Here is a 57454-nt window from a genome sequence, read left to right as displayed (position 1 = left end):
CCTTTATGGCTTCGTTACGGGTTAGATCCTTGGCCAAATTGGTTCGTCTGTTCAAATTTCTTAATTCTTCCTCTTTCGTTTTTAACTGAAACTCAAGGGCTGATTTCTTTTGTTTCAGTCTTTCGATTTCAGGGTTTGTGGGGTGCAACTGGCCAATGGACATTTGGTTCGAGTCAATTGCAAATTCCGTATCGAAATTTACGGTTTGCGATATTTTATTGCCGTCTTCAAATTTTTTGATGGTGCTCTTGATAGCGACTTTAAGCTTTGACTCGAGTTGGTCGAAATTTTCGTTTCTTAGCGAAGCCTTGAAACATTTGGAAATATCGGCAACTACTTTCTTTTTAAAGGCACTTTCCTTTTGAAGCGTTCGGAACTTTAAACTTTTGTTCATAGATGAATATTTTAGTTGCCATCGATTTAAAGTACGCTTTAAGGAATAGCTGTCTATGGAATTTCCTACTAATATAATATATTCGGGCCACTCGTGAAGGCTAAAAAGAAATAGATTGTCACCAACCGCCCGAGGCGCCGCCACCGCCGCCCATGCCGCCACCGAAGCCACCGCTGAAACCACCGCCACCGCCAAAGCCTCCTCCGAAGCCTCCTGAGCCTCCGCTGCGGCCCATATTGCTTAAGATGATAATGTCCCAAAGGTCTAGGCCCTTATTGCGTTTACCGCCGTTACCTCCGTTGTCGCCGCCACCTTTGTTGCGACGGGAGAGTATGATAAGAATGATGAAAAAGATAATGAAGGGAAAAAACGGGGCTAGGGGAGATGCCACACCATCGTTAAATGAGCGCTCTTCGTTAAACTCCCCTTGAAGTACCTGAAAAATGGCATCGCAGCCACTGTTCAGGCCTTCGTAATAATTGTTTTGCTTAAAATGGGGTATAATAACGGTCTCAATAATACGTCTTGACATCGCATCGGTCAAGGTGGCCTCGACGCCATAGCCGGTATTAATGCTGATTTTACGGTCATTTTGGGCTAAGACAATTAATATTCCATTGTCTTTTCCCTTTTGGCCAATCCCCCATTCGGTGAGCCAATGCGCTCCAAGGTAGTTGATTTGTTCCCCTTTCGTAGAATTGATGATGGCGACTACGATTTGGGTGGAAGTGCTATCGGAATAGCGAATGAGCTTTTCTTCCAGGTTTTTTTTCTGGCTTGTGCTTAAAAGGTCAATGTAGTCATAGACGCTGGTTTCCTTTTCTGGTTTTTCGGGAATTTCGAGCTGGGCAAAAGAACCTAGGCCCCAGAAAAGAAAGAGTACAAGTAAACTAGTTTTTAGATATTTCATTGCTCAGCTCATTTACATCGCCATGTTGCCATGGGAAATGACTTTCCAACTCCTTTCCGGCTTTCAATATGCCTTCGATAAGGCCTTGTTTGAACCTTCCGTTTTTAAAATGCGATGCAATGGTGTCCCTAGTGGAATCCCAGAAATTTTTGGGGACCACCTTGTCGATGCCGCGATCACCATAAATAGCAAATTTCCTGTCGTTTACGGCCACATAGATCAGTACTCCATTTTCTTCTTTGGTATTGTCCATTTTTAGTAAATGAAATACTTCTTTAGCACGGTCGAGTAGGTCGATTTTTGTATGTGCCTCTAAATGTACCCGTATTTCACCGGACGTATTTTTTTCGGCATTGACAATTGCCTGAACAATTTCTTGTTCTTCTTCGGCCGTTAAAAAATTTTCTACTCGAGACATCATCCGCGGCTATTTGAAATCAAAACTTGTGTCAGGTGCCTTTTCCGCCCCGGCCTCAGATTGAAAATAAGAAAGCTCTTTAAAATTGAACAAGCCTGCCAAGATATAATTTGGAAAAGTCTTTATGTGCAGGTTGTAGGGCTCGACCGAAGCATTAAAGCGATCGCGCGCTACATTGATGCGGTTTTCGGTACCTTCCAATTGGGACTGTAGTTCCAGAAAGTTTTTGTTGGCCTTTAGGTCAGGATATCGTTCTACGGTAACCAATAGGCTTTTTAGTGCCCCGCTTAGGCCTCCTTGCACCTTGTTGAACTCGGCCAATTGTTCTGGGCTGATATTGCTGGGGTCTATAGAAATTGAAGTGGCTTTTGACCGGGCTTCGATCACGTCTTTTAATGTGCCCCTCTCAAAATCGGCCGCGCCTTGTACCGTTTTTACCAAGTTGCCGATAAGGTCATTTCTGCGTTGATAGGCACTTTCGACATTCGCCCAGGTTTTGGTCGACGCTTCCTTGAGTTCTATGGCTGTATTGTTGAAACTTACGCCCCATCCATAGAGCGCGACTGCGATAACGCCCAATACAATAAGTGCTATTAATCCTTTTTTCATTTTTAAAATATTAGGTTATAGTTAATGTGCTGTAAAAAGAGAAACAGTTCATTTAAGATGTTAGACCCCTAATTTGTAAAAAAGTTACAATTGATCTTTGATCTTGGTCAATTCGGCCTTGATACGCTCGAGTTTATCGATGATATCAAAGTTGTTGAGCGTTTTTTGGCGATTTTCCTTAAGGTGGGTTTTGGCGCCTTCAAGGGTAAAGCCGCGCTCTTTTACCAAGTGGTAAATGAGTTTGAGATTGTTGATGTCCTGTGGGGTAAACTTACGGTTGCCCTTCGCGTTCTTTTTAGGTTTGAGGGCGTCGAATTCCTTTTCCCAAAAACGGATAAGGGAAGTGTTCACGCCAAAGGCCTTGGCGACTTCACCAATGCCATAGTACCTTTTTTCGGGGAGATCTACTTGCATTAGTCCAAAGATTGGTTTTCTTGTGCTGCGTATTTTAGCATATTCTCGAATTCTTCTGCGGTCAAACTACCGTAATAGAAGTTGATGGGGTTGATGCGTTCTTCATCTTTCCAGACTTCATAGTGCAAATGCGGGGCTTCCGAGCGGCCTGTATTTCCTACAAAACCAATGAGGTCGCCGCGTTTTACTTTTTGACCTTTTTTAACGTTGTATTCGCTAAGGTGCCCGTAAAGGGTTTTGTATCCGTAGCCATGGTCTATGCGAATGTGTTTGCCGTAACCTGACGAACCGTTATCGGCGCGGATGACCTTACCGTCGCCCGGAGCGTAAACAGGGGTGCCTTTGGGGGCCGAAAAATCCATGCCCCTATGTAATTTGCGGGCCTTGGTAAACGGGTCGGATCGCCATCCGAAACCTGAGGCCATACGTTTGAGGCTCTCGTTGGTAACGGGTTGAATGGCCGGTATGGCCATCAGGAATTTTTCTTTTTCTTCGGCCAATTTGGTTATCTCATCCAAAGATTTTGATTGTATGGCCATTTGCTTTTTGATAATATCAAGACGTTTGGTCGTGGCAATGACCATTTCCGAATTGTTGAAACCTTCAAGCGATTTGTAACGGTTGACACCACCGAAACCGGCCCTTCGCTGTTCTTCGGGTATGGGGTTGGCCTCAAAATAGAGACGGTAGATATTGTTGTCGCGTTCTTCTATATTGGCCAAAACCTCTTCGATTTGACCCATCTTTCGATTTAAGAGCTCGAACTGGAGTTCGTAATTCTTTACCTCCCGCTGTAGTGAAAGCTCGCGCGGGGTGTTGATCAAATTGGTGTTCATCAAGAAAACCAAGCACATCAGGCCGAAAAGAAAAGAGCCAATAAAGAACAGTGCGATATTACGATAACGCCTAGACTTTTTGGGCTCTATCTTGCGATATGAAAGCGTATCGGGATCGTAATAATACTTTACCTTAGACATGTACCTATTTTATCCTATTTTTGTGACGTTTTAGCGGGATAAACAAATATAGAAATACTTTCCTTTAAAACGTCAAATTTTGTAAAACCTTATAATTTTCTATGACTTCCAAGGAAATCCGATCGCAATTCTTAAACTTTTTTAAAGAAAAAGGACATAAAATAGTTCCGTCTGCCCCGATGGTCATCAAAGACGACCCTACACTCATGTTCACCAATGCGGGCATGAACCAGTTCAAAGAGTTCTTTTTGGGGAATAGCGTGGCCAAAAATCCAAGGGCGGTCGATTCCCAAAAGTGCTTACGTGTAAGTGGAAAACACAATGACCTTGAGGAAGTAGGAAAGGATACCTATCACCATACCATGTTCGAAATGTTGGGCAACTGGAGCTTTGGCGACTATTTCAAGAAGGAAGCGATCGAATGGGCATGGGAGTTGCTTACCGAGGTATTGAAAATAGATAAAGATTGCCTTTATGTTTCGGTCTTTGAGGGAAGCAAGGATGCCGATAAACTCGATTTGGATACCGAAGCATTCGATCTGTGGAAGGCCATTGTACCCGAAGACCGCATTATTCTAGGCAATAAAAAAGATAACTTCTGGGAAATGGGGGATCAAGGGCCATGTGGACCTTGTTCTGAAATTCACGTAGATATCCGCTCGGCCGAAGAAAAGGCCAAAGTTCCCGGGGCCTCATTGGTAAACGCCGATCATCCGCAAGTCGTGGAAATATGGAATTTGGTGTTCATGCAGTACAACCGCAAGGCCGATGGTTCATTAGAGCCCTTGCCGGCAAGACATGTCGATACCGGAATGGGATTCGAACGCTTGTGTATGGTCATGCAAGGTGTTCAGTCGAACTACGATACCGATGTCTTTAAACCGATCATTCGTGAGATTGAAACCATTACCCATAGCAAATATGGCAAAGACGAGGAAATCGATATAGCCATCCGGGTTATTGCGGATCATATTCGTGCTGTGTCCTTCTCCATCGCTGACGGACAGTTGCCAAGCAATACCGGTGCCGGTTACGTGATAAGGCGTATTTTGAGAAGGGCCGTTCGCTACGGATTTACCTTTTTGAACACCAAGGAGCCTTTTATGTACCGTTTGGTCAATGTATTGACGGAAGATATGGGGGAAGCTTTCCCAGAGTTGAAAGAACAACGCCAACTGATAGAAAACGTAATAAAGGAAGAAGAGTATTCTTTCTTAAAGACCCTAGAACAAGGGCTTGTGCTTTTGGATCAGGTAATTTTGAATGTCAAGGGCAAGGAAGTTGACGGAAGAAAGGCTTTTGAACTCTATGATACCTATGGTTTTCCAATCGATTTGACCGCCCTGATCCTTTCGGAAAAAGGTTTGACCTTAGATGAAAAAGGTTTTGAGCTCGCTATGCAAGAGCAGAAAAACCGTTCAAAATCCGCCTCGGAAATCTCCAAGGATGATTGGGAAGTGCTCTCCAGTGATTTAGAGCAGGAATTTGTGGGTTACGATATGCTTGAAACCAACGTAAAGCTGGTGAAGTACAGAAAGGTGACCTCTAAAAAAGCGGGCGAGCAATATCAATTGGTATTTAACCTAACCCCCTTCTACCCTGAAGGCGGCGGACAAGTTGGCGATAAAGGCTACTTGGAGATGCCGAATGGGGATGTAGTCTACATCCTAGATACCAAAAAAGAGAACAACGAGATTATCCATTTTACCAAAAACCTTCCTGCCGACCTAAACGGGACCTTTAGGGCCGTTGTCGATAAGAAACAGCGCGAGCGTACGCAGGCCAACCATACGGCTACACATTTATTGCACCAGGCCTTGCGTGAGGTACTCGGTAAACATGTCGAGCAAAAAGGGTCTGCGGTACATTCCAAATACCTTCGTTTTGATTTTTCGCATTTTTCAAAAGTAACACCTGAGGAACTGCGGGAAGTAGAGAATTTTGTAAACGCCCGTATTGCCGGACAATTGCCTTTTGAGGAGCAACGTAACATTCCGGTGGAGAAAGCACTTGAAGAAGGGGCTATGGCCCTTTTTGGGGAAAAGTACGGCGATACCGTTCGCACGGTCCGCTTTGGTCGCTCAATTGAACTTTGTGGGGGGACCCATGTAAAGAATACCGGCGATATCTGGCATTTTAAAATAAAGTCAGAGGGCGCCGTGGCTTCGGGAATCAGGAGAATTGAGGCCATTACCTCCGATGCCGTAAAAGATTTCTATGCCGAGAACGATAGGGTTCTTTTAGATATCAAAGGCTTATTGAACAATGCCCAAGATCCTGTTAAGGCGGTGTCAACCTTGCAGGAAGAAAATGCAAAGCTGAAAAAAGAAGTGGAGGCACTTTTAAAAGATAAGGCGAAAAACCTAAAAATAGAGCTGAAAAATGAACTCCAAGAAGTGAACGGGGTTCAGTTTTTAGCCAAGAAAATAGATTTGGATGCCGCGGGAATCAAAGACCTTTCTTTTGAAATGGGGCAGAACCAAGATAACCTCTTCCTTCTTTTTGCAACGGAACAAAATGGAAAAGCATTATTGTCTTGTTACATTTCTAAAGAGCTGGTAGGGGCAAAAGATTTGAATGCCGGAACCATTGTGAGGGAATTGGGGAAATTCATCCAAGGTGGCGGCGGTGGCCAACCCTTCTTTGCTACCGCAGGGGGTAAAAAGCCCGAAGGAATCGATGAGGCCTTGGCCAAGGCTAAAGATTATATAAAGTAAATTATAACAACGCTTCGCTCATTTAGGCGAGGCGTTTTTCTTTTTATTTGGTGTTGGAAGGGAAACCTAAGCGTATCGAATAGGTCGGTAGCATATGGCGAAAATGAAGTAACTTACAGGAGATTTTAAGTTTAAACAGTCATAAATAAACAGATAAGATTAGCCGTCCGACTACCATAACAGAAGTGCTCCGTCAATTGGATGTTATAATTGATACCGCCATTGCAACCAATAGCCGCATGGGCTTGTTCGCCTATGTGTACAGAAGGACTACGGCCCAAATACTAAAAGAAGTAGAGCTCGGAAATTTCGAGGATAATGACCGAATGGTAAAATTCGATGTTGAATTCGCCAATTTCTATCTCGACGCCTACCACGCTTATTCAAATGGCCTCGAGGTAAGCAGGTCGTGGGATTTTGTTTTCAAAAACGCCAAAGAGCCCTTGACCATTCTACAGCACGTTATGCTCGGAATCAATACGCATATCAATCTGGATCTGGCCATGGCGGTAAGTGCCGTTATGAGGGAAAAGGAGTTAGCGGAAATAGAAACCGACTATAACACGGTAAACCGTATTCTTTCCGATATTGTCAATGAAATACAAGACCGGCTTGGCCGTGTGTCCCCTTTGCTTTTTATGTTGGATTGGGCAGGGAAAAATTCAGACGAGAAGATTATCGATTTTAGTATGGCCAAGGCCAGGGAGGTGTCATGGGGCAATGCGAACTTACTTTGGGGTTTGGGTATGGAACATCAAGAGGAAGCGATTAAAAATATTGATGGGGTAGTGCTGAAATTGAGTGAACTCATTAAGACGCCCCAATCCAAGATTATCGGTTTTTTACTCAGCCTCATAGGCCGGTTCGAGAAAAAGAATATTGCTAAGGTCATCGCAACATTACGGGAAGACTAGATCGATACGTTGCTTATTTAATTAAAAAAGACAGGTAAAAGACAAATAATACCATATCCCTTATCCCGAACATAGCCATCGAATCCTTACAACACATATTGAACCAGGTATTACCTTTTGAAGAGCACGATTGGAAGGCGATAGAGCCCTATCTGTCGATAGTTGGCTTTGACGAAGGGGAGCAGTTGCTCCGGCCTCCGCAAATATGTGGTTTTATTGCTTTTATTAAGTCGGGTTCCATACGGTCTTACCACACCAATGACCAATTGGTGGAAACCAATCTCTTGCTAAGGTCCGAAAACGAATTCATTACGGATTATGAGAGTTTTATACGCGAAGAACCGGCCACCTTGTCTATTCAGGGTATTGAAAAAGGGGAGGCCATTTTTTTAGATAGGACAGGGCTCAATGCGCTTTACGAAACTTCTTTTTATTGGAATAAATTTGGGAGGATCATAAGTGAGCAAATATTCGTCAACAGTAAACGTAGAACCGAACAGCTGTTATTTTTGAATCCAAGGGAGCGATACTTGCTTTTGATGAAAGAACATCCTGATTATTTTCAAAAGTATTCCCTAAAGCATATCGCGAGTTATTTGGGCATTACCCCACAGTCATTAAGTAGGATCAGAAATCAGCTTTCAAGGCATTAATTACCCAAAGTTAAGTCTTGCTTCCATTGTTTTATAGGAAATTTGCCCGATCAATAAAATAAAGAAACGAGTATTTAAAAGCGTAAACGTATGATTATTATGGTTTTGTCCTTAATTCTGTTCTTGGTTTTTATCGTACTTGGAGGTTTGCATTTCTATTGGCTTTTTGGAGGCGATTGGGCGGTAGGGAAAGTGATCCCCACAAAAGGCAATGGGGAGCCTGCCTAAGATTCCCCCAATAGCGACCCTGGTGGTGGGAGTTGTCTTGGTTTTATTTGCTTTGGTTTACCTGATGAAATCAGGACTCCTAACTATTCAAGGTCTGAATGGGGTGATAAATTATGGATATTGGTTTATTCCTTTTATTTTTATTTTACGGGCCATAGGCGATTTTAATTATTTGGGCTTTTTTAAGAAAGTAAAACATACCGCATTCGCGAAGGCGGACTCAAAGGTTTTTGTTCCATTATGTCTGGCCATTGGTATAATGGGAATACTGATTCAATTAATGGATTGAAAACAATAGGGAAGCGTAGAAATGAGGTAGGCTGCTATTTTTAAATGCTAGCCAGAAAATAAACGATAATGAAACTCCAAACACAAATACCTTTACAAAAGGCCTCAAACCAAATCGATTATGAAAGTCGCTTGGTTTTTCTGGGTTCTTGTTTTTCTGAAAATATCGGGGGAAAGTCCACCTACTTTAAGTTTCGGTCACTCCGGAATCCTTTCGGTATTTTGTTTCATCCCTTGGCCATTGAAAATTTGGTATCTCGGGCCCTTCGGAAGAAGCGGTATACCCAAGATGATATATTTTATCATAACGAACGCTGGCAGTGTTATGAGGCCCATTCCGATCTAAGTGCCCTTTCCCAAGAAACCCTATTGGGAGCACTCAATGATGGATTGGAAAAAACGGCGGAACATCTGGCGACCGCTACCCATATCGGCATCACCTTGGGAACGGCATGGGTGTATCGCCACTTAGAAACCGACGCGGTAGTGGCCAACTGTCATAAAGTCCCGCAGAAACAATTCTCAAAGGAACTGTTGGGCATTGCGGAAATGAAGGCGGCCCTGAATACCATTATGGACTCCGTTCGTTCGGTAAACCCGAAGGTGCAGTTTATTTTAACCGTATCGCCCGTACGTCATCTAAAGGACGGTTTTGTGGAGAATCAAAGAAGTAAGGCGCATTTGATTTCGGCGGTCCATGGGGTTCTGCAAGAGGGGGTGTCATATTTTCCTTCGTACGAAATCCAGATGGACGAGCTTAGGGATTACCGCTTCTACAAAGAGGATATGGTACACCCCAATCAATTGGCGGTTGATTATATCTGGGAGAGGTTTAAATCGGTATGGATTACGGAGGGAGCCCAAGAATCAATGCAGCAGGTCGATGCCATTCAAAAAGGATTACGTCACAGGCCCTTTCATCCGGAATCGGAACAGCATAAAACGTTCTTAAAATCTTTGGGGCTTAAGATCAACAACGTTCAAAAGCAGTTTCCCTTCATGGATTTTTCCGGTCAAATTTCTGGGGGGTAGAATCCTTTTTCCGTTTCGTTAATTTCAATTTGTATTGTAACTTCAACTTATGAAAAAAGTATTTGTAGGGGTTATTGTCACCTTGGCGGTAGTTTTGGTGTTCCGTTCATGTGCCGATGAAAGGGAGGAGAAAAGCATCCTTCAAGAAAACAGTATGCTTATCCAAACACAGATAGACAACGTCAGTAAATTGATCGTTACCGAAGGACATTTTGCCGAAGTTTACAATTACAAAGATTCCAAAATGCTTTTCGGTCCCTTTATCTCCGCGGAAAAGAAAGCCTTGGTAGTGGTCAATGCCGATGTTACCATAGCTTATGACCTGAATCAAATAGACTTTGAAGTCGATGAGGTCAATAAGATATTGCGAATCAAAAGTATACCTGAGCCCGAGGTAAAGATCAATCCCGACTTTGAGTATTATGATGTGAGTTCAGACTACTTGAATATGTTCGAGGCTAGCGATTATAATAAGATCAAGAAAAACGTCAAGGCCTCGTTGATGAAAAAGGTGGAAGCCTCATCGTTAAAAACGAATGCCCGGAACCGTCTGATAAGCGAACTTCAGAAGTTTTACATCTTAACAAATTCCATGGGGTGGCAGTTGGTCTACAAAGACGAGGTCGTAGACCAAAATCTAAGCGATTTTTTTCTTAAGGATTGACACCTCTTCGGTTATTTTACAAAATTTTGCGCCCAACTGATGTATTGGTCCCAATCGTAATCGGTAACATCGTGTTTTCCCGATCGTATATGGTAGGCTAGGGTTTCTTGAATAGGCCTGTCGACAACGGGGCTATCGCTTTTAGAGATTCCTTTTTTGCCATATAGGGCGTATACCGGTGTGGCGTACTGTGCCGAAAGAAATTCGCCCTTGGGGTCGGCCCATTCGTCTTCGGCGGCACTTGCCACATATAAAGGCCTTGGGGCGATCAATGCCAATAGTTGGTGCTGGTCTACGGGCAATATTTCTTCTTTGTTGCTGTATTTCTTGAAGCTTTCCGAAAACCAATGCGGAAAGGAATTGTTGATGTGGCCTATGGTTTCCCCATATTTGCGTTTAGATAAGGCCGCGCCACCGCATCCGGAATTGTTGCTGATCACTCCGTCAAAGCGAGGGTCGGAGGCCCCGGCCCAAAGTGCGGCCTTGCCCAGTCTTGAATGGCCAAAAACAATAACCTTGGAAATGTTGGTGTCGTTTTCGAGGTAATCCATGGCACGGCTAAGGCCAAAGGCCCATGCGGCAATGCTTCCCCATTCGTTTGTTTTGGGTCTTGTTTGTCCTTCCCTATAGAAGAGGCTGTGCAATCCATCGGAAAAATCGTTTTTATCAGGGTCGATTTCACCGTAGTAGACCGTCGCTAGTCCAAATCCGTTGTCGAGTATTTTGTCAATGGCCCAGCGGTTTTTTCTAGAGCCCCTAGAGGCTTCGGTGGCCTTGTTGTTCTGGATGTTCAAGGCGATGTCGTTCGCGTTCCAGGCTTTGGTTATGATGACCTTGGGGTCGTCGGTCACCGTGTGGTTACCGTGAAAATTATAGCCTAGGAATACGGGAGCGTTTTCGTTTCCCTTGGGGAGATAGAGGAGGATGTTGAAATTGAGCGAACGGTTGTTCTTTTTTAGGCCAACGGCGATTTGTTTGCGCTGAGCCTTGCCACCCAGAGCGTTGTTGTCTTCCTCTATGACTTCGAACGAATACTCGTCGAGCATGGCGGGCACCTTGCCGTAAATCTGTTTTTCGAAAAATTGATAGATTTCCAATTTTCGTTTTTCTTCCCATTGGTCGCTATCGGTAATGGCTTCGCCACTAAAGGTCAATAATGGGTCCGGTACGGTAAACTTGGGAACCTTGGTTTCGTCATAATTTGCTTCGGGTTGTGCCACAAATATCGATGGAATTAATGCAAAAAATAGAATGATGAATGGTTTCACAGTGGTTTGGTTTGGGGTCGATCGGCAAATGCGCCAATCGTTATTTTAATTTTTCGGTTTCAAATTTATGATTTACCAAATTAAGTCCATCATCTATCAGATGGCCTAGCTTCGGATGGTTCAATTTAACTGTTTCTAGGTGTGCGGCTATTTCTTGGGCAAAATCATTGTCGCCGTTCTCTTTGGCGAGTTCATATAGCTCCACGGGTAGCAGCCAATCGTTAGGGTAATCGTCCCTGATGGCTTCAAAAACCTTATGTCTTGAGATGGTAATGTTCTTGCCTTCCCTAAAATGGCGTATCTGTTCGTAATACTGCTCCAATTTGCTTTGGGCGGAATCGGCCTTGACTTTTATCGTGCTCGATGATACTTTGTGGGTAACCAGGTCAAAACTGTTGAGGTCGGCCGGACCGTTAAAGGCGGAAACAATTTCCCGACCTACGGCCATATTGTACAGTTCGTCATTACTTTCGAACAATACTTTGTCCTTATGGCTTACTCGGCAGTTTTTAAAGGTAACCAGAATAATTTCGCCCTGTAGGTTTCGGGTACCCGTAATGATTTCTCCCGATACCTTAATGTGTCCTTCGAACTCTAGGGAAACCTGCTGGCCTTCAAAAATGTTATAGGCCTTCAAGTCTAGGGGGCTCATGTCTTCAATGGCCAGGTTGATGCCTTTGAGTTTGCCTATGGGCGATCCAAAACCGGTGGCGTGCTGTTTGGTGCTGTGTCCGACCAACTCTTTTTCCCGGAAGGAAAGGGCGGTAGGTCCAACGGTCTGAAAGAATGCCGGCTTGCCTTCGTGTTCTATTACGCTATCGAAATTTCCCGATATCTGCAATCCGGTGCTGAGTTCAATAGTGCCCAGTTCTTTCGATTCAATAAGTTTTTGTATTCCCTTTAACCCTCCACGCCTTAGGGCCATGGTGTTGGCGAACTCTTCCAATACCTGGCTCAGGTAAGCAAAATCGGGTGTAACGAAAAGCTGTGGTTGAGGTTGGGTGATGTCGAAGGAAGTATATGCCGCATCTATGGAATACGGAATTTTCTTTACTTTATCGGTCATGCACCAAGCACTCTCCCCAATCGAGGAAAGAAGTCCGGCACCATATATTTTCGGATTTTCGGGTGTTCCAATGAGGCCGTACTCCACAGTCCACCAGTGCAGATTGCGAATAAGGGCGATCTCACTGGGTTCGCCCATGTTGTTTTGTAGGTCTTCAATATGTTTTTCGGCCTTGTCGATCTCTTCTTGGGGTGTGCCGGGTGCTTCCTTAATGATGGAAAGGTGGCGTACCGCTTCGTAGAGTTCGTAATCTTTCGCATTGGAAATCGCCTTGCAACCAATTTCTCCGAAACGGCGAAGGTATTCGGCATACTCGGGGTTGGCGATAATGGGAGCGTGGCCTGCACCCTCGTGAATAATGTCGGGGGCGGGAGTGTACTCTATGTGGTCTAGTTGGCGTATGTCGGAGGCAATGACCAAAACGTTATAGGCCTGAAACTCCATAAAGGCCGAAGGGGGAATAAATCCGTCAACGGCTACGGCCGCCCAACCGATTTCCTTTAAGATGCGGTTCATACCGTACATGTTCGGAATGTGGTCTATGGAAATCCCGGTTTTTTTCAGTCCCTCAAGATAGGAAGCATGGGCCATCTTACTGAGGTAATCTACGTTTTTACGCATTACGTACCTCCAAACGGCTTGGTCTATAGCCGAATATCCATTGTAATCCTGTGGTTTGATGTACTGCTGCAAATGGGCAGGTAGCTTGTCAAGAACAGGGTTGCTGATATACTTCATACTAGACGGTTTTCTGTTATAAAGATACAAAAAAGGGAGGCTTTCGATTGCATGGGGTGGGCCACCGTATAAAAAAAGCCCTTTTAAAAATAAAAGAGCTTTTGCTTGGTTAAAATATGTTTATTTTGCGGCCACGGCGTTCGGTGGGTATTGCATCAATATTTCCGAAACAAATTCGCGAATGCGCTCTTCCTTCTTTTCTATATTGCTTACGTTCACAAGATTGCCGACCCCTTTGCCCTGCCATACCAGTTCCTTGCTTTTGGCATCGATGAGGTCAATGTACAATGAGCCTTCGGTACGGGTGCTTACATTGCTACCTCCCCATCCTGGGCCCCAGTAATACGGGTTCCATCCCCAGCCATAATAGCCGCCCCAGTAGTTGTTGTAGATGTCTACCTGTTCTTTTTCTTTGGTGAATATGCTCACTAAAATATCTGGATTCTCAGATTTTGAAAAGCCTCGTTTGCCCATTTCGGCCTCAATGGCGCGAAGGATACGTTTTTTGTCCAAATCCGAAATTTGGGCCTTGTCTATACCTGTTTTGTAAAAAGCATAGGTTTTGTAGCTGTCAAAATTCGCCTCTTTGTCGTAATCCGAAAGTACGCGCACCGAAGTACATGAGCTTAAGAACAGCAACACAAGCATGGGAATCGCAAGGATTTTAATTTTTTTCATAACAAATAATTGTATTTGGTGTTAATACATCTTTTTTCTGATTAAGATAGCCTCAAAAATCATGCCGAACAACCATGTTCATTGGCGGTTCGTTTTGGGGTCAAAACCATAGGGGCAGTGCCTGCAACCACTTTCACAACAGTACCCTCTCTTTAAATGATATTGCTGGGTAAACACCCGATATCCTTCTTTTGATAGGTAAAAATCGCCCTCCTCGGGCGGGATTATTTTTTTCATCACCTCCTTCTGCCTTGCTTTTGATAGGTATAAAATTACTTCATTTTGTTGATAAACAACAAAAAACGATTTGAAAACCGTACATTTTAGGGGTGTTTAGGAGTATTTTAACGAATGGTTGTAATTGTTGGCAAGAAAGTTCAGTTATCGAATATAAGGGCTGAATAACAATTAACTTTATGAAGCTCCGTTTAAACTTTTGATTATGATCTTAGTCTTTAAACATTTTTTTTATAAGAACTATGTTGGTCTATCACTTTGGCCCTTCATCATTTTAAAGCATGATGGACTCAAAGAAGATATCGTTTTGATCAACCATGAGAAAATACATCTGAAGCAGCAGCAAGAATTGTTGATTGTTTTTTTCTACATTCTGTACATATCGGAATGGCTTATCAGAACTGCGGTATATCTCGATAGTTACAAGGCATATCAGAATATCAGTTTTGAACGTGAGGCCTATTCGAACGAGAAGAACCTTAACTACACGAGTGAGCGCAAGCCTTTTAGTTTTATAAAATACCTTTCCCAATAGGGGAGTGTAGAGCTTAATCTACACTTCACTTTACTTGTTCTCTTTTTCGCCCTACTTTTGCTGCATATGGGTGAAGTGACCAAAAATCAAGAAATAAACCTGGCGATATTGGCCGAGAAAGCGGTTTCCCTTGTTCTTAAAAGGGAGGATCGGATACATCCTTTGATTTCCGGAAACAAATACAGAAAACTCAAATACAACCTAGAAGAGGCCCGAACCAAGGGTTTCGGTACCCTATTGACGTTTGGGGGAGCCTTCTCGAACCATATTGCGGCCACGGCCTATGCGGGACAACTCCATGGTTTTAAGACCGTCGGGGTGATACGGGGGGAAGAAATTGCTGAAAAATGGCGGGGGAACGGTACGCTGAAATTGGCACATTCCCATGGCATGGAATTCAACTTTATATCTAGGGAAGCCTATCGTAACAAAGATAGTAAGGCGCTTTTGGCCGGTCTGGAAGAACGCTTCGGTAAATTTTATCTCTTGCCCGAAGGAGGAACGAATGCCTTGGCCATAAAGGGATGTGAGGAAATTTTGACTCCCGATGATGCTGTTTTCGATGTGGTCTGTTGTGCCGTGGGAACAGGGGGTACTATTGCCGGAATCAGTAATGCGGCCCATGATTCTCAAAAAGTTTTGGGGTTTCCGGCGCTTAAAGGAGATTTTTTACAAGAAGATATTTGTAAATTTGCTCCAAGGGGAAATTGGAAGTTGATAACCGACTATCATTTTGGGGGTTACGCAAAGCTCACCGAAGCATTGGTGCAGTTTATAAACGATTTTAATTTAAAGACCCAAATACCGCTCGACCCTGTTTATACAGGTAAGATGGTCTACGGTATTTTAGATTTGGTCAAGAATGGGTATTTCCCCCCAAAAACCAAAATATTGGCCATCCACACAGGGGGGCTACAAGGTATAGCGGGAATGAACCAGAGTTTGAAAAAGAAAAATCTACCATTGATAAACATATGATACGCAGACTTTTCATATTGTCTCTTTTGAGCATATTTTTTATAGGATGTAAAGCCAAACGGACCGTCGCTTCGAGAAGCGAATCGCCAAAGCAAAAGAAGGAAGTTGTGGTCGTAAAAAAGGAAAGCAAGAAGTCTGACGACGGACTGTATCCTATGCCCGAAGACACCGGGAAATTCGTCCGTTTTAATATAGATTCGCCCGAAGAGTATGTTGAGACTTTCGCCGAAATCGCCCAAATGGAAATGAAGGCTTTTGGTATTCCCGCAAGTATTACCTTGGCCCAAGGCCTTTTGGAAAGCGGATTGGGAAAAGGGGCCTTGGCCCTAAAGACCAATAATCATTTTGGGATCAAATGCCATACCGGCTGGGAAGGCGATTACGACTTTCACGATGATGATGAAAAAGGGGAGTGTTTTAGAAAATACAACCACCCTATGTACTCGTACCGCGATCATAGCCTTTTCTTGAAACACCGTTCCCGCTACGCCTTTCTCTTCGACTACAGAAGTGACGATTACAAACGATGGGCCAAAGGCTTGCGACAGGCCGGTTACGCTACTGATAGGCACTATCCGCAAAAACTGATATCGCTTATAGAACGATACGAATTGCACAAGTACGATACTGAAATTGCCAAGCAGGGCTTTCATCGGCCCAAAACGGAAGAGCCGGTCATAGCGTCTCGTGCACAAAGTCGGGTGCATGTGGTTCAAAAGGGAGATACCCTATATTCGATCTCGAGGGCGTATTCCGTTTCCGTTGATGATCTAAAGCGATGGAACTACATGTACGACAATAACTTGGCCATCGGGCAAAAACTTACCGTTAAGACTCAAAATTTCAATAAATAGATGTTATACCAAAGAAGCAGTGCCTTGTTTGCAGAGGCACAAAAATATATTCCAGGAGGTGTCAACTCACCGGTCCGTGCCTTTAAGGCCGTAGGCGGTGATCCCATTTTTGTAAAGAAGGCAAAAGGGGCCTATCTGTATGATGAAGATGATAATCGATTGATCGATTATATCGCCTCTTGGGGCCCGTTAATTTTGGGCCACGCCCATGAACCCGTTATCAATGCCGTTATCGAAAAGGCCAAACAGGGTACCTCCTTTGGTATGCCTACGGAAATTGAAACGCAGCTTGCCCAATTGGCGGTATCTATGGTGCCGAATATCGATAAGATCCGTTTCGTGAACAGTGGTACGGAAGCTTGTATGAGTGCCGTGCGCTTGGCTCGGGGCTATACCGGAAAAGATAAGATCATCAAATTTGCCGGTTGCTACCATGGGCATTCCGATTCGTTTTTGATACAAGCCGGAAGCGGGGCTGTAACCTTTGGTAGTCCTAATAGTCCGGGGGTCACCCAAGGTACGGCTAAAGATACCTTGTTGGCCCAATACAACGACCTGGAAAGTGTTCGGGCACTGGTAGAGGCGAACAAAGGGGAGATAGCTACCATAATTATTGAGCCCATAGCGGGTAATATGGGATGTATTGTCCCTTCTGACGAATTTATAAAGGGACTTAGGGAACTATGTACCCAAGAAGGTATTTTGTTGTTGTTCGATGAGGTAATGACGGGTTTCCGTTTAGGAAAAGGGGGGGCTCAAGAAGCTCTTGGCATCGATGCCGATATCGTTTGTTTTGGAAAGGTTATCGGAGGAGGCTTGCCTGTAGGCGCCTTTGCCGCAAAAGCTGAAATTATGGCCCATTTGGCACCTGAAGGCCCGGTATACCAAGCAGGAACCTTAAGTGGTAATCCATTGGCCATGGCTGCAGGTTTGGCTATGCTTACCGAATTGGACAAGCATCCTGAAGTGTTTGAAAGTCTTGCCAAAAAGACGGCCTATCTTCATGAGGGCTTGGATGCCGTTTTAAAAGATAAAGGTGTGCCTTACCAAATCAACCGTTTTGGTAGTATGATTTCGGTACATTTTACCGAAGAGCCCGTTGTCGACTTCGATAGCTCGGCAAAAGGGAACAATGAAACTTTCAAAAAGTACTTCCATGGTATGCTTCAAAATGGGGTGTATTTGCCTCCAAGTGCGTTTGAAAGCTACTTTTTGAACGATGCTTTGAGCTATGCCGATATCGATGAAACCGTAGAGGCCCTGAAGAAAGTGGAGCTGTAAAGGCTTGTTTTCATATTTGGCTTACACATGGTATAAGGCAGGGGGTTTTTGTTTTAAACCCATCTAGTACCTCGCCCATGGTCTTTAAATGGGCGGGGTCTCTTTTTTTTGGAACAGTCCCGTAGCCATCCTTTGATTTATGCTTCAGACCGCACCGAAGAGCGATTGTACTTTGTTGTAATTTGTCTCATCGTGTATTTCAAAAAAGTGGCGAAGTTGCCAGTTTTGGGTGTTCTGGGCTTGTTTACTCGTTGCTACGTCCCAAATGGGATATACGCGAAAACCTCGTTTCCCCTCCTTTTTTGGGGTATTGACTATTCCTTTTGTAACCAATACTTCTTTCGGAAAGACAAATTGCCCGAGCAAATGGCCTTTGCTTACGTTGATGACGAAGCAGTCGAAATCATCACTTTCTTCAAATGGACAAATAGGGCCGTTGTCGGCCCGTTTCCAAAAAGTAACGAACTGCCCGACTTTCTTAGGGGTGATTTTGGCATTTCTAAAGATGACCTTGTGGGAGTCCAATAGAAATCTACAGGCCCCGTACTCTTGACTTTCTGGCTCCAATTTAAAATCGCCTAGGGTAAGTCCACACGGGGAATACACATTCGATACGAGATATTGGAGGTCTTTGGTCATGTGTTCTTTTTATTTTGGAACATGAAATTTGGTAATCTTAAGTACCGAATATCCTATAAAATTAGTGAAATAAGTAGAGGCTATAAACAAAAAAAGGACCGCAATATCTGCAGCCCTTTTTTGTAATAGCTAAGGTTTTACCTTCTTGCTTTGTGTCCTTCTTTTCGTCCTTTAGAACCCTTCTTTTTTCTATGCTGTTGCATTTTTTCCCATTTCTCATATTGCTCTGCAGAAAGAATATCTTTCATTTCGGCTTTGAGGGCGATCATTTTGTCCAATTTGGCATTTTCCATAGCGAATCGCTCTTCTGAAGTCGGTCTTTTGCGTTCGCCTTCCTCTTTTTTGGCCTTGCGTTCTTCATGCTTGGCTTTGCGTGCTTTGGCTTCCTCTAAGTGAATGGCCTTAATTTTTTCTTGCTGGGCCGATGTTAGGTCTAAGGCCAAGGTCATTTTCTTTGTGTGGAGCGTTGCTATTTGCTCTGCGGTCAAATCTTTCATTTGATCTCTATTGTTTCCTTTTTCCCTTTGGGCCATTGCGGTAAGTCCGATCATACATACTAATGCTACAATTATCTTTTTCATCTTTCTAAATTTTAATGATTATACATCTTAGAGCGGAATGAAGGAACAAGGTTTAATGGGCTTCTGTAATTTATGGATTAATTAACAGGTTAAGAGGCTTGGTTTTAGGGCGTAAAAAAGGGCGAAGAATGGTTTCCTCGCCCTCACATAGTAGGTTTGTCGAATGTCAATATATTTTAGTCCACTGCCTCCGGAGCAACCACTTGTTCGATATCTGCCGAAGCCATCTCGACCGTCTGGGGAGACTGATCGGCATTGGTTTGATTGTAATAGATAACTGATGCAATCACGAATCCGGCTAGGTATAACGAACTTTTAAGTTTTTGAGACATGGCGTATGTTTTTTTGATTCTGATACTAAGTTAGTTAAAAGAAGAAGCCGATAATGAAGCTTGTTGCAAAGTGGTACTAAGCTGTGGTCAGTGAAGCTAAAATTGTGGTTTAAATGTATGGTTTATCGGTGTTTTATGTATTTCGTCGATGGGTTTGTGGGTTAAAGGGGGGTGAAGAATAGAAAAGGTATGAAACTCTAGCCGTCAATGTTGCCTCAAGGGCGCTTTGTACAACTAGGTTTCATACCTAATATATCAAGATCGAATTTTGGCCTTTTAGACAATTGCTAGTCTTGAAACCTGTCAACGGAAACTGGTCTATTTCTAATTTCGGTCAGTTTTTTCGGGAGTCATGGTGTATTAGCCATAAGGTCCGTTGCTTATTTAGGATCAAGAATCTGCTCTATTCGTTCGTTTACGTCTTGTAAATGATACTTGCTCATGCTATCGGAAGTCCGTATAATCGCTTTTTCAATGCTTCTTTGCAGTATTTGCAGTTCGGCACGGGCCACGGAACGGATATCGGATTGGCTGGCATGAACCACGGTCGACTTTTGATAGCCGCCAAATTCCGGCAGCTTCCTTTGGTCTTTTGCGGTCATTAAATAATTCAATCGCTCTACATGTGCCTTTTGAAGGTTTCTTCTATAGGTATCAATGCTTTTTCCGCTCTTCAGTTCTGACCAGATACCGTCGCGGAGTTCGTTCATCATATCGGTCAATCGATAAGCTTCCGCTCCGTTGGCGGTTTCATTTTCGATCAAACGTTGAAGTTTTCCTAAACTCAATATGTTGTTTAAAGTTCGGGTCTGCATCGCTCTAATTTCTTCCACAAAACCCGAATATTGGATCTTGTTAAAGATGTTTTGGTCAATAAGCCATTGTGGGGTATCAAAAAGTTCTTCCTGTAGAAAGGCCATACAGTTTTGTTGATGCGATTTCGCTACGGGTATGTAGACGGCACCTTCTTGTTCATAGGTCTTTTGATATTCGTAAACCCCACCGATATTATTCGAAACATGGCCCATATAGCGATTGAATTGGGCTATGACCTGACCGTAGAGTTTTTTAAGGTCTTCGTAGGTTTTTCCATCCTCCTTGGTCCAAGTTATAAGGTTGGGAACAATGCGCTTCAAATTCTTAATACCATATAGACTGGCCTTAACGGCATCGTCGCCCAAATCTTCGGTCTGTGCGCTTGGGTCTACTATATCGCCAACTTGTTGGTGGCCGAAACGGTACAAGGGATCACCGGCATGTTCGAGTATCCAGCTGTCCAGAATTTTATTTTCTTCTTCGGGAGACACCCCTAAAATAGGTTTGTAGCCCCATTTTATGGCGTATTTATCGTAGATGCCTATGTTCGGCATGAGGGCAACATCACCATCTTCGGGTTGGGCAATATAGTTGAAACGGGCGTAATCCATTATCGATGGGGCCGTTCCATATTTTTTGGTGAAGGATACCGAGCGCAAAGAATCGACCGGATAGGCGACACTGCTTCCCATATTGTGGGGCAAGCCCAGGGTATGGCCCACTTCATGGGCCGAAACAAAACGGATCAGGCGTCCCATGATTTCATCTTTGAACTGTGTTCCCCGGGCATCGGGGTTTATGGCCGCGGTCTGTACAAAGTACCAATTGCGCAATAGGGTCATTACATTGTGGTACCAGTTAATATCCGATTCCAGAATTTCACCGCTTCGGGGGTCACTTACGTGGGGTCCGTTCGCATTTGGAATAGGAGAGGCCAAATATCGTACCACCGAGTAACGAACATCTTCGGGAGACCAATCGGGGTCTTCGAGAACGGAAGGGGGTTCTTTGGCGATAATGGCATTTTTGAACCCTGCTTCTTCAAAAGCTACCTGCCAATCTTCTATTCCTTGTTTTATATAAGGGATCCATTTTTTGGGAGTGGCCCTATCTACATAATATACGATCTGTTTTTTGGGTTCTACCAATTCGCCCCTCTTAAATTTTTCCAAATCCTCTTCTTTGACCTCTAGACGCCATCGGTCTAAAAACTTTACGGTCTTACTTTCTTGCACATCCAATCCGTAATCGGTCTGGGAGCTGGCGAACCACCCGACACGTTCGTCAAAATAGCGACGTTTCATAGGTTCGGCGGGCAAAAGTATCATGGAGTTGTTGATTTCAATGGATATGGAGCCGAGACTGCCATTGCTGGGCGGTTTTTTGGCCAAATAGGTCTTAACATGGCGTGCTTCAACATTTAGGGGAAAGCTTTTAATGGATTCGATGTAACTCCTGCTTTCGTCCAAACGTGACACCTTGTACTTTTCCCTATACGAATCGGGCATACCCAAAGCCTGGACATCTTTTTCAAAGAAGTCGTTCACTTGTATGACGGTCGTGGGGTTGGCCGAATCTTTTTTGACGGCCTTAATGTCAAAGGCGTACAAAACGGGTTCAAAGTTGGAATTTACCACGGCTTCATGTACGGGCAATGAATCGGCGGCCACGATACCGTGGGAAACGACGCGAAGTAGGACTTTCGTCGGCTTTTTTTCCCAGCGGAGTACCTTTGTATTGATTTTGCCACCCCCGAAACCGATACCTGTGGCGGTTTTGGAAATACGGCTTACCATCAACATCTCTTTGTTGAACAAAGAATCGGGTATTTCATAGTAGTGGTTTTCATCGACAATATGTGTGGTAAACAACCCTTCGTCAGACTTGGCCGCTTTGGTAATGACCTTGTTGTAGGGTTTTATCTTTTCCTTTTTACCATCGCCCTTGCTGTCGGCGCTTTCGGTATGGTCTTTCTTTTTCTTGAAAATTTGGGCTTCCGTAGTTGCAGTACTTAGTACCATTAAAGCAAAAACGAACCTAACAATTGTTGTTTTGTTCATGTAAAATGTTGATTTGAAAATTTGTTGGAGTGAATTGCGGTAAAATATCGGTGTATTCGATTCGACTTTTATAATGTATGTAGAAAAAAAACCTCTTACCGCTCATTGGGTAAATATAACAATTTTGAGTGTTTAAGTCTTTGCATAGTAGGACGGAAAGAATCCCTTTCTAAGAGATTTTCTTCCTTTAACTTCTTAAGCCTATGTTCTTTGTTCGGATGAACGACCTATAAAACCGATGATTTTCGCCAGCCTTTATGGATGCTTCCGGAAACGGAAAAAAATATTCAAAATTCCCGCCATAAAAATTCCTGACAAATACTGTCGGGAAATCAAAAGTGCAAACGCTAAAATAGCAAGTTGACTCATTTTTGAGCCATAAATTGCGAATATGGTGATTTCAAGATAATTAAGAAATGTCCCACAAAAATAGAAAAGCAATAAAGGCACAATTAGGCGTTATATAAGCTCGTAAATAAACGTACAACGTTATGAACAAGAAGAGTTTAAAAATAAGTATACTATTGGGTCTTATATTCGCAAACGGAGTTTTTGCCGCTGACCCCGTTACAGAAAAAGATGAATCGATCATTCAATCTATAGACTATATCGATGAGGATGTAGATTTTGAATTGGGCTTTGATACGTCGGATTATCTTCCCGAAGATTTTAATGCGAACGATATCTATGTTGATTTAGATGCCATTGCCTATATAGAGGAAGATGCAAACGATACAGGTGACCTGACCAAGTATCTTCCGGTAGATTTTAACGCCTATGCGTACCCTACGCATGTGGAAGACTTCAACTATATTGATGTTAATGATGAAATATCTTTAAATTTCAACACAAAAGAACATCTGCCCGAAGGATTTAATCCGTATATAAAATACAATTGACCATTTAAAATTTTAATGGATTAGCTAAATAAAACCCTCGCTTTTAAGCAGGGTTTTGTTTTATACGGAATTTTCATTTTTCCACTAGAACAAGAGGGGTACTACAAATTGGAACATTAAGACCAATAGCATTACCGCAATGATGTTCAATATAATACCGACCCTGGCCATTTCGTTCACCTTTACATAGCCGCTGGCAAAAACAATGGCATTGGGAGGTGTAGCCATAGGAAGCATAAAGGCACAGCTACTGGCTATGGTAACGGGAATCAATAGATATAGTATAGGGATATCCAAGCCGATGGCAATACCGGCTACTACGGGTGCCAGTACGGCGATCAAGGCCACGTTGCTCATCAGTTCGGTCATAAAGAGCATAAGGGTAATCAAAAGAATGGCCGTAAACAAAACACTGATGTGGCTATTGCCTATTGCTCCCGATACTACGTCAACGATACCGCTTATCGACATACCTTTGGCCAAGGCCAATCCGCCACCAAAAAGGATCAAGATGCCCCAAGCTAATTTTTGGGTGTCTTTCCATACAATGATAAAGTCGCCCTTTTTTATGTCGTAGGGGATGGCGAACATTGCAATTGCCGCCATGATACTGATCATGGTATCGTTCAATTTCAGTGCGGGGAATATACCGTTGATGACCGTCCTGAAAATCCATAGGAAAACGGTAACCCCAAAAATAGCGAGCACCATTTTTTCTTTCCCTCCCATGGGGCCCAGTTTTTTGAGTTCATCGTTGATCACATTCTTAGAAGCGGAAAAGACGAGGTCGCGATTCGGGTACATCCATTTCACCAAAACCATATAACTGATCCAGATCATCAAGGCGGAAAAGGGTACGCCTATGACCATCCATTTTAAAAAGGAGATCTCAATATTGTATTCGTTTTCCAAAAGGCCTATCATTACCGAATTGGGCGGTGTTCCGATGACCGTGGCCACCCCACCGGCATTGGCCGAAAAAGCAATGCCCAACATGACGGAAAGGGCAAAATTCCTGTCGCTTTTGGTAAAGCCGTCGGCATCGTTGACCAAAAGACCAATGACCGACATAGCAATAGGAAGCATTACAACGGTAGTGGCCGTATTGCTGATCCACATACTCAATGACGCCGTAGCGATCATAAAACCAAGTACTACCTTGTTGGGGGTGGTACCGGTAATTTTAATGATGTTCAGGGCTATGCGTTTGTGAAGGTTCACTTTTTCGAGGGCCAAGGCCAGAACGAACCCGCCAAAGAACAAGAAGATTATTGGACTGCCATAATTCGCGCCCACCTCACCGATGTCCATTATTTTTAGAAAGGGAAAAAGAAGTAGGGGGAGTAGGGCGGTTACCGAGATCGATACGGCTTCGGTAATCCACCAAACGACCATCCAGATGGCAACGGCAATTACGGCATCTCCTTTTTCGGAGACCAGGTCAAACGGTAAAAAGCGAATAATAAAAAAAAGAATGGGCCCTAAAAAGAGTCCCGCTTTTTTACTGGGTTCCATAGTTTTGAATTGGTGGTCCTAAGCTATGTTTTTTCTTTTGTTTATGAAAATTAATATACAATGGTGTCCGAGGGTATCGGAGGAAGCTGGTAGTTGCCGTAATCGATACTGATTTTCGGGTTGTTCAGTTTTACGCTCTTGGGCGTGGCTTCGGTGCCGAACAAATAGAGCCGTTGTAAATTTTTGAATCCGTTTAAAGCCTCTAAATGTTCCGGTTTTAAGGCAGTGCCTGTTAAGTTGATCGATTTTAAATGTTCGAGTGGGGCCAAAAGGTGCAAGTCCTTTCCGGTAATAGCGGTATGGTCCAATAACAATATGGTCAGGTTAGGTAGCTCGGCCAATTTAGAAAAAGCGGCATCGGTAATTTTGGTATGGCCCAGGTCGAGTCTTGAAATCTGTTCCTTGATAGGAAGTAGGGCTTCAAAGTCGGCATCGGAAAAAGCAGCTTGGTTGATGCACGATACACTAAGGAAGTTAGACGACTTGCTGATGGGGTCGATATGAACCCCGGTCTTTTCTATAGCCTTGATGTGTTCTTCCGATGCAGCGGGTATCTCTATATCCGGATGGTCAAAATCTGCCTTTTTGGGAAAGAAGGAAAGAAAAAGCGCTTTATCAAGACCTGATTCGGCAATGGTTTTTTCAAAGGGGCTTCCGGCATCGATCCATGCGCGTACCAATTGTATTTCTTCCTTTGATGGTTGGGACTTTCCTTCGGGAGGCATATGGTCGTCATTGTCCATAGGGAGTACGAGCCTTGTAAACAGCTCGCTTTCCGAAGCTTTTGAGGCTTCGATTACGGCTCCGCTCTCGCCTCCTTTCAAAATACCTTCCTCTGAGTTCAACAGGAGTTCGCCCTTGGCTTTTTTCGGATTGTGGCAACTCACGCATTTGTTGTTCAATATGGGTTTGATGACATCCTCATAGATAAGGGCCTCTTGCCAATTGGTTTCGTTGAGACTGATTTCTTTCTCCTCAAATGTTTCAAAGCCTAAGGCCGATTTTATGGAATTCGGTAGGGGTTCGATCAAATAATCTTCTCCATGGGTAATGTTCCCCCCTTGGTGGCCGGTAAAGGAAACCAAAACAAAGAAGAGAACGGACCATCCCACCATAGGGAGCTTCGATAAAAAATCAACCGCTTGGATCCCTTTTAATTGGGCATACATCAAAAACGAAAACAAGGACGTAGCAATGCCCGACCACAAATGCCATTTTACCGTTTCAAAGGCATAGCCTTCACCCAGGTATTGTAAGTAACCGGTAAGGCAGGCAAGGCTGGCGCTAATACCGGCCCACAGATAGATGAGGGCTAATACCGCGTTGTATTCTTTCTTTTTACGGTCGTAGGCTTGCAAAAGGAGCCCCAGAATAATGAAGCCTATCGGTAGATGGACCACAAGGGGGTGTAACCTTCCAAGAAGTTGTTTCAGAACATCCATATTGATTGTTTAATCGATATTGAATCGTTCTTTTAGCAGCTTCATCATATAGACATTGGCTTTCCATTGGTCGGCCACGGGTAATTGGGTGTAGGGTAAAGTGGGCATATAGTCTGCGGGACCGAATTCGGTAGTAATCGTAAAAACGTCTTTGCCTTCCCATTGTTTACGGATCACTTTTTCCCAAATGTCCATATGACGCTCTACGGCTTTCTTCCATTCAGGGGCTTCGGGGTCGTTTACTTGTGGGCCTTCGGCATGACCTACACGGGCATGGATGTGATGTGAGCGGTTTACGATTTCTTCGAGCTCTTTATCTTGATTCTGTAAAAGCGACTCATGAACGACCATCCAATGGCTGATGTCTAAGTTCAGTTTTAATTCAGGAATGGCCGAAAGGTATTTTTTGGTGTCGGGAAGGTTGAAGCTAAATCGTCCGCGGTGGGTTTCATGATAAATAGGAATGTTGCTTTCTTTGGCTATTTTGTTGGCAGCGTCAATAAAGGCCTTGTTCTGTTCGAAAGTAAAAAAATCACTTCCCGTATGGCAATTGATGTACACAGGGTTCCAAGAGACTAGGGTTTTAAAATGGGCGGTGTATTGCTTTAAACTTTCCTTAAAAGGAATGGATTTATTGGTGCCGTTCAAGAAACCGACTTTTAAATCGTATTTCTCAAGGGCCGTTTTTAGTTCGTTCTGGCTTTTTTTGTCCCTAGGAAACCACGTCTCTATGCCGTCGTAACCGGCCGCCTTTGTTTTTTCGCAAAAGGCATCCCAAGAAATCTGTCGGCCCCAATCGGTCTGAAAGAACTGTAATTGTTTTTTTTGGGAAAGTCCAATAAAGGAAAAAAGGAGTACAACAAGGGTCAGTGGCATTCTCATAAATGGTAGGGTTGCTATTATAATTGTTATTTAAGATAAAATTTCTTTGATGATATTGCCTTCTACATCGGTCAATCGAAACGGTCTGCCCTGAAATTCATAGGTGAATTCTTCGTGGTCAAAACCGAGTAAGTGTAAAATAGTGGCATGTACATCGTGAACCGATACGCGGCCTTCGATTCCGGAAAAACCAATATCGTCGGTCTGACCGTGTGAAGCACCTTTTTTGATGCCTCCGCCGGCCATCCACATGGTAAAGGCATCACCGTGGTGATCTCTTCCTTTAAAGGGCATTTCTTTATTCCCCCTATTTTCTTGCATGGGCGTTCGGCCGAATTCCCCTCCCCATACGATTAGGGTATCGTCTAGGAGTCCGCGTTGTTTCAAATCCATGATCAAGGCGGTTATGGGCCGGTCTATTTGGGTACATTTATTTCGGAGGCCCTTATCGATAGATCCCGAACGTATCACGCCATGGCTGTCCCAGCCCCAATCGAACAATTGAACGAAGCGTACCCCGTCTTCCACCAGTTTTCTGGCAAGCAGACAATTGTTGGCAAACGATTCTTTGCCGGGTTCTACCCCGTACATCTCCTTAATGTGCTCGGGCTCATTATTGATATTCATAACCTCGGGAACCGCTATTTGCATACGGTAGGCCATTTCGTATTGGTTGATCCGCGCCAGAATTTCAGGATCGGCATATTTGGCGTATTCCTCCTTGTTAATTTGGGTAATGGCGTCTATGGTGCTTTTCTTTAAATCCCTGGAAATACCATCTGGGTCTTCAAGATAAAGTACGGGGTCGCCCTTAGATCGGCATTGCACCCCTTGGTAGACGGAGGGTAAAAATCCGCTTCCCCAGACACTTTTTCCGGCATCGGGCGTGTTTCCGCCAGAGGTCAAAACAACAAAGCCGGGTAGGTTCTGGTTTTCAGAGCCCAGGCCGTATGTGGCCCACGCGCCAATACTGGGGCGACCTAAACGGGCACTACCCGTATGCATAAAAAGTTGTGCCGGGCCGTGGTTGAACTGATCGGTATGCACTGCCTTTAAAAAGGCGACATCGTCTACTACCTTTTTAAAATGGGGCATAAAGTTCGAGACCCAATTGCCTGAATCGCCTTCTTGTTTGAATTCGGCCTGAGGGCCCATTAACTTTGGGGTGCCTTTTATAAAGGCGAATTTTTTTCCGGCCAATAAAGATTGCGGACAATCTTGGCCATCTAGGCTGTGAAGTTTGGGTTTGTAATCGAACATTTCGAGTTGCGATGGGGCCCCGGCCATGTGCAGGTAAATGACCGATTTGACCTTTGGACCATAATGTGGGGGCAAAGTGGCCAATGGATTAAGGTCGCGTTCCGAAAATGTGGTCGCTGATTTTTTGTTCGGTTTCGTGAGCGGGTCGCATCCCATGAAAATGGAACTCAAGGCCAGTCCGCCAAGTCCTTGTGCGCAACTTTTTATAAAGTGCCTTCGGGTCTTTTCCTGTGCTTCTCGGGCCAGTTTCTCTTGAATGAGTCTTTCGATTTGGTCTTTCACGGCTTATACTTTCGTTAAAAATTCATCTAAGTTCATAATGGCATTGGCCACAAGGGTAAGGGCACTGAGTTCGGCCGTAGGCTTCTCTTCAAATGGAAGTAATAGTTTTGAAGCTTCACTGTTTTTGTTGAATTCCGCCAAGGAAGTCTGGTATAAGGCTTTTAGGGCTTTTAGTCTATTGGGACTTATCTCCTTAAAAGTTGCTTTTTTATAACTCAGGGCAATACTTTTTTCAATGTCGTCAGGCCTGTAGTTGTTTTTTGCCAAATGGTAGGCGGTTTCCAAGTAAACGGGATCGTTTAAGGTAACCAAGGCCTGTAAGGGGGTATTGGTTACGGTTCTTCTAATCGTGGCGACTTCGCGGCTTCCCGCATCGAATGTCAGGAACGAAGGGTAGGGGCTCGTTCGCTTTAAAAAAGTATATATACCCCGGCGGTATCGGTCTTCCCCTTTGCTTTCGACCCATTGGGCATTGCTATATACCGTTTGCCAAACACCATCGGGCTGGGGTGGCATAACGCCCGGTCCGTACATCTTAGGGCTTAAAAGTCCGGATACGGCCAAGGCTTGGTCCCTGATCTGTTCTGCGCCCAAACGCATTCTCGGTCCACGGGCGTAAAGTTCGTTTTCGGGGTCTATTTCATACATTTCGGGAGTACTTTCGGAACTCTGTCGGTATGTGCCCGACATCACGATTTCCCTCACCAATTTCTTTATACTCCAGTTGTGCTCGTTCATAAACCGTAGGGAAAGCCAATCGAGCATGGCCGGATGCGAAGGGGCATCCGATTGCGAGCCGATATCCTCTACGGTAGAGACCAGGCCTCTGCCATAGATTTGGTGCCATACCCGATTTACCAAGGTGCGGGCGGTCAAGGGGTTTTTTTTATCTACGATCCATTGGGCCAGTCCGAGTCGGTTGGCGGGCCAATCGGGGTTCCATGCGTTTAAGCTCTCTGGGGTGCCCGGTTCTACGGTATCGGTTTTCGACATCCAGCTGCCGCGATCGAACAGTTGGGAAGTACGCTTCATGTAATCCGGATTTTCAACCATTATTGGTACGGTCGGGGTTTTCATGTTAAGGGCCTCCATGAGGTTAGCACCCATTTCACTATATCCGGCCTGGCCTTCGCCGGGTAAATCAGGAATAAAGGTCACCCAATAGAGATTCATCAGGTTGGCTTCCTTTTTGGCATTGGCATTATGGGTTTCGATATAAATATCGCCCTGACGGTCCAATTTCTTTATAGGAAAGCGGGCCGTAATATTCTGTTTTTGTTTGTTGATGGTGAACTCGCCTATAATCGGGCCCTCGGCATCCTTTTCACGGATAATGATTTTTGTGCCGTTATAGTGCGAACGATAGTTGAGGTACACATAACTGGCATTGTTGGTGTATCCGTTTTCTATGATGCAATTTCCCTTGTCCCATAAAACCACGGAGGCGTGGTCATCGTAGGAGCCATTGTTGATTTCCTTGAAAAAATGCGATTTATAGACGGGTTCTGTAAACTGTAAAAAGTCCTTGTAGGTTTTGGCGGAGGCCTCGTCCCCATACTTAGTAGTCCATTCGATGATCTTATCTACCTTTTCCTGTTGTTCGGGCGTATAGAATTTAAGAACGGGCGACTCACCGGGTGTATCTTCGTCACGGGAGTTGTTAAAGAAGGCCATCAGCTTGTAAAATTCTTCGTATTTAAAAGGGTCGTACGGATGGCTGTGGCACTGAACACAACCGATAGTGGTGCTCTGCCATACCTCAAAAGTGGTATTTACACGATCGATGACGGTAGCCACGCGATATTCCTCGTCATCGGTGCCGCCTTCATCGTTGTTCATGGTATTTCTATGAAAGGCCGTGGCGATCAATTGGTCGGGAGAGGGCTCTGGTAACAGGTCGCCCGCTAATTGCTCAATTGTAAACTGGTCATAGGGAAGGTCGCGATTGAAGGCATCGATGACCCAATCGCGATAGCGCCAAATGCTGCGGGCCATATCTTTTTCGTATCCTTTGGAGTCGGCATATCGGGCCAGGTCTAACCACCACGTGGCCCATTTTTCGCCATAGGTCTTTTGGTTCAATAAAGTGTCTACCAAATCTTCATAAGACAGCTCTTCGGATTCAAAACGGTCGAGGAGTTCTTGGCTGGGCGGTAGGCCAATGATATCTAAGGATAACCTTCTGGCGATTATATTTTTTTCTGCGGAAGGATTGGGCTGTAGGTTTTTCTCGTCGAGCCGGGCAAGAATAAAATGGTCAATATCGTTTTGTACAAAGTCTGAAGTACTGGTAGGGGCCAGACTGGCCTCGATATTAATTTGAGGGACCTCTACTTTTTCAGGAAGCGAATAGGCCCAGTGTTGGCCCCAGTTCGCACCTTCATCTATCCAACGGGTCAATAGGTCTATCTCTTCGTCGGTGAGCTTGGGTTTTTCGTAAGGCATACGAAGCTCGGGGTCTTCTTCGTGCAGTCTTTTGATCATTTCACTGCCGGCGGCATTTCCGGGAATGATGGCCGCTACTCCCGATTCTGTTTTAGCGAAAGCTTCATCTTCGAACAAGAGACTGAAGCCACCACTTTTTTTTACGCCCCCATGGCAGGTAATACATTTGTTGTTAAGAATAGGTTTTATCTGCGTGCTAAAGTCAACAGGGGGAGTAGATTGGCAGCTACCTAATAACATTAGCCCTACCGAATTTAAAAGATACCAAAAACCATTATGTATTGTCCTCTTTTTCATACTTAGGTCTTATTTTTTCTTATAAATCACCCTTCAATATAGAAAACTTGAAAAGTTAAGAATTCAAAAAATTATGCAACTTGTACAACAGCGGTTGTTAGTTATAGGCTATTTTGAAGAAAAACCCCTAAAGACAAGGTTGTTAAAATTTGTGACGCTTTCGTACTAAAGATAGTGATTGTCGTTTGAAAGCGATTGATAACCCGAATTTTATAGAGCTGAGGGGTGCGGTGTAGCGGTTGGGATGGCAATTTCCTTTTGTGGCCAATGGGGTGATGGTCCTAGAGTTTGATGGGGAATTTGCTGTATAGGGTATGGCTTCGGGGAGGCATTCCTTTTAAAGTAAAAGAGCCAATTCATTTTGTTGTGAATTGGCTCTTTGTATTTAAAGGTTGTTTTGTCTTTTTTATTTCAGGACTACGGTTTTGTTGTCGCCCTCAACATTTACGCTGATCAATCCGTGTTTGTTCAGTGCCTTCATCGACTTGTCCCATTTTTTACCGCTCAGTCCGGCTTTTGATTTTAAGTCGGACAGTTCCATTTCCCCTTCCGGTTTCAACAATTCTACAATGGCCTTTTCTTCATCGGTCAGTGCTATCGCTTTTTTCTCCGGTCTCATTTGAGGGAAGAACAATACTTCTTGAATCGATGAATTGTTGGTCAAGAGCATTACCAGACGGTCAATGCCGATACCGATACCCGATGTTGGGGGCATGCCGTATTCAAGGGCACGCAAGAAATCTTGGTCAATGAACATGGCCTCGTCGTCCCCTTTTTCGGAAAGCTTCAATTGCTCTTCAAAACGTTCGCGCTGATCTATGGGGTCGTTCAACTCAGAATAGGCATTGGCCAGCTCCTTACCGTTGACCATTAGTTCAAAGCGTTCGGTCAGGGCAGGGTTGTCTCGGTGCTCTTTCGTTAACGGGCTCATCTCTTTTGGATAGTCGGTAATAAACGTAGGCTGTATATAATGGTGCTCACATTTTTCGCCAAAAATTTCATCTATCAGTTTGCCGACACCCATGGTCTCATCAACTTCAATACCTAATTCTTTTGCGGTTTCACGTAGTTCTTCTTCGTCCATACCGGCCACATCTTTACCCGTGTGGATTTTTATGGCCTCTAGAATAGGTACGCGCGCATAGGGGGCCTTAAACTCAATTTCGTTTTCACCTACCGTAACTTTTGACGATCCGTTGGCATCGATGGCCACTTTTTCCAATAGTTTTTCGGTGGTGTCCATCATCCAATTGTAATCCTTATAGGCTACATAGAGTTCCATTACGGTAAACTCGGGATTGTGGGTACGGTCCATTCCCTCATTACGGAAATCTTTGGAAAACTCATAGACTCCGTCAAAACCTCCAACGATCAATCTTTTAAGGTATAGCTCGTTGGCGATACGAAGGTACAAGGGAATGTTCAAGGCATTGTGATGCGTTAAAAATGGCCTTGCGGCGGCACCACCGGGTATGGGTTGAAGAATAGGGGTTTCAACTTCCAAGTATCCCGCTTTATTGTAAAACTCCCTGATACTGTTGGTGATCTTGGTCCTTTTGATAAAGGTTTCCTTGACCTTTGGGTTGACCACCAAATCAACATAGCGTTGCCGGTATCTCATTTCGGGATCGTTGAATTCGTCAAAAACATTGCCTTCGGCATCTTTTTTGGGCAAGGGCAACGGACGTAAAGACTTGCTCAAGAGCGAAAAGTTCTTTACCATTACGGTTTTTTCGCCCACCTGGGTGGTAAAAAGCTCCCCTTCAATACCAATGATATCGCCTATGTCCAATAGTTTTTTATAAACGTCGTTGTAAAGGCTTTTATCCTCGCCGGTACAAATTTCGTCACGGTTGAAATAGACCTGGATCCGGCCTTCACTGTCTTGCAACTCGGCAAAAGAAGCCTTGCCCTGAATTCTACGCGACATCAATCGCCCTGAAATGACTACCTTTTTACCCTCTTCAAACTCTGATTTAATGCGCTTTGAAGTAGCATCTACAGGGTATAGGGCGGCGGGGTAGGGGTTGATGCCCAGTTCGCGCAATTTGGTCAGTTTTTCTCGTCTAATGATTTCTTGTTCCGAAAGTTGCATTTTTTAATATTTAAGGCTGCAAATATACGCTATCGACAGTATACTCTATGCATCATGTAATACGAAATTATAATGAAGCGGTCTGGTTTGCGTTAATGTATAAAGCAGGATTGCTTGAAATGCCCAAAAAATGACCTTGTTTTTTCCTTTTATGGATGTAACAAAAATGACGTTTTTACGTCTTATGGGTACATCATCAATCAAAAAATTTGTTTAAAATGAGCTTTTTACGTGTTTTGTTGGCTATTATCTTTCCTCCTTTGTCGGTTATCGGAAAAGGTTGTGGGTCTTTTTTTATTGTCCTACTTTTGACTTTCTGTGGCTGGGTTCCGGGAGTTATTGCCGCATTGATCATATTGAACAATCCTAACTAGAATCGATTTTAGATGAAATTATTAAAAGTAGTGGTAACGGTTTGTATTGCCGTTTTTTTTGTAGCCTGTAATTTTACGGAAGAAATTTATTTCAACGAAGATGGAACAGGTAAGATGAACATCGGTTTTGATGGGAGTGAAATGATGCAAATGATGCCTTCTTCCGACTCTACCAAATTGGGGGAGGTTATTGACTCGACCCTAGTGTTCAAGGATTTACTACGTGAGAAAAAAGATAGTATAGCGCAATTGTCGCCCGAACAACAGGCCGAACTGAAAAGATTGGAGCCTTTTAGCCTGCACGTGAAGGTAGATGCCGACAATGGGATTATGAACTTTAATATGTTTACCGATTTTAAGGATGTATCGGAAGTGAACGATGCCTTTAATGCTCTTCAAAGTGCAAGTTCGGTCGGGCCGGCGGCAGGTAGCAAGCCTATGCCCCAAAATCCTGCTAATGGGGCTACGAAAGTAAATTATACCTTTAATAAGAATAAGTTCAAACGTGAAGCGGCCATTGTAGACCAAGAATTGTTCCAGCAAAGCGTCGATAGCCTGGTAAGTGCGGAAATGTTTCTTTCTTCTTCTACGTACACCTTTAAATATCACTTTCCAAAAAGGATAAAATCTACGAATATCGAAGCGGCCACTTTTTCTATGGATGGAAAGACCATGATCTATGAGGTCAACTTTTTGGATATCTTGAAAGATCCAGAATCTGTTCTCATTGAGGTAGAGTTAGAGAAATAGGCCGTCTGTTTTCGTATCTTTGTTCCATGAACAAAAAGGTGCTTTTTCAAGATCTCGGACAGAAAGACTACAAGGAAACTTGGGACTATCAAGAATTACTGTTTAAGCAAACGGTAGACTTAAAGATCAAGAACCGAAGGGAAGAGGCCGATGAGCCGACCCCCAATCACTTTTTATTTGTAGAACACCCCCATGTGTATACTTTGGGCAAGAGTGGTGATTTGGCCAACCTTTTGGTGGGCGAAGAAGAGCTTGCCGCCAAAAAAGCCAAATTCTATAAAATAAATAGGGGAGGTGATATCACTTACCATGGCCCCGGGCAGATAGTAGGATATCCAATTTTAGATCTTGACAATTTTTTTACCGATATCCATAAGTACCTTAGGTTTTTAGAGGAAATGGTAATTTTGACCTTGGCCGAATATGGGGTGAAGGCCGAGCGCTCGGAAGGAGAGACCGGGGTTTGGCTCGATGTAGGAACGCCATTTGCCCGAAAAATATGTGCCATGGGCGTGCGGGCCAGCCGTTGGGTCACCATGCACGGTTTTGCCTTGAACGTCAATGCCGACTTAGGGTATTTTGATTTGATGATCCCGTGCGGTATAAAGGATAAGGCCGTTACTTCTTTAAATGTAGAATTAGGGAAAAAAGAAGTTGACCTGAACGAAGTAAAAGGAAAGTTGCTGAAACATTTTGAAGCCCTTTTCGAAGCGGAAATAATAGAACAAGAAAAAACCTCGGCGTGAGCCGAGGTTTTTTTTATTATGTTTAAAATTTAAGATTTAGTAGTCCATTCCAAGGTAATCCATGACCTCATAATAATTGGAAAGATCTACGCCATTTTCCTGCATACCTTTTATACTATGGCCATTTCCTCCTTTACCTGAAAGTGCTGCAGGTGCTATCAATATATAACGCACAAAACCATCTATGGGGTCAATAGTGCCTACGGTATCCAGATTGCCGAATTCGGTAATAGTATATTCTCCGACAGCCATTTTCTGTTCCATGGTAAAAGATCTTAATAAAGGTTCGGTAAATGGTATGGCATAAATATCAGTATAAGAATCATCAAAGGAAAAATAACCTAAAATGGTATAGGTACTCAATACTTCTTGTGTAATATTGGGATCGTTTATGGTTACCGAAGCTCTGGAGAAAGACCATGTGTCCGCGAAATCCGCTACAACCCATTCAGAGGCCATGACATTGGCATTGCCATCAGCACCATCAGCACCATCAGCACCATCAGCACCGTCTGTGCCATCAGTTCCATCGATGCCATTGGTACCTGCGGGGCCCATGGCTCCATCCATGCCATCTTCACCATCTTTTGCACAAGATGTAAACATTAGGGCCAATACTACTAAGCCCATACCTAATAATTTCATTGTAAATTTCATAATTTTTTGTTTTAAGATTATAGTATCTTAATGGTGGTGGTTAATGAAGGTTAACAATTGCAAAGAAAAAAACCTCGGTGTAACCGAGGTTTTTTTCTTTGCTTAGAAAGCACATTACTATTCCAAGCCAAAATACTGCATAATTTCTTCGTAAGTCATTTTTTTAATGTTTTCCCTTTCTGTTTTTCCGGCTAGATTGCCTTTAACAAGAATAAATCTAAAGTCTAGCGTTTGGCCAGAATCGGATATTACTTCTACAACGAGGGACCCAACATTGATTTCATCAATATCCATTATAACCTCTTTGGAAATAACTATGGGAAGGCTTTTTCATAGGTCATGGTTAACATCGGCGCATAAAAAAACCGAGGTGTAGGCCTCGGTTTTTCATTTTGTAAATGATTTTATCAATAATCAAGTCCAAAATGGTCCATAACTTCACGGTAGGTCATTTTGTTAAAATCCGGTGTATTCCCTTTTGAAGAGATGAGTATGTTCGGGGGAATGATAAGGTAACGGAACCTATTCCCTCGTTCAGGGCTTATGGCGTACTCGCTCAGCGGACTGGTGCTTGTTGATCTTGCATATATGTTGATATCCTCTGAAGCGGCACTGCCAGAACCATAGCCAAAGGTAAATTGGGCCCCTCTAAAATTGAGAACAGGTAGTTGGTAAACGTTGCCGTCGCCGTAACCGGTGAAATAGACCAAAACAATATGGGTGTTTTTAATTCTAAAGGCGGATTCCATAGAAGCAGGAAAATCGATTCCCATATATTGTATAGTTTCCGAGGTGCCCGTAAAATTGGCAGGAATCCAATCGCTGTAATATACTTCGGCGTTGCCGTCCTCCCCATCTTCCCCGTTTTCACCGGCTGGTCCTTGTGGGCCCTGTTCACCTTGGAGTCCTTGTTCACCTTGCTCTCCTTGGGGGCCAATTGGGCCTTCCTCCCCTTGTGGCCCTATTGGACCGACATCCCCATCTTTTGAACAGGAAGTAATCAGTGCAGTAATGCTCAAAAAAGTCATGAATAGCAATTTCAATGTAGTTTTCATAATACTTGTTATTTATACGTTTGGCTTTTTATGGAATAGGCTATAGCAAGGTTAACATCGGCGCATAAAAAAACCGAGGTGTAGGCCTCGGTTTTTCATTTTGTAAATGATTTCATCAATAATCAAGTCCAAAATGGTCCATAACTTCACGGTAGGTCATTTTGCTAAAGTTGGGATTTTGGGATTTTTCCGTAACCGAGTTTGTTGGGATGATAATATACCTATACATATGATATGGGCTTACACCACCATGGATATCATAGTTTTCGGTAACGTTGAATTGTATGTTTCCTTCAGAAATAAACGCTTTATAAATGTCGATTTGGGTATTTCCCAAGGCATTGTACATGAGCGTAATCGGAAATTGGGCTACTTTGTCGGTCGGCCAAACGTTTTCGGTATAACCGTTTAGTTTGCCGTAAACGATTACTGTTCCTTCTTCAACGATTTCAGAAGTAATTTCCGGAACTGCTTTGTTGCCATTAAAATGCGGCAGTTCGTTTACCATGGTTTTTTCAAAAGTTAAGGGAAACCATTCGGAAGCGATTACATTGGCGTTGCCATCTTCCCCTGCTGGTCCTTCTGGGCCCTGCACACCTTGTTCGCCTGCCGGTCCTTGCTCTCCTTGGGGGCCTATTGGGCCAGTATCCCCATCCTTTGAACAGGAAGTCGTTAGTGCTGCGATACTGAAAAAACTCAAGAATAAAATTTTAAATGTGGTTTTCATAATGCTTGTTATTTATGCGTTTGGTGTTTTATGCATAACGTAAGTTAAGGTTAACATCATATAATAAAATGAAATACAGGGGATAGGGTGCGCCGAATCTATTTAGAAAAACACGATTTCCGTTTCGTGGTCGTCAATAAAGATATTTAGTGCAGCACTGGAACTGTTCGAACTTCCAGAGTCACCGCCATAGTCTAATAGGTAGAGGGAGATTTCCAAGGAAACATTGTCGCCCTTGGTGGTGAACGAACCGTCTAACACTGTTCCGGTAAGGGGAGAAGAGCGATTGCCGTTCCAAGAAATCAAATCTGTCAGGAATGTTAGGGTGGTCACTTGCCAAGGTCCGTATAGGTTGGCGTTCATATCAATGTAATCAGGGGTAAAATACATTTCCAAACGTTTTAACCCGCCTTGGTCGGCTCCGGTCAATATAAAATCATAGGTGGTCTCTCTTTTAAGATTCAATTGAAAGCTGTCGAAATCGGTGTCTTGGTCAAAGGTTTCGCTAAATCCGTCTCCCGTAATTTGAATACTAAAGTTTGGCGGGTCGCTGTCTTCCAAAGGTATTTCGGTTTCGCAGCTTCCCATAAGAAAAGGTAAGAAAGCTATAGTGGCAAATTTTCTTAAAGTTGAATAGAGGTGTTTTGTCGTGTACATAATTGAAGCTTTTAAGTTGTTAATGGGCAAGTGTTGCGAAGTATAGGGTCGAGTCGGAATTTAGGCCACAAGTGTGATCAGGATCGATATCGTTACCATAAAGGCAAGGATGAGTATCCTTTTAAGGAATTCAAATTTTTCATAAGTGTCCATGTTCTTTCATTATAGGGTTCTCTATTCTATGTAAGGAAAGCACATAGGTTAACATCGGAATAAAAAAAACCGAGTCTAACTCGGTTTTTTGTTTATATGAAAGTATTTCTTTCGGATTTCGGTCCTTCGTTTAGAAAACCACTTTGAAATTGATTGCCTCTTCCAAGAATTAATAAAGAGGCTTATCGATATGGAAGTGTCTTTATAGAGACTAATTAAATGGCTTTGAGCGTAACGATTTCACCAATGGGTTCGCGGTTGTCGTAACCGCCAAAGATCCAAATGGCCCCATTGTAGGTAAGCGTGGCGAAATTGCTCAGCGGAGTAGGTGATGGGCCTAAATCGGTATATTGGGTCCATTCTTCCATATCTTCCGAATAATAGAGGTCGGCATAAGGCCCTGTAAGAATACCTGTTCCGCCAAGTACCCAGACCTTATTGTCGTATACCGTGACTCCGTGGCCGAACCTTCTGGAAAACACATCGCCGGACAGGGTGAGGTTGGTCCAGGTAGCACCGTCATCGCTGCTCCATATATCATTATAGGCGTGACCTGCGGTTTGCCCCCCTATAACATACATTTTATCATTAAAGACTACGGTCTGATGCGATTCCCTTTTCGGAAAAGGGGAAGAGGCCTCTAAGTTCCATGAAATGCCATCGGCGGTCGACCAGACCACCATTTCATCAGAAGACGATGTGCCTATAATGAACATCTTGTCGTGAAAGACGGTTAAACTAGGGTAGAACATATGCCCGAATGGGGCGTGTTCCAATTCTTGTGTCCATGCTTCCCCATCGGTTGAAGACCATATATCGCCGTATTCCACCCAAGGAGAAGCATCTGTATTTATGCCACTTATGACCCAAATCTTGTCCTTAAAAACCGCGGTCGCATGTCCCCTTCTCGCTCCAAAGTGGTTTGAAGTTACACTACGCCAATTGATACCATTATCGCTGCTCCAGATATCACTGTTGCAATTTGGTAAGCTATAGCTGTTATATCCGGCCACGGACCATATTTTACCTTGAAATTCTACTATTCCATTGTCGTAAAAACTGCCCATTTGGTCTTCATGGGTCACGGTCGTGATTTCAAGCCTCAGACTGTCGTCTTCGGGAAGTCCTTTGGTCGGTCCTTCTTCAAGGTCCTTGGCCTCGCCGACCAAGTCTTTATCACAAGAAGAAAGGAAGCTTAGAAAGAGGGTACATACCGTTATATATTTTAAAATTTTCATGATTTTTGCTTTTCGGGTTTATTATATTTTTTTTAATAGACGCCAGTATGGGCTATAAAAGTTAGATGCGCGGTTCAATTCTTTAGATGCTTAGGTCTAACTGAACGAGTTTGCCTTCACTGTTCTTTTCCGCATATACCCAAAAGTAACTGCCATCATAAGCTATGCCCGTTATTGAATAGTCGGGTAGGGTATACGACTCTATAACCTCAAAGCCATCGGAAACATCACACTTATAGAGTTGACCACTGGCACAGATATAAAGATAGCCGGCTTGATAATCTAGGCCGTTTGGACTTTTTTCTTCAAGGTCGATGGTTTGTAAAATGGTTTTCGAATCATAGTCATAGAGGTAAATAGAATCTTCATTGTTACTGGAAGCCCATATGGTCTGGTGATCTATAGATGCCAAGCCGTGTATCCAACTTCCTAATGGGAGGGACTCATCCTCATGTGTGTTATCCGCTAAATCGTACATATGAAATTTGTTGTTCCCGTTGTCACTTTGAAAAATGTATTTTTCCTCGTCATCATAGTTCTCGATTTCGACGGCAAATGCGCTTCTAGTGGTAGCAATGGTACCTTCTAGGGCAAATGTTTCAGGGTTTACGAGTCCGATAGCTTCGGCCTCGTATCCGTTTCCTATAACGAGTTGGCTGCCGTTCCATGCGATATCGATGCTTTCGGTCCAAGGGGCATCGCCTTCGTTAATGATTTTTAGCTTTTTGATCCAGTTGTCGGGGTCTAGGGCAGTTGTTTCCTTTGTTAAGGAAATGCTACCATCGGGGAAATTGAGAACAAGGTCATCACTACTGACGGTATAATTGGCCAATAAAGAGGCGTATCCAAAATTTATGGTCAGTTGAAGTTCTTCTTCGTTATTGGTATAGTTGGCATTTTGGGCACCCTTGAAACCAAGGTTGTCTTCGTAAAGAATGTGTAAGGTATTATCTTCATTGATTATGAAATATTTTGAATCGTCAAAGTAGTTATTGGTTACGACCTTCCAAGTACCTTCAATCGTTGGGGTTTCTTGAACCGGTGGATTCCCGCCATTATCATCGTCACCTTTGCTGCAATTGATAAACAATAATGATGTTAAGGCTAAAACTGCTGTATAAACTTTAGTAATTTTCATAATGTTTGTTATTTATTTGTTTGTCATTTTATGAAACACGTATGCCAAGGTTAACATTCGGGCATAAAAAAAACACGGTTTGTGCCGTGGTTTTTTGTTATTTGACCTTTAGTATATCAACCTATATAATCTATCAACTCATAATATTCCAACATAGAAAAATATACGCTGTTGTTTTTTTGGCCATGTTAGAAGGTCTAATTCCATGTCCAAATTCAGTATCCGAAGGAAACGAATTAAACTCAACAATAGGGCTTATACGATATTGTATATTTAAGTTTTCGTTACTAAAAAATAGGTAAATGCTTATTCAGAACTTTCCGTTTCGATAGTTATGGGGGGTAAAGAGGCGTGGCCTTATGGCCAAATACGTTCGTGAAAACCATTTAGTTTCATATAAACCAATACGACACTACTTTCTATGATTGACGGGGCAATTTCCGATAGAGGGGTATTCATTTCTGCAATGGGGCCAAAATAATCTCTTATTGCTTCAATACAGTTAGATATAATTACATTCGCATTACCTTCCTCGCCATCTTGCCCAGGTTCTCCTTGAAGCCCTTGCTCACCTTGGATACCTTGTAATCCTTCTGGGCCAATAGGGCCGATATCGCCTTATTTTGAGCATGAGGCCAAACCAAGGGTCAAGGCCATGACCGTTATCGTAAAAAATTTCATTCGTGCTTTTATAATTTCTAATTTTTAAAGTTGATTAGATTAATCAATACCATAATATCGCGCCACTTCATCATAATTGCTAATGTTAACTCCCGCCGACTTTAGTTCTGCCCGAACGTTTTGTTCAGCAGTTTTTCCAGTTGTGCTTTCTGTCGATTTGATGATGACGACCCGTAGGGTTTTTAAGTCCCCGGCACGAATATCGGAATCCATAAGACTGGTCAGCTCCCCTGGTTTTTTTAGCGATAATGTAATTTCACCTACCCAAAGTGATGCCGAAATGTCCGCGGCAAGGCTTCGCCCTCCGCCAAGACCGACATTTATCGTGGCAGGTAGTTGATATGTCAACAAAAGCGGTCTTGAAAATTGTAAATAGGTCAGAATAACGTCATTTTCCATTACCTCGGTGGTCAATTGCGGCATTTCGATGGTATGGTGCGATGAGGCTACACTTGTAAGGCTAAATTTAAACGATCGAACATTGGCATTTCCATCTTCCCCATCGGCTCCATTTGCTCCTGCGGCTCCGATTTCTCCTTGTGGCCCCTGTTCGCCTTGAGGACCTCTCTCTCCTTTTTCTCCTTGTGGCCCTTGTTCCCCGGTATCGCCCTTTTCGCCGTCTCGTCCGTTTTCGCCCGCCGTGCCTGCGACGCCCTGCTCTCCATGAACGGTTTCTGTGAGTACCGCGTCTTCAAGGTTGTCTTTTTGGCACGAGGTCAAGGCTGCAATGGTAAGTGCCATAATGAAGCAAATTAAAAATTTTACTGAAGTTTTACTCACGTGTTCGCTATTGCAATTAAAGTGTTCGTGATTTTTCTTTGAAAAGTTCATAATTATAAAGTTTTAAGGAATATCGATTGTTTTTCATTTTATGAACGTGACGCAAAAAGGTTAACATTGGGGCATAAAAAAAACTCAGGGTTTAACTGAGGTTTTTTGTTGCGGATTTAATTAAAAGCCCAGACGTCATTTTTTCTGTTTCCATCTAGCCCCCCAATGACCCATAATTTATTTGTTCAAAACAGCCGTGGTATGAATTAATCTTCCCGAGAAAGGGGCAGCAGCCGTAACTGGGGTATGGTTAAAATTAAGGCCTCTAGTGCTAAACTGGTTTATGCTACTACCTACCTCTGCGTTGTTGGGATCTTTGGCCACTACTTTCCAGTAATAGGTTCATAGGTATGCAAACCTTATGTAAGCTCATAAGAAGTGTCGGTAAGGTCTGCCGCCTACAGTTGGGTTGGGTCTTCTTCTCTGCCTAAATATAAGTTGTAGGTAATGGTATCGCCATCTGGATCGGTAGCTTCTTCCCAGCTAAAGGTAGGGTAGACATCCACGTCTGTGACGCCATCGATTACCCCGATCAAATTAAAACTGTCCGGAGGGTTGTTGGCCGGTTCTTCTTCTATTTCTTCTTTAATTGTTTCTTCCTTGGCCACGGGCTCGGGTGCGTTGGGTCCGTCCTCTTTGGAGCAGGAAGTATTCAACAGGAATATACCTAACAGTAAGACAATAAAAAATGTTGTTGGTGTTTTCATGATATTTTCTTTTGTGGTGATACTTTTAGTTTCCTTTTAATGGTAGCGGAAGGTGAAGGTTAAGATAAGGGGGGGGGGAGCCACGGGGTTGGCCTCGGTTTGCTCGTTTGGGACAGGCGTGATACGATCTCCCTCGACCTATGCATGACAGGGAAATTAGGTCAGGAAATCATTTTGGGCCTATAGTTGATAGTATATTCAGAGGGTTACTATCAAAGCGACGATCAAAATTCTTTTTGCTATCTCCAATTTCCTATAAGTTTCCATGGTTAAAAATTTTGTGTTCTTATTTTCTATGTTTTAGGGGGCAAAGGTTAATACCAAGCATAATCCGGAAGTTTTTTAGTAAACGTTTGTAGTTTAAATACTACAAACGGCCAATTATTGAGGGATATGCCGGCAATAATCAAAAAGCGCATACAAAAAACGTTAAATTAGCGGCCGTTGATGTTAACCTTTTCAATTCCTGTTTATTAAAGTGCAAGAGACAGATAAAAATATTACACTGGAAGAGCTTCAAGCAGGTTCTGAAGAAACACTCCGGAAGGTCTATGAAGATAACCGGTCTAAGTTTTTGAATTTTGCGAGGCGCTATAAGCTTACGGAAGAAGAGAACATCGATATCTACCAAGATGCCTATATCGTTTTTTATGAAAACATAATGAACGGGAAATTAGAAAGCTTGACCAGCAGTGTTTCTACCTATCTATTCTCTATTGGCAAGTATTTAATTTTTGATAGGATGAGGAAGAACAAAAAAACAGTCTCAGGAAGCTACGACCTCACTCGGGTAGGCGACACTGATGAACAGATAAGTACGCTTGACCTGGAGCGGTCCGACCTGACAAGGGAACAGAAACTACTCCAGAAGCATTTTAAAGACCTCGGGGCTAAATGCCAAGAATTACTGACCTTCTTTTATTATCGTGGTTACACCATTCAAGAAATAATGAAAGCGGGGAATTACAATAGTGAAAATGTGGTCAAGGCGGCCAAATCGAGGTGTATGAAAACATTAAAGGAACGCATCCAAGAAAATACCTACTAGTCATGGATAAGGAGCAATTACTCTACGATTACTTTTCAAACCGGCTAACGCCCGAGCAAGAAAGACTATTCGCCCAACTTTTGGAGACCGATGGTGAATTCAAGCAGCAATTCGATTTTGAAAATAACCTCAAGAGGGTTATTCGTGAAAAGGAGGCCAAACAACTTAAGGCCAAACTTATAGGCTTTGAAGAAGGTATTCAAAAAGAAGAAACGGCAAGAGCACCGTTTACCGTTTATCGAAAATGGGCCATGGCGGCCTCGATAGCTTTATTGGTCGGCTTGGGCTGGTTGGGCTACAACAATTTTTCAGGATCGGGTTATATGGATATGTATGAGGAGCACTTTCAAGAGTATCCGAATACGGTATATGCCATTACCCGTGGAGAGGAAGCCGATACTTCGTTGGAGCGACAAGCCTTTGTAGCCTATGAGACCAACGATAATGTTCAGGCGATAGCCCTTTTTACCCAGTTGAAAGAAACAAAGAACACCGAAGCGGTCAATTTCTACTTGGCACAATCCTATCTTAAAAATGGGCAGGCCGAGAAGGCTATTGCCCTTTTTGATGAAACAATAAACGAAAAGGGAGAGTTTAGGCCACAGGCCCTTTGGTATGCGGCACTGGCCTATTTGAAGATAAATGAAAAGGAAAATGCCATCCGTATGTTGAACGATTTGGTAGCCGATGGCCGATATAAAAAAGAGGAAGCCTCTAAACTTTTTAGGGACTTGGAATAAATTCAGGAAAGGTGTTCCCTTCTTTTGACAAGAAGATAAAGCACTAAGGCCAATAGAGTCCCTAGAACTATATATAAGATATAAGACCATTGGTTATGGGCAGGCCTGATCGGTATGTTGTCCCCGATAATGATCAAAGCGCTCCAATAGGCCGGAGAAATACTGCTGCCCCGATACTTGTTGATATAATCGATTTTGGCCTTCCGTAGGGCGGCCGATTTGGTGAGTCCCTCATCAAGACCTTGGTAAAAAGCTACCATAAGTTCCTTACTGCTCTTGTCATTGGTAGACCATAGGGAAGATACCACGCTTTTCGCCCCGGAATGAAAGAAGCCTCGGGCCAAACTCATGGCCCCTTCGCCTTTTTTAAGTTCGCCTATCGAAGTATTACAGGCACTTAACACAACGATGTCAGCTTGATTTTTGGTAGCATACACCTCGTTCAGAAACATTTTTTCGTCACTGAAGGCGATCCAAGGGTCGTTCTCCTCGCCAATATCGGCATGGGTAGAAAGATGTATAATGTTATAGTCGTTTACCTGTTCTAAGAACCTTGCTTTTGTAGCTTCTTGGTTCATCAGCCTTTTTCCGGGAAAGATTCTTTCCGCTTCTTCCACTTCAGATTTACTAAACACAAGTTCTGGAAGTTCCAGAGTGTTAAATGTTATAGGGGCTATGGCCAAAAAATCGTTTTTGGCCTTACTGGAGACCTGTTTTTTTGCATTTAGGTACGACATCGAGTAGGCGTACCGGATCTCGGTGTTCTCTATTAGGTAAGTGAGATTCTCGAGGTCGGTCACAAAGGCTTCAAAAGGAATCTGTTGTAGGATGTAATCGGTAATGAGGGTCAGTTTTTTTCCTTTAATTGTCTCGTGTACGGTTTCGGGTACCAATTGGTTAAAAATTTGGTGAGATAAGGTATTGAAACGCGTCAGCTCGTCTCGGCTGGTGGTCAGGTCGGTCAATTGGCCGTAGAGCACTATCAGTTGATCATTTAATTTTTTTACGTCGTCAAGTTTAAAGAAAGTACTTTGTTCGCTTGATGTCAGCAGACCGTATCCTTGTTCTTCGTTAAGGATATATTGGAGTACGGCTTCATCGTCCGAAATGTAATCGGATATAAAATCGGTATGGGAGAGCAAACGGACTTGTTTTTTGATGTTGGCATAGTCGGGAAAGGCCGCAGCCAGTGAATCTGAGAAAGCGTTATAGATCCGCTTGCTTTCATAGACCCGTTGCCTGACCGAATCGAGGGAGCTTTCGGAAGTAGGTTCAAGATTCCTCAATTCGTTTTCGGATAAATAAATATTTTGTTTGAGCCTGAACTCGCGTTCTATTGTTTTTTGGGGCAATTGTGCCAATTCCTTTGCCTGTTCCACGGACACATCCTCCAAAAGCAATAAGGCCTTGTTGCGTTCCATATAATAATAGGCTTCTTTGGGCTTGTCGAGCAAGTAACATGCCTGTACGGCCTTCGCGTACAACGAAGCCCCTTTTTCGCGCCAAAAGAGCTTTGATTGGTATTCCGTACTTTCCGATCGTATGATATCGACCAGTTGATCCGCCAGTGCAAAGGTTTTTAAAGCATGGTCGAGGTGGTCTTTGTTTTTGTCGTATTCGTAAAACTTTAACCAGCCGTTGGCCTTGGCGATTACATGGCCAAGCAAAACAATTTTTTCGCTTGCAAGTTCAAGGTCCTCAACGGACGGAAGCTCATCGAAACGTATTCCCTTTCTGCCGTCGGTTGACAGTACAATGGCTTTTTGGTAATGGTACAGGGCTTTTTCGTAATTATTTTGGTCAAGGTAAAAATCGCCTAGGTTTTCGTAAGGAAGGGAAAAATCTTCAACCAAGGAATTTGCCTTTTTTAAATGGATGAGGGCCTGGTCGTAGTTTTTTAATTTCAAATGGGAGTAGCCGATGCTGCTGTGTATGTTCGCTATATCCCTGGGCCCCAGGTCCACGGAGTCTTTTAGTACTTGCTTGTGTTTGGCGATGGCCTGTTCGTAGCTGCCGTTTTCGATAAGTCGGTTGCCCTCCAAATGGTCGATACGCCTTCGGTATTGTTTGTCGGCTTCCTTGTAACGACCGATGAGGGAGTCTGCTTTTTTAAGGTTCAAACGTATCTCGTTTGAAAATTCCTTCAGGTCCATTTCGGCGTAGGTCTCCGCCACTAAGATTTGGGCGTCGATATCGATGATGTATGGCGATGTGCTTGGGGAGGTTGGCACCCCGGCATGCAATAAGGTGACCTCTGAAAATTGATTTAGGGCCTTGTAAAAATCGCCTGTGGTCAAATAATTGTAGCCTAGTTCAAGTCGGGCCTTTTGTATCCATTCCACGTCACTTCCCTTGTTCGAAATATGCAAGAAAGTATTTCGGGCCTTATAAATTTCCCCTTTAAGACTGTAAAATACACCGAGGTTGAAACGGGTGTTGTCCAAGGATCCCTTTTCTAGGTCTTTTAACCCTGACTTGATTTCCAAAGCCTTTTGGGTGTAATAAATGGCCTTTTCGATATCGCTTTCCTCCCCTGTGTCCCACCACTGTTCGTGATACCATTTATTGCCCACATCGTGGTAGCAATCGGCCAATTCCCTTGGGGACATATCTTTTGTGTGGGAGGCGAAGAAAGCGTCGATTTTTTGTTCGATCACTTCCTTCTGCGCATCCGTATGGATAATCTCGGTCAAGATTTCTTGTTGTGCCATGCACAAATGGCCCAAAAGAAAAAAAAGGATACAGTTGAATCGCAGGTGCACCATAGAGGGTATTCGGGTTAAGGGCATATCGATCAGCGGGTTTGGGAATTTGTTGGTCAAATACGGGGTCTTAAATATAGCAAGAAATTTGATGGTATATCGCAGTTTCTTAAAGTACCTGCGGCGTAAAAAAAAACCGCCCATGGATGGCCATGGGCGGTTTCCCCTCTAGGGTGGTTTACCTTATTCTTCCCGGATAAGGGCCCTTCCATCGACTATTTTGCCGTCGAGCTGGGGCGCGTGTTCCGTTAAGTTGAAGATATGGGTTTTCAGATCTTCGATAGAAAGATTGCCTAGGCTGTCGATTAGGGTGCCGGCCTTTCCCGACAAGGCGCCCGCGGCATACGAAGTGCCATGTAGGGTTACCCTTTGTTTTCGGAGTGAATCGCTGGTATCGTAGATGATCTCATAGTTGTTGAAGGCCAATGCGATATCGACGCTTCCGTCGCTTCCATAATTTGAGAGGCGGTGAAGTGTGATGGGCCGTGCAGCAGGATTGATCGTATCGTACTCGTAACCGCCAACCGAGATTATGTTGGGAGACCGAAAAGAGGACAGGAAATCCCCTTCGACGCCGGTATCGTTGTCTTCACCTTTGTTTCCGGCCGAGGTAATGACCAATGTGCCTTGATCATTAAGGGCTTCCAGCATCTCGGTAAAGATGTTTTCGGTTTCCCCGGCTTCCGGCTCGTCAAAAAATTCACGTGGCAGCCCGCCGCCAAAACTGGCATTTACGATATCGATTACCTTACGAAAATGGTTGATGTCCTTTACATAGGCCAAGGAGCAAAGCACGTCCCAATACGATCCCCTTCCACTTGCGTCGAAAACCTTTAAAGGTAGAATTTGATAGTCGACGCCTTTCTTGTCGAGTTCGTCGGTCATGATTTTGGTTACGTAGGTGCCATGCCCGTTATCATCTACAAAGTTGGGGTCTCCTTCACCTGTAAAATTCCAACCGGTACCCGTATCGTAGCAGTAGCTATAGTAGCCGCTGGGAAACAAAAATTTCTCCGGGCTTTCGGTGTTCAGGTATCTTTTAAAATCGAGTCCGGTATCGATGACCGCAATGTTAACTGAAAGACTGGAAGCAGGGCCGACTAGGCCTACTGTATCGGCTAATACATCCTGTCCGGGCTGGGGAAATGGTCCGACGGGTGTAAGTTGAATGTCGAAGGAGCGTTCGCCCCGTGTCCCGCTGCGTCTTGAAAGCCTCTGGACAACACCTTCAATTTCAAGTTCATCGATGCCGGGGTCAAAAACCCACAATTCAATATTGGTATCCCCGCAGTCGCATTTTTTATAATTGAGCAAGGGGAAGTCTTTCCTTACCGAGTCTTGTGAAACCCCTGGGTCGTATTTGACGATTACTTCATTGGGCGAAATAAAAATCTTGGGGTTTCCGCTATCCGCCCCTTCGTCTACCACTATGATGTTTTCGTTGTCAATTATATCGTCAGGATCGATTACAAGGCCTTCGGTGGCATCTTCGTCACAAGAGCTTACAATAAACAGGAGTGACAGAAGAAGGAGTATTTTGGTTTTCATCGGTTATAAATTTAGTAAGCGTTTTTTGCTTGTATTATTTAGTAAATCGGGTAAGCTCGGTTCGGCTCATTAAGGTGCCATTCTTTTTGTACGCTTCTTGTCTTACCATGCCTATGCCTTCCGCCAGCCACAGCTTTGTTGAGGTTTCAATGGTCGCGCCCATGGTCTTGGTCATGTGGTTTTCCGTAATCAAATAACAGTCAAAAGTACCGGCAGGCGTAGTCACGTTTTCCCTTTTTTCTACTTTTCTATTCGTCTGGTCGACCGAAACGTTCATGTTTATGCCGCTCATACTCATGGCCACCGTAACATTGGCATCGGCCAATTGTTGGCCTACACTCAGGTCGTTGGGGAGTTCGATATCGGTTCCCGAGATGTCCATCTCCAACCCCATTTCCGTGTATTGCTGCATCATTTGCGAGGGGAAAAGTGATTTGTAGTCAATGGTGACCAGGCCGTTCTCACAGCTGAAGGAGTAATTTGATTCAAATAGGTCCTTTCCTTTTTTATCCTTGTACTTCATATCAAAAGTGGCTACGGAAGCAGCGCCTTCGGAGCGGACCTCGGTAATGGTGTAGTGCACTGAGCCCTCTACCTTTTCTTTTTTGTCATAATTTGTATATTCAAACGAACTCCCTTCTTCCAGAGGGTAAAATTTACTACAGCTGTCTTGGGCAAAAGTGACGGTGGTCACGATAAGGCAGAATACGGTTGTTAATAAAGCGGTCTTCATAAGGTGTGTTATTTATAGTTTAATGAATTCTACACGTCGGTTCATAGATTTGCCGTCGGGGCTTGAGTTGTCTCCAACAGGTTCAGATTCTCCTTTGCCGTCGGTAGATAGTCTACTGGAAGATACATCATATATAGATACGAGTGCATTTTTTACGGCTTCGGCCCTTTGCTTTGAGAGTTGAAGGTTTTTCTTGTCATCTCCATCGGCGTCCGTATGGCCTACGATCTTGAGGTTGATGGAAGAGTCTTGTTGCAGTACCTGATATATCTGCCGTATAATGCCCATCGACTGGGGTTGTATCTCGGCCGAGCCGCTGTTGAACAGAATGCCGTTGGTCGATATTTTTCCATCGGCCAATAGTTTCCTTCGTAAGTCAACACCTCCTTTGGCTACCTTTATATTACTTATTAGTATAGATTCTTTATTGGTATCCGTTCCGCGAAGCATAAATTTTATTCCCTGCATCTGTACATTGGATGGGAGTAGCCGAGGTACGTCAATATATTTGTTCTCGTTTATCCAAAATCGAAAACGCTCTTTGTTGATGGCTACCGATATGTGGTGTTTGTTGTTCACAACCTGGCGTATATCGGCTTTTACGATGTTTCGAATGACCCTTTTTGAAGCGACCTTGTTTTCTACGGTTATCCCTGGGTCTATAAATTGGCAAAGGGAATATTCCACCATGCCCATGTTCGCTCCTTTTTTAAAGGTATTGTTGTCTTCTATAACAATGCCGAAGTACGCCTGTGACGAGGTTTTTTTGTCGAGTCCTAGTGCAATGACGTCAAATTCTAGGGTGAATTCGTCGGGTAACGGGCTTATATCGGGAATGTACGCAGTGGTGAAACCTGGCAGAAGTTTTAGCCATTTGCTGTTTTCACCTTCTACGGTAACCAGTTCTCCACTTCCGTTCGTATTCCATCGCGAGGGAAAATCGCCCACAAATTCATTTGAAAAATCATCGAAAAAGAGGGGAGTGTCTCCGGGAACAAAATCGAACTTGCTATATATGGCCATGGTCGGCGAAGCGTTTTTCGGAACGGTGGAAGCGGAGTTTCCGCTAGTACCGCTGGTTTCGGTAGGCGCCTTATTGGTTGAGGTGTTGTCTTTTTTTGAACCGGACTTTTTCTTCGTCTTCTTTTTGCTTTCCCCTGGTTCAAAAATACTATCAAGGGCTTGATCGGTTTTTTCAGAGGTTTCTTTTTCTACACGTCTTTCAACGGTTCTTTCCGCGGCCCGCTCAGCGGCCTTCCCAAGTTTTCTTAGAATTTGCGCGCTACTTGTATGGCTTACAAAAAAAAGCCCCAGAAAAACCATTGCCAGTTTTGCCAGATGTGTTCGTTTTTTCATGTCAATCGGTATTTGATAATAGTATTATCCGTTAAGGCATGAATCATTTGCCTTTGTGTTTCTCTTTCATTTATGGGAAACACCTAAAAAGGTTAACACCAAAACTAAAGGAAATCACATTTTGACAATAGAAGCTTGTATTTCTGGGGCAGAAATAGTGTATAGATGGTAGCAAATAGTATATGAATGGTCAAAAATGTGTTATTCCTACATGTAAGAAAAACAGAACTAGAGCTTTAGCCCTAGCTCTAACTGGTCGGGAAGTAATCTGAAGCTTTTACGGTGGTATTTGGTAATGCCGTATTTGCGAATGGCCTCACGGTGTTCTTTTGTGGGGTAGCCCTTGTTCTTTTTCCAATTGTAAACCGGGTATTCTTTATGGAGTTCTTCCATATAGGCATCTCGGTAGGTTTTTGCCAAGACCGATGCAGCGGCAATGTTCAGGTATTTTCCATCCCCTTTTATAATACACTCATGGGGGATGTCTTGAAAAGGTTTGAACCTGTTGCCGTCGACCACTATGAACCTTGGAACGGTTTTTAATTGGGAAAGGGCCTTGTGCATGGCCAAAATCGAAGCGTTCAAAATATTGATATCGTCTATTTCATCGGGAAACACATGTGACACCGCATAGGCCGCGCAATCCGACTCAATAATAGGTCTAAGCAGATCGCGTTTTGTATGTGAGAGTTGCTTTGAGTCGGTCAAAATCTCGTTTTTGAACCCCTTTTGCAAGATTACGGCCGCTGCGGTTACGGGTCCGGCCAAGCATCCCCTTCCGGCTTCGTCGGTTCCCGCTTCCTTGATTGGGGTGTGGTGGTAAGGCTTTAACATGGTTTGCTTCTTGTTGTAGATCAACTTATTTTCGAAATATCGTCAAATACTTTGAAATGGCAAAAAGGGGGGCGGACATTTAATGGGGGCGTTTCCTAGTTGTGGAAAATCGGGCCAAGGCCATGGCGGTCTTATAAAGGGAAGGTGGCGATCGTTTTTGCGGGAAAGACCCGGCTATTATGGCATATTTAAATTTTCACATTTAATTACGAACTAAAAAAATTAACTTTACCGCTGTAATTAACTTCAATGAAATATTTTTTCCTCATTTTCTTAATTCAGTTGTCATGTGTACAGGTCTTCGCCCAAGAAGATTCCATCCCTCCCCGAAAAGAGGTAGATACTACGGCCATGCGCCGTATGCCGAGAAGGCTCGGGCCTAAGGAAAAAGAGAAAGAACCCGAACCCGAAGAGGTCACCATAAGGGATTATAAGATTATTTCTTATGCCAGGGACACCACGTTTTTAGATACCACGCTTACCATACAAAAGGAGTACAAGTACAATTATTTAAGAAAGGACGATTTTGAGTTGATGCCTTTTTCAAATGTCGGGAAGCCTTACAACAAACTAGGGGTCGATTTCAAGTCGAATAACCTATATCCTGAAATGGGGGCCATTGCGCTTCATAGTAACTATTTCGAAAAGGAAGATATAAAGTACTACAATGTGGCAACGCCCATGTCGGACTTGTTCTTTAAGACCACTTTTGAGCAAGGTCAATTGCTAGATGCCAGTTTGGCGTTCAATACGTCAAGACGGCTGAATTTTTCAATTGCCTATAAAGGTTTCCGGTCTTTGGGCAAGTACCAGTACAACCAATCGGAATCGGGTAATTTTAGGACGACGACCAATTATGTTACCGAAAATGGCCGATACAGCCTTCGGGCCCATATAGCGGCCCAAGATATAGAGAATATAGAAAACGGGGGGCTGGTAGATGAAGAAGGCCAGTTTGAATCGGGCGATTCGGAATTTAGCAACCGTGTCAAAATTGATGTCCGTTTTAGTGATGCCAATAGTAAGATACTGGGCAAACGCTACTATTTAGACCATCTATATAAACTGATTCGAAAGGAAAAGGATTCGAGTAGCCAAGAGAAGACCTCCTTGGGCATTGGCCATCAGTTCAATTATGAAACCAAGTATTACGCCTTTAACCAAACCTCGGCGAATGCGTACTACGGAAACAACTTTATCTCATCCATAGAAGACAGGGCCAGTTTAAAGACCATGTACAACCAGGTCAATGCCGAGTTTTACAATGCCACCCTTGGTAGGCTTCAAGGGAATGTATCACTATATAATTACAATTATTTTTTCAATAGCATTTTAATCGATGGCAACGGAGTTGAGATACCGAGCCGTTTAAAGGGTGAAGAGATTGCTATTGGGGCCGAGTATGAAAAACGTATCAAGGGTTTTCAGCTCAAGGCCATGGCAAAATACAATCTAACGGGTGACTTGGGCGGTAATCAAATGAATGCATCTGCATCGTATAAGCTTAACGACAAGCATAAGCTGGCGGTATCTGCATATGGCTCGTCGAAGATGCCCAACTTTAATTTCTTGCTCTATCAAAGCGATTACGAAAATTACAACTGGTCGAACCTCTCTAATTTTGAGAAGGAACAGGTCTACGGTCTGCGTTTTGATTTTGAATCCCAAATATGGGGCCATCTTTCCATGAGCTATGAAACGGTAGACAACTATACCTATTTTGGGCAAGACCCTTTGCAAGCCATAGAGGAGGGCATGGAGAATGCCACGATCCGTCCGTTACAGGAAAACAACGTACTCAACCATACCAAGATCAAATACGCCAAGGAATTCAAGTTAGGGGGCTTTGCCTTGAACAATACGGTCATGTACCAAAACGTATCGCAGGCCAATCAAGTATTGAACGTTCCAGAGCTCGTTACAAGAAACACCCTGTATTTTTCCTCAGAGGTCTTTAAGAAGGCCATGTTTATGCAGACGGGGATTACCCTTAAGTATTTTTCGGAATATAACATGGACGCCTATAATTCGCTCCTAGGGGAGTTCTATCTTCAGAATGACCAGAAGTTGGGAAGCTTCCCTATGTTGGACTTCTTCATCAACGCCAAGATACAGCAGACCCGGATCTATTTAAAGGCGGAACACTTCAATACCTTGTTCAGTAGTGAACCGAATTATTACTCCGCACCCAACTACCCATATCGCGATTTTGTGATCCGTTTTGGTTTGGTTTGGAATTTCTTTTCATAAAAATGTAGTTTCTTAGGAGGGGTATTTATGGGGAAGGATTCCCATACTCCATCAAAATTCTATTTAAAGGAATAAAGATTTAGCCCGACTGTATATTTTTTTTACCCTATCGACATGCTTTTTTATGTAGGGTGGAGATAAATTTCCGGTTGGATAGACGAAATTGAGCTCTAGGTCGACCAAGGTTAAGAAAGGGTTAATAGTGAAAATTGCAGGCTTGGCCTGGGTAAGGTTTAAAAAAAGCAAAAATGATTCAGATGCTTTTGGCTTCATTATCAAGCAGGTGCAAAATGAGGGCAAAAAAAAATGAAATTTTTTCCAAAAAACTCTTTGAGAATTAAAAAAGGGTCTTACATTTGCAGCCCGCAAAACAGGTATGAAGATGTTTGTTAAGCGAGGGTAAACAAAGAGTAAACGTTCCTTTTGAAATATTGTTTTTTACGGCCGAAAAAAAGATTTAAATTTTTTTCAAAAAAAGTTGCCGGTTAAAAAAACAGTTGTATATTTGCAGCCGCTTAGACAAACAGTAACAATGTTTATCGGGTGTCACCGGGAGACCGGGGAGGAATATAGAAGTTCATTTGACATATTGTGGAGACAGCGTAATAGGGACAAAAAGGGAAACCTTCAGTTCCGCTAAGAATTACGAAAAATAACATACAGACAAGATTTTTATTTTAGGATGAGAGTCGGGGCCGGGAAGACCTTAGGTTGATAGACTTATAATATATAATGAAACAACGATGAAGAGTTTGATCCTGGCTCAGGATGAACGCTAGCGGCAGGCCTAACACATGCAAGTCGAGGGGTAACATGGTAGCTTGCTACCGATGACGACCGGCGCACGGGTGCGCAACGCGTATACAATCTGCCCCCTACTGTGGGATAGCCCAGAGAAATTTGGATTAATACCACATGGTACCATATTACGGCATCGTATTTATGGTTAAAGGTTACGGTAGGGGATGAGTATGCGTCCCATTAGTTAGTTGGTGAGGTAACGGCTCACCAAGACCGCGATGGGTAGGGGCCCTGAGAGGGGGATCCCCCACACTGGTACTGAGACACGGACCAGACTCCTACGGGAGGCAGCAGTGAGGAATATTGGACAATGGGCGGGAGCCTGATCCAGCCATGCCGCGTGCAGGAAGAATGCCCTATGGGTAGTAAACTGCTTTTATACGGGAAGAAAAAGGGCTACGTGTAGCCCACTGACGGTACCGTAAGAATAAGGACCGGCTAACTCCGTGCCAGCAGCCGCGGTAATACGGAGGGTCCGAGCGTTATCCGGAATTATTGGGTTTAAAGGGTCCGTAGGCGGGCCGATAAGTCAGGGGTGAAAGTTTGCAGCTCAACTGTAAAATTGCCTTTGATACTGTCGGTCTTGAGTTATAGTGAAGTTGCCGGAATATGTAGTGTAGCGGTGAAATGCATAGATATTACATAGAACACCGATTGCGAAGGCAGGTGACTAACTATATACTGACGCTGATGGACGAAAGCGTGGGGAGCGAACAGGATTAGATACCCTGGTAGTCCACGCCGTAAACGATGGATACTAGCTGTCCGGGTCCTTGAGACCTGGGCGGCCAAGCGAAAGTGATAAGTATCCCACCTGGGGAGTACGTTCGCAAGAATGAAACTCAAAGGAATTGACGGGGGCCCGCACAAGCGGTGGAGCATGTGGTTTAATTCGATGATACGCGAGGAACCTTACCAGGGCTTAAATGCATTTTGACAGGGGTAGAGATACCTTTTCCTTCGGGCAATTTGCAAGGTGCTGCATGGTTGTCGTCAGCTCGTGCCGTGAGGTGTCAGGTTAAGTCCTATAACGAGCGCAACCCCTACCGTTAGTTGCCAGCGAGTCATGTCGGGGACTCTAACGGGACTGCCGGTGCAAACCGTGAGGAAGGTGGGGACGACGTCAAATCATCACGGCCCTTACGTCCTGGGCCACACACGTGCTACAATGGCCGGTACAGCGGGAAGCCATGCGGCAACGCAGAGCGGATCCACAAAACCGGTCACAGTTCGGATCGGGGTCTGCAACTCGACCCCGTGAAGCTGGAATCGCTAGTAATCGGATATCAGCCATGATCCGGTGAATACGTTCCCGGGCCTTGTACACACCGCCCGTCAAGCCATGGAAGCCGGGAGTGCCTGAAGTCCGTCACCGCAAGGAGCGGCCTAGGGCAAGATCGGTAACTAGGGCTAAGTCGTAACAAGGTAGCCGTACCGGAAGGTGCGGCTGGAACACCTCCTTTCTAGAGCTTCGGCCCGAGGAATTTAAAAAGGTCCCGACGCCTCGTTCTAAATATAATCTAAACTGTAGGTCAAAAAAGAAAGTCTCCACATTAATAATAATAGAATACTTCTTTTGGTACGAAGTACTAAGAGTGGTAGGGACAGTCCCATAGCTCAGCTGGTTAGAGCGCTACACTGATAATGTAGAGGTCGGCAGTTCGAGTCTGCCTGGGACTACAAGGAGCATCTTTAGATAGGTGTGCACGTTCATTGAGAATAAATATTGAAGGAAATTCTAGAAGTTGAGTAGTAGTTGGAGGCACTGACTACTAACTACTATGTACTAACTACTAGTATATGGGGGATTAGCTCAGCTGGCTAGAGCGCCTGCCTTGCACGCAGGAGGTCATCGGTTCGACTCCGATATTCTCCACCAGGTAATGCGAAGTGATATTGAATTATCGCGAGGTATTGCATGAGGAGCCTTAAAGACGATTTTTAATTGTCCGAGGGCGACTCGCCACAAGTTCATTGACATATTGGGACAGGACGTATATCTTTAGGGATATATGTACTGAAGAAAAAGAAAACACGAATTTTTTAAGTAAAGAGTACGAATACGAATAGAACAAAAGGTCTGGCGACAAGCTAGATAAGGGCGTATGGGGAATGCCTAGGCTCTCAGAGGCGATGAAGGACGCGATAAGCTGCGAAAAGCTGCGGGGATCGGCACATACGATATGATCCGCAGGTATCCGAATGGGGCAACCCAGCATGTTGAAGACATGTTATCCGCAAGGAGGCAAACCCGGTGAACTGAAACATCT

The 57454-nt window shown here is 43.8% G+C and carries 52 protein-coding genes, 2 tRNA genes, 2 rRNA genes and 1 pseudogene (2 of these 57 cut by a window edge); 22 read left to right on the top strand and 35 right to left on the bottom strand.

The features are described from left to right. From ZOBGAL_RS04645 to ZOBGAL_RS04620, 6 genes are all read right to left on the bottom strand, one after another. On the bottom strand, nucleotides 1-394 hold the 5' end (the start) of the coding sequence (locus ZOBGAL_RS04645) for a hypothetical protein (protein ID WP_013992353.1). Its footprint begins 452 nt before the window's first position; 394 of the gene's 846 nt are visible here — the first part of the coding sequence; its start codon is at nucleotides 392-394; its stop codon lies off the left edge, out of view. A gap of 118 nt (nucleotides 395-512) precedes the next feature. Continuing rightward, complete coding sequence (locus tag ZOBGAL_RS04640; RefSeq protein WP_013992352.1) at nucleotides 513-1304, bottom strand: TPM domain-containing protein; 792 nt, start codon at nucleotides 1302-1304, stop codon at nucleotides 513-515. Beyond that, on the bottom strand, nucleotides 1285-1722 hold the full coding sequence (locus tag ZOBGAL_RS04635) for a TPM domain-containing protein (RefSeq protein WP_046287344.1): 438 nt from the start codon (nucleotides 1720-1722) through the stop codon (nucleotides 1285-1287). Before ZOBGAL_RS04635 ends, ZOBGAL_RS04640 begins: the two co-directional genes overlap by 20 nt. A gap of 9 nt (nucleotides 1723-1731) precedes the next feature. Next, nucleotides 1732-2331, bottom strand: a complete 600-nt coding sequence (locus ZOBGAL_RS04630; protein ID WP_013992350.1) for a LemA family protein — start codon at nucleotides 2329-2331, stop codon at nucleotides 1732-1734. An 84-nt stretch (nucleotides 2332-2415) separates the two neighbouring features. Continuing rightward, the gene (locus ZOBGAL_RS04625) at nucleotides 2416-2745 is read right to left on the bottom strand and encodes a MerR family transcriptional regulator (protein ID WP_013992349.1); all 330 of its coding nucleotides are present in this window, start codon (nucleotides 2743-2745) and stop codon (nucleotides 2416-2418) included. Further along, on the bottom strand, nucleotides 2745-3722 hold the full coding sequence (locus ZOBGAL_RS04620) for a M23 family metallopeptidase (RefSeq protein WP_013992348.1): 978 nt from the start codon (nucleotides 3720-3722) through the stop codon (nucleotides 2745-2747). Before ZOBGAL_RS04620 ends, ZOBGAL_RS04625 begins: the two co-directional genes overlap by 1 nt. A 101-nt stretch (nucleotides 3723-3823) precedes the next feature. Here ZOBGAL_RS04620 and alaS point away from each other — a divergent pair, with 101 nt between their 5' ends. The 7 genes from alaS to ZOBGAL_RS04590 all read left to right on the top strand — a co-directional run bounded on the left by alaS (nucleotide 3824) and on the right by ZOBGAL_RS04590 (nucleotide 10218). Then, complete coding sequence (alaS, locus tag ZOBGAL_RS04615) at nucleotides 3824-6439, top strand: alanine--tRNA ligase (RefSeq protein ID WP_013992347.1); 2616 nt, start codon at nucleotides 3824-3826, stop codon at nucleotides 6437-6439. Between the two features lie 185 nt (nucleotides 6440-6624). Beyond that, on the top strand, nucleotides 6625-7353 hold the full coding sequence (locus tag ZOBGAL_RS04610; protein ID WP_262507924.1) for a DUF5995 family protein: 729 nt from the start codon (nucleotides 6625-6627) through the stop codon (nucleotides 7351-7353). Nucleotides 7354-7451: 98 nt separating this feature from the next. Continuing rightward, nucleotides 7452-8006, top strand: coding sequence for a Crp/Fnr family transcriptional regulator (locus ZOBGAL_RS04605; RefSeq protein WP_013992345.1), 555 nt, complete (start codon nucleotides 7452-7454; stop codon nucleotides 8004-8006). 90 nt (nucleotides 8007-8096) lie between these two features. Further along, nucleotides 8097-8234: a DUF3995 domain-containing protein gene (locus tag ZOBGAL_RS23305; protein WP_148560689.1), complete on the top strand. Its 138-nt coding sequence runs from the start codon at nucleotides 8097-8099 to the stop codon at nucleotides 8232-8234. Then, on the top strand, nucleotides 8218-8523 hold the full coding sequence (locus tag ZOBGAL_RS24005) for a DUF3995 domain-containing protein (RefSeq protein WP_013992343.1): 306 nt from the start codon (nucleotides 8218-8220) through the stop codon (nucleotides 8521-8523). Before ZOBGAL_RS23305 ends, ZOBGAL_RS24005 begins: the two co-directional genes overlap by 17 nt. 68 nt (nucleotides 8524-8591) lie before the next feature. Next, nucleotides 8592-9554 (top strand): GSCFA domain-containing protein, encoded by a 963-nt coding sequence (locus ZOBGAL_RS04595; protein ID WP_013992342.1) that lies wholly within the window; start codon nucleotides 8592-8594, stop codon nucleotides 9552-9554. Between the two features lie 49 nt (nucleotides 9555-9603). Then, on the top strand, nucleotides 9604-10218 hold the full coding sequence (locus ZOBGAL_RS04590; protein WP_013992341.1) for a DUF4230 domain-containing protein: 615 nt from the start codon (nucleotides 9604-9606) through the stop codon (nucleotides 10216-10218). An 11-nt stretch (nucleotides 10219-10229) separates the two neighbouring features. On the opposite strand, the gene ZOBGAL_RS04585 is transcribed toward ZOBGAL_RS04590, so the two are convergent. The 4 genes from ZOBGAL_RS04585 to ZOBGAL_RS23515 form a co-directional block, all read right to left on the bottom strand. Next, on the bottom strand, nucleotides 10230-11486 hold the full coding sequence (locus tag ZOBGAL_RS04585; protein ID WP_046287342.1) for a glucuronyl esterase domain-containing protein: 1257 nt from the start codon (nucleotides 11484-11486) through the stop codon (nucleotides 10230-10232). A 40-nt stretch (nucleotides 11487-11526) separates the two neighbouring features. Further along, nucleotides 11527-13290, bottom strand: coding sequence for an aromatic amino acid hydroxylase (locus tag ZOBGAL_RS04580; protein WP_013992339.1), 1764 nt, complete (start codon nucleotides 13288-13290; stop codon nucleotides 11527-11529). Nucleotides 13291-13410: 120 nt separating this feature from the next. After that, nucleotides 13411-13968: a DUF4136 domain-containing protein gene (locus ZOBGAL_RS04575; RefSeq protein WP_013992338.1), complete on the bottom strand. Its 558-nt coding sequence runs from the start codon at nucleotides 13966-13968 to the stop codon at nucleotides 13411-13413. 78 nt (nucleotides 13969-14046) lie between these two features. Next, nucleotides 14047-14205 (bottom strand): DUF5522 domain-containing protein, encoded by a 159-nt coding sequence (locus ZOBGAL_RS23515; protein ID WP_158499715.1) that lies wholly within the window; start codon nucleotides 14203-14205, stop codon nucleotides 14047-14049. A gap of 205 nt (nucleotides 14206-14410) precedes the next feature. Between ZOBGAL_RS23515 and ZOBGAL_RS04570 the strand changes: the two genes are divergently transcribed. The 4 genes from ZOBGAL_RS04570 (at nucleotide 14411) to hemL (ending at nucleotide 17853) form a co-directional block, all read left to right on the top strand. After that, the gene (locus tag ZOBGAL_RS04570) at nucleotides 14411-14740 is read left to right on the top strand and encodes a hypothetical protein (protein WP_013992336.1); all 330 of its coding nucleotides are present in this window, start codon (nucleotides 14411-14413) and stop codon (nucleotides 14738-14740) included. Between the two features lie 66 nt (nucleotides 14741-14806). After that, on the top strand, nucleotides 14807-15718 hold the full coding sequence (locus tag ZOBGAL_RS04565) for a 1-aminocyclopropane-1-carboxylate deaminase/D-cysteine desulfhydrase (RefSeq protein ID WP_013992335.1): 912 nt from the start codon (nucleotides 14807-14809) through the stop codon (nucleotides 15716-15718). A gap of 26 nt (nucleotides 15719-15744) precedes the next feature. After that, a complete protein-coding gene (locus ZOBGAL_RS04560) occupies nucleotides 15745-16572 on the top strand; it encodes a glucosaminidase domain-containing protein (RefSeq protein ID WP_394331322.1) in 828 nt (275 codons plus the stop codon). Beyond that, the gene (hemL, locus tag ZOBGAL_RS04555; RefSeq protein ID WP_013992333.1) at nucleotides 16573-17853 is read left to right on the top strand and encodes a glutamate-1-semialdehyde 2,1-aminomutase; all 1281 of its coding nucleotides are present in this window, start codon (nucleotides 16573-16575) and stop codon (nucleotides 17851-17853) included. A gap of 144 nt (nucleotides 17854-17997) precedes the next feature. Here the strand turns inward: hemL and ZOBGAL_RS04550 are convergent, their stop codons facing one another. The 4 genes from ZOBGAL_RS04550 to ZOBGAL_RS04540 form a co-directional block, all read right to left on the bottom strand. Continuing rightward, nucleotides 17998-18492, bottom strand: a complete 495-nt coding sequence (locus ZOBGAL_RS04550; RefSeq protein ID WP_013992332.1) for a MepB family protein — start codon at nucleotides 18490-18492, stop codon at nucleotides 17998-18000. 137 nt (nucleotides 18493-18629) lie between these two features. Continuing rightward, a complete protein-coding gene (locus tag ZOBGAL_RS04545) occupies nucleotides 18630-19073 on the bottom strand; it encodes a Spy/CpxP family protein refolding chaperone (RefSeq protein WP_013992331.1) in 444 nt (147 codons plus the stop codon). A 176-nt stretch (nucleotides 19074-19249) separates the two neighbouring features. Beyond that, on the bottom strand, nucleotides 19250-19405 hold the full coding sequence (locus ZOBGAL_RS23510; RefSeq protein ID WP_158499714.1) for a hypothetical protein: 156 nt from the start codon (nucleotides 19403-19405) through the stop codon (nucleotides 19250-19252). Between the two features lie 380 nt (nucleotides 19406-19785). Next, on the bottom strand, nucleotides 19786-22281 hold the full coding sequence (locus ZOBGAL_RS04540) for a zinc-dependent metalloprotease (RefSeq protein ID WP_013992330.1): 2496 nt from the start codon (nucleotides 22279-22281) through the stop codon (nucleotides 19786-19788). Nucleotides 22282-22772: 491 nt separating this feature from the next. On the opposite strand from ZOBGAL_RS04540, the gene ZOBGAL_RS04535 reads away from it, so the two are divergent. Continuing rightward, on the top strand, nucleotides 22773-23180 hold the full coding sequence (locus ZOBGAL_RS04535) for a hypothetical protein (protein WP_013992329.1): 408 nt from the start codon (nucleotides 22773-22775) through the stop codon (nucleotides 23178-23180). An 84-nt stretch (nucleotides 23181-23264) separates the two neighbouring features. On the opposite strand, the gene ZOBGAL_RS04530 is transcribed toward ZOBGAL_RS04535, so the two are convergent. The 6 genes from ZOBGAL_RS04530 to lysS form a co-directional block, all read right to left on the bottom strand. Continuing rightward, nucleotides 23265-24695 (bottom strand): SLC13 family permease, encoded by a 1431-nt coding sequence (locus ZOBGAL_RS04530; protein WP_013992328.1) that lies wholly within the window; start codon nucleotides 24693-24695, stop codon nucleotides 23265-23267. A gap of 50 nt (nucleotides 24696-24745) precedes the next feature. Then, the gene (locus ZOBGAL_RS04525; RefSeq protein ID WP_013992327.1) at nucleotides 24746-26137 is read right to left on the bottom strand and encodes a c-type cytochrome domain-containing protein; all 1392 of its coding nucleotides are present in this window, start codon (nucleotides 26135-26137) and stop codon (nucleotides 24746-24748) included. 9 nt (nucleotides 26138-26146) lie between these two features. Beyond that, on the bottom strand, nucleotides 26147-27019 hold the full coding sequence (locus tag ZOBGAL_RS04520) for a sugar phosphate isomerase/epimerase family protein (RefSeq protein ID WP_013992326.1): 873 nt from the start codon (nucleotides 27017-27019) through the stop codon (nucleotides 26147-26149). Between the two features lie 30 nt (nucleotides 27020-27049). Further along, nucleotides 27050-28561 carry a DUF1501 domain-containing protein gene (locus ZOBGAL_RS04515; protein WP_013992325.1) on the bottom strand — a complete coding sequence of 504 codons (1512 nt, stop codon included), beginning with the start codon at nucleotides 28559-28561 and terminating at the stop codon, nucleotides 27050-27052. Nucleotides 28562-28564: 3 nt separating this feature from the next. Further along, a complete protein-coding gene (locus tag ZOBGAL_RS04510) occupies nucleotides 28565-31303 on the bottom strand; it encodes a PSD1 and planctomycete cytochrome C domain-containing protein (protein WP_013992324.1) in 2739 nt (912 codons plus the stop codon). A 406-nt stretch (nucleotides 31304-31709) separates the two neighbouring features. Continuing rightward, nucleotides 31710-33398, bottom strand: coding sequence for a lysine--tRNA ligase (lysS, locus tag ZOBGAL_RS04505; protein WP_013992323.1), 1689 nt, complete (start codon nucleotides 33396-33398; stop codon nucleotides 31710-31712). Between the two features lie 218 nt (nucleotides 33399-33616). Between lysS and ZOBGAL_RS23015 the strand changes: the two genes are divergently transcribed. Genes ZOBGAL_RS23015 through lipB form a run of 3 tightly spaced genes read left to right on the top strand, consistent with a single transcriptional unit; the run spans nucleotide 33617 to nucleotide 35268 of the window. Beyond that, nucleotides 33617-33772, top strand: a complete 156-nt coding sequence (locus ZOBGAL_RS23015; RefSeq protein WP_076457143.1) for a YqaE/Pmp3 family membrane protein — start codon at nucleotides 33617-33619, stop codon at nucleotides 33770-33772. Between the two features lie 12 nt (nucleotides 33773-33784). Further along, nucleotides 33785-34522 carry a hypothetical protein gene (locus ZOBGAL_RS04500; protein WP_013992321.1) on the top strand — a complete coding sequence of 246 codons (738 nt, stop codon included), beginning with the start codon at nucleotides 33785-33787 and terminating at the stop codon, nucleotides 34520-34522. A 26-nt stretch (nucleotides 34523-34548) separates the two neighbouring features. Next, the gene (gene lipB, locus ZOBGAL_RS04495) at nucleotides 34549-35268 is read left to right on the top strand and encodes a lipoyl(octanoyl) transferase LipB (protein ID WP_013992320.1); all 720 of its coding nucleotides are present in this window, start codon (nucleotides 34549-34551) and stop codon (nucleotides 35266-35268) included. Nucleotides 35269-35304: 36 nt separating this feature from the next. Here the strand turns inward: lipB and ZOBGAL_RS04490 are convergent, their stop codons facing one another. The 10 genes and pseudogenes from ZOBGAL_RS04490 to ZOBGAL_RS04450 form a co-directional block, all read right to left on the bottom strand. Continuing rightward, on the bottom strand, nucleotides 35305-35925 hold the full coding sequence (locus ZOBGAL_RS04490) for a hypothetical protein (protein ID WP_013992319.1): 621 nt from the start codon (nucleotides 35923-35925) through the stop codon (nucleotides 35305-35307). A 117-nt stretch (nucleotides 35926-36042) separates the two neighbouring features. Then, the gene (locus tag ZOBGAL_RS23505; protein WP_013992318.1) at nucleotides 36043-36219 is read right to left on the bottom strand and encodes a hypothetical protein; all 177 of its coding nucleotides are present in this window, start codon (nucleotides 36217-36219) and stop codon (nucleotides 36043-36045) included. Between the two features lie 113 nt (nucleotides 36220-36332). Beyond that, nucleotides 36333-36980: a collagen-like protein gene (locus ZOBGAL_RS23500; protein ID WP_013992317.1), complete on the bottom strand. Its 648-nt coding sequence runs from the start codon at nucleotides 36978-36980 to the stop codon at nucleotides 36333-36335. 115 nt (nucleotides 36981-37095) lie between these two features. After that, nucleotides 37096-37707 (bottom strand): collagen-like protein, encoded by a 612-nt coding sequence (locus tag ZOBGAL_RS04480; protein WP_013992316.1) that lies wholly within the window; start codon nucleotides 37705-37707, stop codon nucleotides 37096-37098. 102 nt (nucleotides 37708-37809) lie between these two features. Then, the gene (locus ZOBGAL_RS04470; protein ID WP_013992315.1) at nucleotides 37810-38364 is read right to left on the bottom strand and encodes a hypothetical protein; all 555 of its coding nucleotides are present in this window, start codon (nucleotides 38362-38364) and stop codon (nucleotides 37810-37812) included. Between the two features lie 368 nt (nucleotides 38365-38732). Then, on the bottom strand, nucleotides 38733-39755 hold the full coding sequence (locus ZOBGAL_RS04465) for a Kelch repeat-containing protein (protein ID WP_013992314.1): 1023 nt from the start codon (nucleotides 39753-39755) through the stop codon (nucleotides 38733-38735). An 82-nt stretch (nucleotides 39756-39837) separates the two neighbouring features. Beyond that, complete coding sequence (locus ZOBGAL_RS04460) at nucleotides 39838-40893, bottom strand: YncE family protein (protein ID WP_013992313.1); 1056 nt, start codon at nucleotides 40891-40893, stop codon at nucleotides 39838-39840. A 720-nt stretch (nucleotides 40894-41613) separates the two neighbouring features. Beyond that, nucleotides 41614-42315 carry a collagen-like triple helix repeat-containing protein gene (locus ZOBGAL_RS23895; RefSeq protein WP_052725474.1) on the bottom strand — a complete coding sequence of 234 codons (702 nt, stop codon included), beginning with the start codon at nucleotides 42313-42315 and terminating at the stop codon, nucleotides 41614-41616. A 206-nt stretch (nucleotides 42316-42521) separates the two neighbouring features. Then, nucleotides 42522-42584: pseudogene (locus ZOBGAL_RS24000) on the bottom strand (hypothetical protein); the annotation flags it as partial. Nucleotides 42585-42803: 219 nt separating this feature from the next. Further along, nucleotides 42804-43112, bottom strand: a complete 309-nt coding sequence (locus ZOBGAL_RS04450; RefSeq protein WP_013992309.1) for a hypothetical protein — start codon at nucleotides 43110-43112, stop codon at nucleotides 42804-42806. Between the two features lie 478 nt (nucleotides 43113-43590). On the opposite strand from ZOBGAL_RS04450, the gene ZOBGAL_RS04445 reads away from it, so the two are divergent. Beyond that, nucleotides 43591-44160, top strand: coding sequence for an RNA polymerase sigma factor (locus tag ZOBGAL_RS04445; protein ID WP_013992307.1), 570 nt, complete (start codon nucleotides 43591-43593; stop codon nucleotides 44158-44160). A gap of 2 nt (nucleotides 44161-44162) precedes the next feature. Beyond that, nucleotides 44163-44900, top strand: a complete 738-nt coding sequence (locus tag ZOBGAL_RS04440; RefSeq protein WP_013992306.1) for a tetratricopeptide repeat protein — start codon at nucleotides 44163-44165, stop codon at nucleotides 44898-44900. A 2-nt stretch (nucleotides 44901-44902) separates the two neighbouring features. Here the strand turns inward: ZOBGAL_RS04440 and ZOBGAL_RS04435 are convergent, their stop codons facing one another. The 5 genes from ZOBGAL_RS04435 to ZOBGAL_RS04410 form a co-directional block, all read right to left on the bottom strand. Then, nucleotides 44903-47722: a CHAT domain-containing protein gene (locus ZOBGAL_RS04435; RefSeq protein WP_158499713.1), complete on the bottom strand. Its 2820-nt coding sequence runs from the start codon at nucleotides 47720-47722 to the stop codon at nucleotides 44903-44905. 123 nt (nucleotides 47723-47845) lie between these two features. Then, complete coding sequence (locus tag ZOBGAL_RS04425; protein WP_013992304.1) at nucleotides 47846-49210, bottom strand: S8 family serine peptidase; 1365 nt, start codon at nucleotides 49208-49210, stop codon at nucleotides 47846-47848. Nucleotides 49211-49244: 34 nt separating this feature from the next. Then, entirely contained in the window at nucleotides 49245-49943 is a 699-nt protein-coding gene (locus ZOBGAL_RS04420; protein WP_013992303.1) for a TapB family protein, read from the bottom strand. 12 nt (nucleotides 49944-49955) lie between these two features. Next, complete coding sequence (locus tag ZOBGAL_RS04415) at nucleotides 49956-51299, bottom strand: OmpA family protein (protein WP_013992302.1); 1344 nt, start codon at nucleotides 51297-51299, stop codon at nucleotides 49956-49958. 228 nt (nucleotides 51300-51527) lie between these two features. Further along, nucleotides 51528-52133 (bottom strand): ribonuclease HII, encoded by a 606-nt coding sequence (locus ZOBGAL_RS04410; RefSeq protein ID WP_013992301.1) that lies wholly within the window; start codon nucleotides 52131-52133, stop codon nucleotides 51528-51530. Nucleotides 52134-52382: 249 nt separating this feature from the next. On the opposite strand from ZOBGAL_RS04410, the gene ZOBGAL_RS04405 reads away from it, so the two are divergent. The 5 genes from ZOBGAL_RS04405 to ZOBGAL_RS04385 all read left to right on the top strand — a co-directional run. Then, nucleotides 52383-54383 carry a putative porin gene (locus ZOBGAL_RS04405; protein ID WP_013992300.1) on the top strand — a complete coding sequence of 667 codons (2001 nt, stop codon included), beginning with the start codon at nucleotides 52383-52385 and terminating at the stop codon, nucleotides 54381-54383. 740 nt (nucleotides 54384-55123) lie between these two features. Further along, nucleotides 55124-56647, top strand: a 16S ribosomal RNA gene (locus tag ZOBGAL_RS04400). Between the two features lie 143 nt (nucleotides 56648-56790). After that, nucleotides 56791-56864: transfer RNA gene (locus ZOBGAL_RS04395), tRNA-Ile, on the top strand. A 122-nt stretch (nucleotides 56865-56986) separates the two neighbouring features. Next, nucleotides 56987-57063, top strand: a tRNA-Ala gene (locus ZOBGAL_RS04390). A gap of 204 nt (nucleotides 57064-57267) precedes the next feature. Further along, a 23S ribosomal RNA gene (locus ZOBGAL_RS04385) occupies nucleotides 57268-57454 on the top strand; it runs 2648 nt beyond the window's last position. Together the 16S and 23S rRNA genes with 2 tRNA genes alongside form the textbook arrangement of a ribosomal RNA operon.

This window comes from Zobellia galactanivorans (genome assembly GCF_000973105.1).
GTDB lineage: Bacteria > Bacteroidota > Bacteroidia > Flavobacteriales > Flavobacteriaceae > Zobellia > Zobellia galactanivorans.
Note: the sequence above shows the minus strand (reverse complement) of the source record. Positions and strands in the feature narration are given on the sequence as shown.

Bases quoted from the DNA above. Each gene is read 5' to 3' on its own strand.
- ZOBGAL_RS04525 (WP_013992327.1), bottom strand. From the start codon at position 26,137: ATGGATGTTCTGAAACAACTTCTTGGAAGGTTACACCCCCTTGTGGTC.
- ZOBGAL_RS04535 (WP_013992329.1), top strand. From the start codon at position 22,773: ATGAACAAGAAGAGTTTAAAAATAAGTATACTATTGGGTCTTATATTC.
- ZOBGAL_RS04540 (WP_013992330.1), bottom strand. From the start codon at position 22,281: ATGAACAAAACAACAATTGTTAGGTTCGTTTTTGCTTTAATGGTACTA.
- ZOBGAL_RS04410 (WP_013992301.1), bottom strand. From the start codon at position 52,133: ATGTTAAAGCCTTACCACCACACCCCAATCAAGGAAGCGGGAACCGAC.
- ZOBGAL_RS04480 (WP_013992316.1), bottom strand. From the start codon at position 37,707: ATGAAAACCACATTTAAAATTTTATTCTTGAGTTTTTTCAGTATCGCA.
- ZOBGAL_RS04520 (WP_013992326.1), bottom strand. From the start codon at position 27,019: ATGAGAATGCCACTGACCCTTGTTGTACTCCTTTTTTCCTTTATTGGA.
- ZOBGAL_RS04550 (WP_013992332.1), bottom strand. From the start codon at position 18,492: ATGACCAAAGACCTCCAATATCTCGTATCGAATGTGTATTCCCCGTGT.
- ZOBGAL_RS23510 (WP_158499714.1), bottom strand. From the start codon at position 19,405: ATGTCTCAAAAACTTAAAAGTTCGTTATACCTAGCCGGATTCGTGATT.
- ZOBGAL_RS04625 (WP_013992349.1), bottom strand. From the start codon at position 2,745: ATGCAAGTAGATCTCCCCGAAAAAAGGTACTATGGCATTGGTGAAGTC.
- ZOBGAL_RS04595 (WP_013992342.1), top strand. From the start codon at position 8,592: ATGAAACTCCAAACACAAATACCTTTACAAAAGGCCTCAAACCAAATC.
- ZOBGAL_RS24005 (WP_013992343.1), top strand. From the start codon at position 8,218: ATGGGGAGCCTGCCTAAGATTCCCCCAATAGCGACCCTGGTGGTGGGA.
- ZOBGAL_RS04405 (WP_013992300.1), top strand. From the start codon at position 52,383: ATGAAATATTTTTTCCTCATTTTCTTAATTCAGTTGTCATGTGTACAG.
- ZOBGAL_RS04620 (WP_013992348.1), bottom strand. From the start codon at position 3,722: ATGTCTAAGGTAAAGTATTATTACGATCCCGATACGCTTTCATATCGC.
- ZOBGAL_RS23305 (WP_148560689.1), top strand. From the start codon at position 8,097: ATGATTATTATGGTTTTGTCCTTAATTCTGTTCTTGGTTTTTATCGTA.
- hemL (WP_013992333.1), top strand. From the start codon at position 16,573: ATGTTATACCAAAGAAGCAGTGCCTTGTTTGCAGAGGCACAAAAATAT.
- ZOBGAL_RS04425 (WP_013992304.1), bottom strand. From the start codon at position 49,210: ATGAAAACCAAAATACTCCTTCTTCTGTCACTCCTGTTTATTGTAAGC.
- ZOBGAL_RS23015 (WP_076457143.1), top strand. From the start codon at position 33,617: ATGAGCTTTTTACGTGTTTTGTTGGCTATTATCTTTCCTCCTTTGTCG.
- ZOBGAL_RS04640 (WP_013992352.1), bottom strand. From the start codon at position 1,304: ATGAAATATCTAAAAACTAGTTTACTTGTACTCTTTCTTTTCTGGGGC.
- ZOBGAL_RS04530 (WP_013992328.1), bottom strand. From the start codon at position 24,695: ATGGAACCCAGTAAAAAAGCGGGACTCTTTTTAGGGCCCATTCTTTTT.
- ZOBGAL_RS04575 (WP_013992338.1), bottom strand. From the start codon at position 13,968: ATGAAAAAAATTAAAATCCTTGCGATTCCCATGCTTGTGTTGCTGTTC.
- ZOBGAL_RS04420 (WP_013992303.1), bottom strand. From the start codon at position 49,943: ATGAAGACCGCTTTATTAACAACCGTATTCTGCCTTATCGTGACCACC.
- ZOBGAL_RS04440 (WP_013992306.1), top strand. From the start codon at position 44,163: ATGGATAAGGAGCAATTACTCTACGATTACTTTTCAAACCGGCTAACG.
- ZOBGAL_RS04490 (WP_013992319.1), bottom strand. From the start codon at position 35,925: ATGAAATTTACAATGAAATTATTAGGTATGGGCTTAGTAGTATTGGCC.
- ZOBGAL_RS04460 (WP_013992313.1), bottom strand. From the start codon at position 40,893: ATGAAAATTACTAAAGTTTATACAGCAGTTTTAGCCTTAACATCATTA.
- ZOBGAL_RS04465 (WP_013992314.1), bottom strand. From the start codon at position 39,755: ATGAAAATTTTAAAATATATAACGGTATGTACCCTCTTTCTAAGCTTC.
- ZOBGAL_RS04470 (WP_013992315.1), bottom strand. From the start codon at position 38,364: ATGTACACGACAAAACACCTCTATTCAACTTTAAGAAAATTTGCCACT.
- ZOBGAL_RS04450 (WP_013992309.1), bottom strand. From the start codon at position 43,112: ATGAAAACACCAACAACATTTTTTATTGTCTTACTGTTAGGTATATTC.
- lipB (WP_013992320.1), top strand. From the start codon at position 34,549: ATGAACAAAAAGGTGCTTTTTCAAGATCTCGGACAGAAAGACTACAAG.
- ZOBGAL_RS04630 (WP_013992350.1), bottom strand. From the start codon at position 2,331: ATGAAAAAAGGATTAATAGCACTTATTGTATTGGGCGTTATCGCAGTC.
- ZOBGAL_RS04590 (WP_013992341.1), top strand. From the start codon at position 9,604: ATGAAAAAAGTATTTGTAGGGGTTATTGTCACCTTGGCGGTAGTTTTG.
- ZOBGAL_RS23505 (WP_013992318.1), bottom strand. From the start codon at position 36,219: ATGGATATTGATGAAATCAATGTTGGGTCCCTCGTTGTAGAAGTAATA.
- ZOBGAL_RS04580 (WP_013992339.1), bottom strand. From the start codon at position 13,290: ATGAAGTATATCAGCAACCCTGTTCTTGACAAGCTACCTGCCCATTTG.
- alaS (WP_013992347.1), top strand. From the start codon at position 3,824: ATGACTTCCAAGGAAATCCGATCGCAATTCTTAAACTTTTTTAAAGAA.
- ZOBGAL_RS04415 (WP_013992302.1), bottom strand. From the start codon at position 51,299: ATGAAAAAACGAACACATCTGGCAAAACTGGCAATGGTTTTTCTGGGG.
- ZOBGAL_RS04635 (WP_046287344.1), bottom strand. From the start codon at position 1,722: ATGTCTCGAGTAGAAAATTTTTTAACGGCCGAAGAAGAACAAGAAATT.
- ZOBGAL_RS04545 (WP_013992331.1), bottom strand. From the start codon at position 19,073: ATGAAAAAGATAATTGTAGCATTAGTATGTATGATCGGACTTACCGCA.
- ZOBGAL_RS23500 (WP_013992317.1), bottom strand. From the start codon at position 36,980: ATGAAAACTACATTGAAATTGCTATTCATGACTTTTTTGAGCATTACT.
- ZOBGAL_RS04565 (WP_013992335.1), top strand. From the start codon at position 14,807: ATGGGTGAAGTGACCAAAAATCAAGAAATAAACCTGGCGATATTGGCC.
- ZOBGAL_RS04510 (WP_013992324.1), bottom strand. From the start codon at position 31,303: ATGAAAAAGAGGACAATACATAATGGTTTTTGGTATCTTTTAAATTCG.
- ZOBGAL_RS04500 (WP_013992321.1), top strand. From the start codon at position 33,785: ATGAAATTATTAAAAGTAGTGGTAACGGTTTGTATTGCCGTTTTTTTT.
- ZOBGAL_RS04570 (WP_013992336.1), top strand. From the start codon at position 14,411: ATGATCTTAGTCTTTAAACATTTTTTTTATAAGAACTATGTTGGTCTA.
- lysS (WP_013992323.1), bottom strand. From the start codon at position 33,398: ATGCAACTTTCGGAACAAGAAATCATTAGACGAGAAAAACTGACCAAA.
- ZOBGAL_RS23515 (WP_158499715.1), bottom strand. From the start codon at position 14,205: ATGAAAAAAATAATCCCGCCCGAGGAGGGCGATTTTTACCTATCAAAA.
- ZOBGAL_RS23895 (WP_052725474.1), bottom strand. From the start codon at position 42,315: ATGGCACTTACCATTGCAGCCTTGACCTCGTGCCAAAAAGACAACCTT.